Genomic DNA, 46680 nt, shown 5'->3' with positions numbered 1-46680 from the left:
TACTGGCCGCTCTTCAGCGACCAGAGAAAGCCGACCAGACCGGCAAGGCCGAGCGCCAAAGCGAGCGGAACGAGAATGATCATCACTTCCATGACACGGCCTCCCCAGCCACCTTGCGGGCACGCAGCGCATTCAGCATGACGATGATCGATGAGCCGGACATCGCGGCTGCCGCGATCAGCGGGGTGACGACGCCGCTGATCGCAAGCGGCACCGCCAGGACGTTATAGCCGACCGCGAGCCACAGATTCTGCCGCATCAGATGCAGCGCCTTGCGCGCGTAGTCGATCGCAGCCAGCACCGGCGCCAGGGGACGACCGAGAAAGACGAGATCGGCGGTGGCCTGGCTGAGATGCGCGGCCGAAATCGGCGACATCGAAACGTGCGCGGCGGCGAGCGACGGCGCATCGTTCATGCCGTCGCCGACCATCATGACCTTGACCCCGGCCCGCTTCAGCTCCTCGATGCGCGCGATCTTGTCGGCCGGCGTCACGCCGGCGCGCCACTCGCTGATGCCGAGCGCCATGGCGGCTGCGGCCACCGCCGCCTCGCGATCGCCCGAGAGGATCTCGACCTTGATGCCGCGCCGCTGCAGGCCGGCGACGATCTTGGCAGCGTCAGGGCGCAGGCCCTGGCGCACCGAGAACAGGTACTTGCTATCGCCGCGGCTGAAGGCAACCACCGAAGCCTCGGGATCGACGCTGCTGGTCTGCGCAACCAGCGCCTCTGCGCCGCAGAATGCCGGACGCCCCAGCCTGATTTCGACGCCGTCGACGACGGCGCGGACACCCTGCCCCGGCTCCTCGACCGCGCCCATCAGCGGCGAACGCGCATTGGCAGCCTGGGCCACCGCCGCCGCCACCGGATGATGGCTCGACAGTGCGAGCTGGCCGGCCAGTGCGAACACGTCTGCAGGAATGTCGGCGGCGTTGACGACCTCGAGCTCCGGCAGCGTCAAGGTGCCGGTCTTGTCGAAGATGACGTGATCGGCCTCGGCGAGGCGCTCGATCGCATCGCCCGCATTGAGCAGCACGCCGGACTTGAACATCGCGCCCGACGCCACGGTCTGCACGGTCGGAATCGCGAGCCCAAGGGCGCAGGGACAGGTGATGATCAGCACGGCGATGCCGGTGACGATGGCGTCGTGCCAGCTCGCCCCCATCAGCACCCAGCCGAGCACGGTGAGCGCTGCGGTCGCATGCACCACCGGCGCATACAGCCGCGAGGCGCGGTCGGCCAGCCGCATATAGCGCGAGCGGGCCTGCAGCGCGTTGTCGAGCAGGCGCGTGATCTCGGCGAGCAAGGTGCCCTCGGCGGCGGCCGAGACCCGGACGCGCAGCGTGCCGGAAATGTTGAGCGAACCCGCATAGACCGCGGTGCCCTGCTCGGCCGGCACGTAGAGCGTCTCGCCGGTGATCAGGCTCTGGTCGATCTCGGAGCGGCCCTCGACGACCACGCCGTCGACCGCGCAGCGCTCGCCGGGACGCAGCAGCACCAGATCGCCGGCGCGAACGGCGGCGACCGGCACCTCCGAAATCTCGTCGGGGCCGATGAACTTGGTCGCGGTCTCCGCCTTCAGCGCGGCCAGATTGCCGGCGACGGCGCGGGTCTTCCGCCGCATGTTCTGGTCGAGATAGCGGCCGACCAGCAGGAAGGTCAGCAGCATGATCGCGGCGTCGAAATAGGCGTGCTCGGCGTGATGAAACGTCTCGACGATCGACATGCCCAAGGCCAGGATCACGCCGATGCAGATCGGCACGTCCATGTTGACGTTACCGGTCTTCAAGGCACGCCAGGCGGAGCGGAAGAACGGCTGGCCGGCATAGGCCGCAGCCGGCAGCGCGATCACGGCCGACAACCAGTGGAAGAAGTCGCGCTGCTCGGGCAGCATGTCGCTGACATTGCCGGACCAGACCGGGATCGACAGCATCATCACGTTCATGGTCGCGAACGCCGCGACGCCAAGACAGCGCAGCAGGAAGCGCGACTCCTCGGCCTCGGTGGCTTCCGCACTCGCCTTCTCGAACGGATAGGCCTTGTAGCCGAGCTCGGCGAGCCGATCGATGAACTTGGCCGGATCGAGCGTGCCCTGCTTCCATTCCAGCGCGACGCGGCGGTCGGTGAGATTGACGCGCGCCAGCGTCACGTCGGGCAGCGCGGAGAGGCCGCGCTCGATCTTGGCCATGCAGCCGGCGCAGCTGACGCCTTCGACCGCGAGGTCGATATGCTTCAGCCCTGCCCCGAGATCCTTGACGTAGTGAGAGAAGTCACGCGTCGCATGCATGATCGAAATCCCTTCAGTTCAGCAGCACGCGGTTCTTCGACATGAACAGGCGTCGGCCGCTGGAATCGCCTTCGAGCACGAGGTCCCACTGGCCCGGCGCGATCGCCTCCGCCGTGCCGCGATAGATGCCGATGCCGACCTCGGCGAGCGCGACCTCCTGATCCGCGCGCTTGTCGGCGGGACGCTCGAGCCGGCCCTGGAAGGTCAGGCCCGAGACGGGATTGCCGCTCGCGTCGCGCGCGTTGACCTGCAGAATGGCGGCGCCTCCGGCGCCACGCTCGATATGCGCCTCGACCTGCCAGCGCCGCGCCTCCTGGGCGCGCGCCGCCGCGATCTCCTTTTCGTAGCCGAGGCTGGCGCTGTAGGCGCTGTCGACCTCGGTGCCCGGCAAGGTCGAGATCGCCATCTTCATCATGTAGACGTTGACCCCGATCACGGTCCCGAAGAAGGCAAGGAGCATCGCGAGCACCATGCCTCCGGTCAGCTGGAAAGAAGGATTGGAACGGCTGGCCATTGACAGGCTCCTTGCTTACGGGCTGACGAAATTGTCGGTGGCGGAGGCGACGACGCCAAGACCGATATCCGTCACGTGGAACTTCACCGGGATGGACTTCGCAGGATTGCTCTCCTCGGGCGCGGTCACCAGGAGGCGCAGCTCCTCGGTCTGGTCGCGGCCGACTACGATCATCGGTCGGTCCGGCGTGACGGAGTCGGCGCCGACGACGTGAACGGTCGAATTGACGGGACCCTCGATGTCGATGGCGATGACGCGATCGAAGCCGTGCTTATTGAGGACGCGCACCGTATAGGCATTGCGGATCGAGCCGTCGGACAGCTTGATCGCAATCGGATTGCGATCGTGCAGCACGTTGACCTCGAGCAGTGACCGGGTCGCGAGCTTGTAGGCCATGGCACCGCCGACCGCGGCGATGATCGCGGCATAGACGATGGTCCGCGGGCGCACGAGCTTGTAGATCGGCGGCTTGCCTTCCTGCCGGCGATGGATGTTGATGTCGTTGTCATAGCCGATCAGCCGCGTCGGGCGGCCGATCTTGGTCATGACGGTGTCGCAGGCGTCGATACAGAGGCCGCACTGGATGCAGTCCATCTGGGCGCCGTCGCGGATGTCGATGCCGGTCGGGCACACCGCCACGCATTGCCTGCAATCGATGCAGTCGCCGGCCGGCTGGCCGAGCGCGCGCAATTCGGCGGCCTTCTTGACCGACATGCGGCTCTCGCCGCGGTCGTAGCGGTAGGTGACGTTGAGCGCCCATTCATCGGTCAGTGCCGCCTGGATGCGCGGCCACGGGCACATATACACGCAGACCTGCTCGCGCATGAAACCGGCGAGCGTGTAGGTCGTCGCGGTCAGGATCGCGATCCAGACATAGGCGAGCATCGGCCCCTGGAAGGTGATGAGATCCTTCACGAGCGTCGGCGCATCGCTGAAATACAGCACCCAGGCGCCGCCGGTCCACCACGCGATCATCAGCCAGATCGAATGCTTGAGCACGAGCTCCGAGATCCGCTCCAGTTTCATCGGGTCGTTGGAGGCATCCTTCTTCATGCGCTCCCGGCGGTCGCCCTCGATCAGGCGCTCCACCGCGTAGAACAGGTCGGTCCACACTGTCTGCGGGCACAGATAGCCGCACCAGATGCGGCCGCCGATCGCGTTCATCAGGAACAGGCCGATGGCGGCGATAATCAGGAGGCCGGTGAAGTAGTACACCTCCTGCGGCCATAGCTCGATGAAGAAGAAATAGAAGCGGTGGTTCGGGAAGTCGATCAGCACCGCCTGATCGGGCGCGCCGAAGCCGCGATTCCAGCGCACGAACGGCAGGAAATAATAGACACCGAGACAGAAGCCCATCAGGCCCCATTTGATCCGGCGGAAGGTTCCTGAGACGCTCTGCGGATAGACCTTCTTGTGCGCGGCATAGAGCGGACCGCAATCATCCACCGGCTGCAGGTCCTGAGGCTTCAGGTCGTCCGGTCTTACCGTCTGGTTCATGGCTGGCGGGTCATGGCTGGGGGATCTTCTCGCAGTTGCGGCCGAAGGTATTCCCACCTCCGGCCGCGCAGTTGATCCAGCTCAATTGAAGGAAAGGTTCCGTTGGATTTCCGTTACTTTCCTCCGCCCAGCGAGTGGACGTAGACGGCCATCGCCTTGATCGTGGTCGGGTCGAGACGGCCCTCCCAGGCCGGCATGACACCGGCGCGACCGTTGGTGATGGTCTCGATCAGGGTCGCCTCGTCGGAACCGTAGAGCCAGATCTTGTCGGTCAGGTTCGGCGCCCCGAGGTCCGGATTGCCCTTGGCGTTGTCGCCATGGCAGGCCGCGCAGTTCTCGGCGAAGACCTTGGCGCCGGCCTTGGCGTCATAACCCGGCCGGGTCGGCAGGCCCGCCAGCTCCCGAACGTAGTTGGCGACCGTGACGATCTCAGCCGGCTTCAGGACACCGTCCTTGCCGAAGGCGAGCATCTGGCCCTCACGCGTCTTCGGGTGACCCGAGCGCACGCCGTACAGCAGGGTCTGCTGGATCTGCTCCAGCGAGCCGCCCCACAGCCAGTCGTCGTCGTTCAGGTTCGGGAAGCCCTTGGCGCCGGCCGCGCCGGTCCCGTGGCAGGCGGCGCAGTTGTCGCCGAACACGGTCTTGCCCTTGGCACGCGCCAGGGCCAGCATCGCCGGATCCTTCTCGATGTCGGCGAGCGAGGCGGTCGCGAGCGCCGCCATCTTGGCGCCGCGGATCTTCTCGAGATTGGCAAGCTCGACCGCCACGTCCGCACGGGACGAGTAGCCGAACAGGCCCTGAGTGTTACTGGAGATGGTCGGCCAGGCCGGATACACGATCCAGTAGCCGATCGCCCAGACGATGGTGATGTAGAAGGTGATCACCCACCACCGCGGCAGCGGGGTGTTGAGCTCCTTGATGCCGTCCCAGGCGTGGCCGGTGGTGGGGGTGCCGGAGACACTGTCGACTTCGGTATGGTCAGCCATGATGAATTAATCCTCCCGCAACGGCATGCTCGCCGCCTCGTCGAAAGCGGCCTTGTTGCGAGGCCAGAGGGCATAGGTCACGATCGCGATGAAGATCGCGACGAAGATCGGGGTCCACAGCGTCGTCACGAGTGACGACGCGATGTTTTCGACTGCAATGATGGGCTTCATGATGTTCGCCTCTGATCTCAGCGCAGATTGGCTTTTTCGTTGTAGATCTTGAAGTCGACCAAGGTGCCGAGCATTTGCAGGTACGCTACCAGCGCATCCATCTCGGTCGGCGCACCCGCCTTGCCGTCGAAGTTGCGCACCACCGCCTTCGGATAGCGTTTGCTGAGCGCCTCGGCACCGGCACCGTCCGGATCGACCTGCGCCTTGAGGTCGGTGGCGGCGTTGGCGATCTGGTCGTCGGTGTAGGGCACACCCACCGCCCGCAGCGTCTTCAGGTGATCGGCGACGTTGTCGGCGTTCAGCTCGGTCTCCTTCAGGAAGGGATAGCCGGGCATGATCGATTGCGGGACGATGGCGCGCGGGTTGGTCAGGTGGGTGACATGCCAGTCGTCGGAGTACTTGTTGCCGACGCGGGCGAGGTCAGGCCCCGTACGCTTGGAGCCCCACTGGAACGGATGGTCGTACATGCTCTCCGCGGCGAGCGAGAAGTGGCCGTAGCGTTCCACTTCGTCGCGCAGCGGACGAACCATCTGCGAATGGCAGAGATAGCAGCCCTCGCGGACGTAGATGTTGCGGCCGGCCAGCTCGAGCGGCGTATAGGGACGCACGCCGTCGACCGCCTCGATCGTGCTCTTCAGGTAGAAGAGCGGAGTGATCTCGACGAGGCCGCCGATCGCGATCACCAGCAGGATGCCGATGACCAGGATGATCGAGTTCTTCTCGAAGACTTGGTGTCGTTGCCAGAAAGACATGGTTGATACCTCACTCCGCCGGCTGAAGGGCGACGGGCGACTGAACTTCTTCCTCACCGACACGGACCGTCATCCAGAGATTGTAGGCCATGATGAGTGAGCCGATCAGGAACAGTGCGCCACCAGCGGCACGGATGATGTAGAAGGGGTGCATCGCCTCGACGGTCTCGATGAACGAGTATTCGAGGAAGCCGAGCGCCGTGTAGGACCGCCACATCAGACCCTGCAGGATGCCCGAGACCCACATCGCGGAGATGTAGAGCACGATGCCCAGCGTGGCCGTCCAGAAGTGCCAGTTCACGAGCTTGAGGCTATAGAGACCCTTGCGGTTCCAGATCCACGGCACCAGGCAGTACAGCGCGCCGAAAGAGACGAAGCCGACCCAGCCGAGCGCACCGGAGTGCACGTGACCGATGGTCCAGTCAGTGTAATGGCTGAGCGAGTTGACCACCTTGATCGACATCATCGGACCTTCGAAGGTCGACATGCCGTAGAAGGCGACCGAGACGACCAGCATGCGCAGCACGGGGTCCGTCCGCAGCTTGTCCCACGCTCCCGACAGGGTCATCAGGCCGTTGATCATGCCGCCCCAGGAGGGCATCCACAGCATGATCGAGAAGGTCATGCCCAGGGTCTGCGTCCAGTCCGGCAGCGCCGTATAATGCAGATGGTGCGGGCCGGCCCAGATGTAGAGGAAGATCAGCGCCCAGAAGTGGATGATCGACAGCCGGTAGGAATAGACCGGCCGTTCCGCCCGCTTCGGGATGAAGTAGTACATGATGGCGAGGAAGCCGGCGGTCAGGAAGAAGCCGACCGCGTTGTGGCCATACCACCACTGGAACATCGCATCCTGCACGCCACCCCAGGCGATGTAGGACTTGGAGCCGAACAGCGACACCGGAAGCGCCGGGTTGTTGCCGAGGTGCAGAACCGCGATCGTGACGATGAAGGCAAGATAGAACCAGTTCGCCACGAAGATGTGCGGCTCCTTGCGCTTGATGATCGTCGTCAGGAAGACCAGCAGGTAGACCACCCAGACGATCGTCAACCAAAGATCCGAGTACCATTCGGGCTCAGCGTACTCCTTGCCCTCGGTGACACCGAGCAGATAGCCCGTGCCCGCGATCAGGATGAAGAAGTTGTAGCCGATCACCACGAACCAGGGCGCGAGATCGCCGGCGAGGCGCACGCGGCAGGTCCGCTGCACGACGTAGAACGACGTCGCCAGCAGCACGTTGCCGCCGAAGGCGAAGATCACCGCCGAGGTATGCAGCGGCCGCAGGCGGCCGAAGCTGGTCCATGGCAGGTCGAAGTTCAGCGCGGGCCAGGCCAGTTGCGAGGCGATGATGAGGCCGACCGTGAAGCCGGCGATGCCCCAGAACATCGACATGAACGAGGCGAACTTGATCGGACCGAGATTGTAGTTCGGCCGACCATTGATCTCCTGCGGAGGCAGCTCGCCGCGCTCGAAGTAGCGGTTGAGGATGAAGAAGACGGACGCCGCGCTGGCGGCAGCCGCGAGCGAGGCGTGGAACGCGAAGGCCGTATCCAGTGCCTTCGCCGCAGCGAAGACGCACAGGAAGGCGGTGACGGCAAAAGTGAGCGACAAGCCACTTTCGCCGATGGTCATGGATTTTGTGGATGAGGACGCGCTCATGCGGAATCTCGCTGAAAGAACACGAGCCCAGCAACCACAATCGTTCACACGTGGAATTGATCGAAATCAACTTTGCGACCGGTTCGCCGGTAAACAGGCGGAGTGTTGCACGACGACGCGGTTTCGGTCGCAGACACGGCGACGGCCGGCATGCAGCGATGCATGCCGGCCGTCATTAGACGTTCGTAGCAGGCTTCGGACTCAGTGCGCCGCGCTCAATCCTTGGCGGCAGCCGCCAGCGCTCGCACGATGTCCTCGCGGGCGACGATCCCGACCACGCGGTTGTCGGCATCGGTCACGGGAAGGCTGCGGATGCGATGCTCGACCATCAGCTGCAGCACGCGCGTCAGCTTCGTATCCGGCCTGACGTAGATGAATTCGGACGTCATCACGTCGGCGACCGTCCGGTTCATCAGGTCGCTGTAGCGCGGCAGCATCTGATTCGGCGTGAAGGCAAAGCACTTCAGCACGTCGAACTTGGTGACGATGCCGATCACCTCGTCGTTCTCGACGACGGGGTAGGTGTTGAAATCGTCGCGGTCGAACATCTCGCCGAGCTCGCGGATCGTCGTCTCCCGGCTCACGGTCGTGACGTTGCGCGTCATGTAGTTGCCGGCGGTTTCCTCGAGAAATCTGTACAAGGCGGCAATCCTGTTCTCGAATGGAGCGGGTCGAATTTCAGTGCGACAGCAGAACGCAACGCTCACTGCGCGTCATCAGATGCTCGGTAACCCCGCCGAGCACGAGCTCGCGGAACCGGGAATGACCATAGGCGCCGGCCACCACGAGGCCTGCCGAAAGATCGGCGGCGACGGCGTCGAGCGTGGCCACAACGTTCCGTCCCTGCCCCGGCTCCGCGACGCGCGCCGATGCGACGATCTTGTGACGGCCGAGCCATGCGACCACGTCCGCAAGACGCGCTGCGCAGGCGTCATATTCCGTGGCGGTCTCCAGGATCTCGACGACCACGACGCCGCTCGCCTTGGCGAGCAGCGGCAGGGCATCGGTCAGGGCCCGGCGCGCCTCCGATGTCTCCTTCCAGGCCACCAGCACGGTCCCAAGATCGAGCGAACTGGCGTTGTCCGGCACCACGAGCAGCGGGCGCCCGGCCTGCATGACGAGATCCTTGGGATTGGCGACCGCGAACGCATCGGACATCCCGGGCGGCACGCTGCCGGTGACGAGAATGTCGGCGGCACGGGCCTGCGCCAGCACATGGCGCGCGGGAAAATCTACAGCGCCGCGCCAGCTCAACGACGCAGCCCGGTCACCAACGGCGGTGCGGAACTGCTGTTCGAGCTCGGCCAGTCGATTCCGCAGCGCGGCCTCGCCCTGCTCGATCAGATCCTGCGCCTGCTCGCCGGTCGTGAAGTAGAGCGGCGGCGCGAATTCCGCAGCCGCCACGCCGATGACGCCTGCGTCGAAGCGCGCCGCAAGGTCGGCCGCGACCTGAAGGCGGGCCTCATTCGGCTGACTGAGCGCAAGGCTCACCATCACAGTCGCGAACGTCATCCCGTCTCTCCAAACATTGCTTCCATGCAGCTCTTAGAGGTGAAATCACCTGCCGTGATGAGATAGATCAAGGTGCGGCGGTAAAGCACGGGCGGCAGGACACCGTTGGAACCCGGCCCACGATCGGAGAAAGCCTTGAATTGTCGAACCAAAGTTTAAGTCGGGCCGGGTTGCGGGGGCGCAATCTGGTATAGGATACCGCGGTGGTCGGCCTCCCGGCTGCGGCGATAACGGCGAATCGAACAACGGCGAATCGATCAAAGGCTTCGAATTGCGCGGCTTCACCCAACCCTTCCCGGATGCATCCGCCAGACCCGACGACGCTCGGACGCTGGGCTTCGGCGCGTGGGATCTCGATCTGGCCTCGGGCGAGTTCTACTGGTCGGTGACGACGCGGAAGCTGTTCGGCGTGGCGGCCGACGAGCCGGTGACCTACGGCTCCTTCCTGGCGCTGCTGGCGCCCGAGGATCGCGCGCCGGTTGAGGCCGCGATCGAGGATTCGCGCCGTCAGAGCACCGGGTTCGACATGTCGTTCAAGATGTCCGGCAGCGGCCACTGGATTCGCGTGCTTGCCGGCGTGGTCCCCGACGAGGCCGGCACACCGCACCGTCTGCGCGGCATCGCCCTCGACATCGACCAGGAGAAGCGGCTGGAGGAGACGCTGCGGCTGCGCGAGCAGCATTTCCGCTCGATCCTGGACACCGTGCCGGACGCGATGATCGTGATCGACGGCAGCGGTACGATCCAGTTCTTCAGCTCCGCGGCGGAGCGCATGTTCGGCCTCACCGAGGCGGAGGCGGTCGGCCTCGACGTCAGCGAATTGATGCCCGAGCCGGACCGCTCCCGCCATGCCGGCTACCTCACCCGCTACCACGCCAGCCGCGAGCGCCGTATCATCGGCATCGGCCGTATCGTGACCGGCCGCCGCCGCGACGGCACGACATTCCCGATGCATCTGTCGATCGGCGAGATGCAGTCCGGCGGCAAGCCCTATTTCACCGGCTTCGCCCATGATCTCACCGAGCATCAGCAGACCCAGGCGCGGCTGCGCGAATTGCAGTCGGAGCTGGTCCACGTGTCGCGCCTCAGCGCCATGGGCGAGATGGCCTCGGCGCTGGCGCATGAGCTGAACCAGCCGCTCGCCGCGATCAGCAATTACATGAAAGGCTCGCGCCGGCTGCTGGCCGGCAGCGGCGATCCGAACACGCCCAAGATCGAGAGCGCGATGGACCGCGCCGCCGAGCAGGCGATTCGCGCCGGCCAGATCATCCGCCGTCTGCGCGACTTCGTCTCGCGCGGCGAATCGGAGAAGCGGGTCGAGAGCCTGTCGAAGCTGATCGAGGAAGCCGGCGCGCTCGGCCTTTCCGGCGCCCGCGAGCAGAACGTCCAGTTGCGCTTCCAGCTCAATCCGGAGGCCGACCTCGTGCTGGCCGACCGGGTCCAGATCCAGCAGGTCCTGGTCAATCTGTTCCGCAATGCGCTCGAGGCGATGTCTCATTCCGCCCGCCGCGAGCTCAGTGCGACAAATCGCAGACTCGGCGACGACTTGATCGAGGTCTCGGTCTCCGATACCGGAACGGGATTCCACGACGACGTCATGCCCAACCTCTTCAAGACCTTCTTCACCACCAAGGACACTGGAATGGGAGTCGGCCTCTCGATCAGCCGGTCCATCATCGAGGCCCACGGGGGGCGCATGTGGGCCGAGAACAACGAGGCGGGCGGAGCGACGTTCCGCTTCACCCTGCCGGCGGCCTCGACCAGGGTTGAGCACGATGGCTGAACGGGCCAAGGTCTATGTGATCGACGACGACGAGGCGATGCGGGATTCGCTCAACTTCCTGCTCGATTCATCAGGCTTCGACGTCACGCTGTTCGAGAACGCGGAGGTCTTCCTCGGCCGACTGCCGACGCTCCCTTTCGGCTGCGTCGTCTCGGACGTGCGGATGCCCGGCATCGACGGCATCGAGCTGCTCAAGCGCATGAAGGCCGCCGGCAGCAGCTTCCCGATCCTGGTGATGACCGGCCATGGCGACGTGCCGCTCGCGGTCGAGGCGATGAAGCTCGGCGCGGTCGATTTTCTGGAGAAGCCGTTCGAGGACGAGCGATTGGTTGCCATGATCGAAACGGCCATCCAGCAGGCCGAGCCGGCCGCGAAGAACGAATCGGTCACGCAGGATGTCCTGGCACGCGTCGCCAGCCTGAGCCCCCGGGAGCGACAGGTGATGGATGGACTGATGGCCGGGCTCTCCAACAAGCTGATCGCGCGCGAATACGACATCAGTCCGCGCACCATCGAGGTCTACAGGGCCAACGTGATGACCAAGATGGGAGCGAACAGCCTCTCCGAGCTGGTGCGTCTGGCGATGCGCGCAGGCGCGCTGAAGGATTGAGCTAGATCAAGATACCTTGACAGAATCGAGTGTTATGTTGTGCCTCGGTTCAACATCACATTCTCGCGGCACGTGCGATGTCGGCTCACACAAAACTTACGGTCTACGTAGCCGACGACGATGCTGACGTCCTCGGCTCGCTGCGCTTCCTGCTGGAGGCTGACGGCTTCGACGTGCGCACGTTTCGCAGCGGCACCGCGCTGCTCAAGGCCTCCGACCACGCGCCCGTCGACTGCTTCGTGGTCGACTACAAGATGCCGGAGATCAACGGGGTCGAGCTCGCCGAACGGTTGCGTAAGCAGGGCGCCACCGCTCCGGTGGTGCTGATCACCGGCCATTACGATGACAGGCTTGCGGCGCGCGCGGCGGCCGTCGGGATCCAGGATTTCCTGCTCAAGCCGCTGCTCGACGACAATCTGGTGAAGCGGATCCGCAAAGCGATCGCCAACGACCATTCGGGTACCGCACAGCGCGTCTCCTGACCCGGCCGGCCTACGTATATCTACGTAAGGGGCCCCCCTTAAGATATCGCGCGAAATGTCCTTAACGGGAGCCGCCGTGTACCACATCGCCATCCGCCGCAAGGAGATGGTCATGCTCAATCAGTCGATTATCAATTCGGTCGTCAGCACCAACGTTCCCCACACCGTCCCCTCTCCTGCGGCCAATCCCTTTGCCGAGATCACCGGCCACACCGGGCTGATCGCCAGCGAGTTCTCGTACAAGAAGGACGAGGAGATCTATGGCGAGGACGAGCCGGCCGAGTACGTCTACCAGGTGATCTCCGGCGCGGTTCGCAGCTACAAGCTGCTCTCCGACGGCCGCCGCCAGATCGGCGCCTTCCATCTTCCAGGGGACGTTTTCGGCCTCGAATTCGGCTCCATGCACCGTCTCGCCGCCGAAGCCATCATCGACACCACCGTGCGCCTCGTGAAACGCCGCAGCCTCGAACAGGCCGCAGGCGTCGACGTCACGGTCGCCCGCAAGCTCTGGACCATGACGGCCGGCGATCTCCGCCATGCCGAGGACCACATGCTGCTGCTGGGCCGCAAGACCGCGATGGAGCGCGTCGCCACCTTCCTGCTCGAGATGGACCGCCGCCTCGCCGTCGCCGGCATGATGGCGCTGCCGATGTGCCGCCGCGATATCGGCGACTATCTCGGCCTGACCCTGGAGACCGTATCGCGCGCGCTGTCGCAGTTGCACAGCCAGGGCGTTCTCGGCTTCTCCGGTGCCCGCCAGATCGTGCTGCGCAACCGCCAGCGCCTGCGCAGCATGGACGCCTGAGGCGCCCTGCCCGTTCACGCCCTGCGCCGGCGGTGCCCGGTCTCGGGCATCAGCAGCGCAATCAGAAGAAGACCTGTCAGCGCCACGCCCGACAGACCCATAAAGGCGGTGGCGCTGCCGTAGCGGTCGCTGGCGAAGCCGGCGACGACGGTGGACAGCGATCCGCCGATCCCCGACGCCGTCCCGACAATTCCCTGCGCCAGATTGAAGTGCCCGCTGCCGAAGGCGACGTCGGCCACCGTGAGTGGAATCATCACGGCGAAGACGGCCGCGGTGACGCCGTCGAAGATCTGCACCGCCACCAGCACGTAGGGATCGTGCACGACCGCGAACAGCGCGCCGCGCATCGCGAGCGCGGCAAACCCCAGCATCAGCAGCGGCCTGCGGCCCCATTGCTGCGCCACCGCGCCGACCGAGGGCGAGGTCAGCGCCACGATCGCCTGCGGCACCACGATGCAGAACGCGATCAGCATCGGCGCCCATTCGCTCGATTTCGTCGTCACCACGCCGGCCATCAGCGGCAGCATCGCCGCATTGGCGAGTTGCAGCAGGAACACGCCGAGCGCGAAGACGAGCAGCGCGCGCTGACGCAACAGGCCGAGCAGATTCGACAGCCGCGCGACCTCCTTGTCCTCGTGATCGGCCCGGCCGTGCGCCCGCGCGACATCGATCTCGCGCTCGCGGATTCGCGACAACGCGATCAGCGTCGGAAAGGCGAGAATGAAGGTGACCAGGAACACGGCGCGGCTGGACAGCAGATAGCCGCAGGTGCCCATCACGGCCGCGGCCACGCCATTGCCGAGCGACGCGAACCGCGCATTGCGGCCGAGCCGCTCCGCCATGCCGCGCGGCCCGACCAGGCCGAGGCTGATCGCCGCGATCGCGGGTCCCAGCACGCAGCTCGCCGCCGCATGCAACGTTGCGGCAGCCGCGACCACGGGAAAGATCGGCCAAGCCGCATAGGCCAGCGCGCAGCCGCCGATGGCCGCGATGGCAAGGCCGGCGACGCGGCGCTCGGATCTGGCCGCATCGATGATCGCGCCGCCCGGCATCTGCCCGATCAGCCCGACGATGCCGCCGATCGACAGCACCAGACCGATCTGCGCCTGCGTCCATTTCTGCGTCGTCAGATAGACCGCGATGAAGGGACCGAAGCCGGTCTGCACGTCGGCCAGGAAGAAGATGAACCAATCCAGCCCGCGCAGGCTCTGCCGCGACGGCGCTGGTCTTGAAGTCTGGCCATGATCCTCCCCGTCATCCAGACGCGCGCCCGCCTCTACCGCGCCGTCAGGCTCGGACTCCCGGTCAGGCGATCTGGACGGCCGTGCAATCGGCATGGCTCTCACATCTCAACTCATCTCAACTCATGAGGCTGACGGGACAGAACATCCCCACCGTGTTCCGCTGCACGCGCAGGCCGGACCGGCAATCTCACGCATCAACTCAATGATCGAAATCCCAGGGAGACAGCTTGCCGGACGCGCCGAGCACGACGACGGGCTTGTCCTCCTTGTATTCGGGCGCGGCCTTCACCTGCTCCTTGGTGAGGTCGAGCGTGACCTGGTCGCTCTTCTCGGCGATGTGCTTGAAATCGAGCGCGGTCCAGTCGACCACGATCTTGCGGCTGCCGACGCCGAGGAAGCCGCCGAAATCGATCACCGCGGCGCGCACCGTGCCGGTGAGATCGACGATGACGTCGACGATGTGGCCCATGTCCTCGCCGGTCGAGCTGCGCACGTCGCGACCGAGCACGCCATGCGCATCGCGCGCGCCGAGGATAGTGACCGAAGGTGGTGGTGCCGGCTCTTTCGCGGGCGCCGCCGCATCCTTGGCGGGCGGTGTCGGCGACGGCTGCTGCGCATGCCCATGGGTCGCATGCAGACCGATCAGCAGCGGCAGCATGAGGAGGCAGCTGCGAGCAGCTCGGCGGAGGGCGTGTTTCAGCGCCATCATTGCGCCAGCACCAGCGAGACCTGGATCTGACCGCGCCGCCGCAGCACCTCCATGGAGATGTCCTCGCCATGGCGGCGAATCCGCAGGTCGATCGTCGAGTTGCCGAGCCTGAGATCGCGCAGCACCACCCAGTCCAGGAACGCCGGCAGCCGCGGATTGCGCAGGCGGATCTCGCCGCGCGCGGCGTCGAACTCGAGCCCGAGCGCCGCCTCGAGCAAGGTGAACGGCGTCGCGCTGGCCCAGGCCTGCGGCGCGCAGGCCACTGGATAGAGCGTCGGGCCGCGATGCTTCTCGCGCCGGAAGCCGCAGAACAGCTCCGGCAGCCGGCGCAGATCCATGTAGGACGCTGCTTCGAACAGGCCGCCGAACACCTGCTCGACCGCATGCTTCAGGCCATAGCGCGACAGGCCGAGCGCAATCAGCGCATTGTCGTGCGGCCAGATCGATCCGTCGTGATAGGACATCGGATTGTAGCGCGGCTCGCCGCAGGCGACGGTGCGGATGCCCCAGCCCGAGAAGAAATGCGGCCGCAGCAGTTCGGCGGCAAGCTTGCGGGCGCGATCCTCGCGCACCATGCCGCTGAACAGCAGCTGCCCGGCGTTGGACGTCCGGACGCGGCAGGGCTGCTTGTGGCCGTCGAGCGCGAGCGCATAGGTGTTCAGATCCTCGCACCAGAAGGCGTCCTCGAACCGTTCCGCGAGATCAGCGGCCTCGGCCTGGAGCCGGTCCGCCATCTCGGCCTTGCCGAGCCGACGGGCGCAACGCGCCGCCAGCTGCTTGCCGGCAAAGACATAGCCCTGCACCTCCGCAAGCGCGATGTAACCTTCCGCGAGACGTCCATCGGCATGGAACACCGCGTCGTAGGAGTCCTTCCAGCCCTGGTTGGCGAGACCCTGCTCGGAGGCGCGCTGATATTCCACGAAGCCATCGCGATCGGGATCGCCGGGGCCGTCGATCCAGCGCAACGCCAGCTCGATCGCCGGCCATAGCTCCCTCAGGGTGTCGATGTCGCCGGTGCGCTCGATATAGAGGCCGGCGAGCAGCACGAACAGCGGCGTGGAATCGACGCTGCCATAATAGCATCCGAACGGCACCTCACGCAGCGCCGCCATCTCGCCGCCGCGCATCTCGTGCAGGATCTTGCCGGGCTCGGCATCGGACAGCGGATCGGTCGTGCGCGCCTGATGCACGGCGAGCCGGCGCAGGACGCCGCGGGCAATGCGCGGATCGACCCACAGCATCTGCAGCGCGGTGATCAGCCCGTCGCGACCGAATGTCGTCGAATACCAGGGAATGCCGGCATAGGGATAACGCCCCTCCGGCGTATCCGTCATCAGGATGTTCAGATCGGCCGCTGCCTGGCACAGCACCTCGTTGAGGATGTCGTTGGAGGTCTCGATGCTGGCGGCGCCAACGGTGCATCGGCGCATCTCGCGGCGATGGGCGAGCAGGCTGCGGAAGAAGCGCCGGGGCCGCTCGCCGGCCTTGGCGTTGCACATCACGGCCACGAACAGCGAGGCGGATTCCTGCGGGGCAAGATCGAAATGATAGGTTGCGGCATTGACGGTGAGATGCGTCGGACGCGGATCGAAGCTCACGTCGGTGGTGCGCAGGACGTTGTCCAGGCCGCGATAGCGCAGGACGACCTCGGACGGGTCCACCAGCCGGCTCGCGCTGATGCCGCGCCGCGGCCGCACGGTGCCTCGCACCTCGAAAACGTCGGCAAAATCATTGTCGAATGTCAGCTTGAGATCGAAGCTGGCCTGGCGATCGCCATGGTTCTGCAGCCCGATGCGCTGATAGGCCGTGCCATGCCACAGAAAGATCGTGCGCACGATGTGCAGCATATCCTTCGGCAGCACCAGGCGGCCCTGGCTGTAGATGTCGGGATTGGTGAGATCGACGGTCAGCGCGGAGTTGTCGTCGCGCAGGCTCGAGCCGAGCAGCAGGGGCTGAACGTCGTCCAGCGTCAATTCGAGCCGCGCGAGATAGCGCGTATCAGCGTTGAAGAGACCGTCCGGTCCGCCGGCCGAGGCGCCGATGTCGCCGTGGCCGTCGAGGACGATAAACGTATCGTCGTGCTTGAGCGAGCGCCGCGGCCGGGACGCCGGCCCCGTCATGGGAATATAGAACGGCTGCTCCGCGGGCTCGTCCGTCTGGGTGATCGACGACAGTGTGCTTGCGACTTCGGCGGACATGTTGGCCTCATGCGATGTTGAAGTGCCCAGACAACCGAGAGTGCACGTTCTCGACGCGACCCGACGCTACGATCAGGCGGCGAACTTGGCGAGCCGGTTCATCTCCTGGGTCACGAGATCCCGATACGGGCCCTCGTCCTGCATCAGCCGGTCGGGCGCGCCGTCCTCGATGATCCTGCCCGATTTCAGCACCACCACGCGGTCAAAATTCCGCAAGGTCGCGAGCCGATGCGCGATCGCGATGACGGTGCGGCCGCGCATCAGCCGACTCAACGCCTCGCGGATGGCCTCCTCGGACTCGCTGTCGAGCGCAGCCGTGGCTTCGTCGAGCAGCAGGATCGGCGCGTCCTTGAGGAACGCCCGCGCGATCGCGATGCGCTGGCGCTGCCCGCCCGACAGCTTGACGCCGCGATCCCCGACCATCGTCTGCAGTCCTTCCGGCAGCGTCTCGACGAAGTCGCAGCGCGCCGCGATCGCCGCCCGTAACACCTCGTCGTCGGTCGCACTCGGACGTCCGTAGCGAATGTTCTCCAGAATGGAGCGATGGAACAGCGAGATGTCCTGCGGAACCACCGAGATCGCCTCACGCAGGCTCTGCTGGGTGACCTTGGCGATGTCCTGACCATCGATCCTGATGTGCCCGGCTTGCGGATCATAGAACCGTTGCAGCAGCGTGAACAGGCTCGACTTGCCGCCGCCGGACTGTCCGACCAGGCCCACGCGCTGGCCCGGCTGCAGGCGCAGCGTGAAATTGTCGAACAGCTTGTCGCCGCCTGGATAGTGGAAGGTGATGTTGTCGAAGGCGATGGCCGCACCGCTCTTGACCAGCGGCTCGGCCTCGGGGTGATCGCGCAGCTCGTGCGGCTGCAGCAGGGTCGCGATCGCCTCGCTCATGCGCGCGACGTGCTGGGTGACGTCGACCAGCGCCACCGCCAGATCGCGCGTCGCGTTGAGAATGCAGAGGCCGAGCGTGCAAACCAGCACGACGTCGCCCGTCGTCGCCCCGCCCCGCTGCCACAGCGAGATCGCCCACGCCATCAGCGCGACCGTCAGCACGATCGTGACCGTCGCGTGCAGAATGCGCAGCTTCTCGAGGTAGCGAAGACTGCGCCCGCGCGCCTCCAGCTCCCTGTCGACCGTCGCATCGAATCGGTCATGCTCGTGGCGCAGGCCGCAGAACGCGCGCACCAGCGGCATGTTCGAGATCACGTCGACCATCTCGCCGTCGACCATGGCCGCCTTGTCGGCGAAATCGTCATGCAGCGGCTTGCCGGCTGCCGCCAGACGGAACATCGCCGCCACCATCATCGCCGCGATCAGCAGCAGGCCGATGGCCATCGGGCCGCTCACGGTTCCGATCAGACAGATCGCCGCGACGGTGGCGAGGCATGGCGGCAAGACGTTCCAGACGAACATGTTCTCGACGGTGAACACGGCGTTCGACGTCGCCGTGATGCGGCTCGACAACATGCCGGGCAAACGGTCGCCGAAATAGCTCGGCGAATGCCCGGTGAGATGACGGAAGATGTCGCGCCGGAGATCTCCGGTGACACGGACGAAGGTGAAGCTCGCGATCCAGCTGGCGACGCGCCACAGAATGTTGTCGGTCGCGATCAGCGCCATCAGCAGCACGAACGCGGCCCAGACGTTGCCGCCCCCCGCAGGCCCGGCGGAGAGGCTGTCGACGAGGGATTTCACGCCATATTGCGTGCCTACCGAACAGGCAACCGCACCGATGACGGCCATCAGGATGACGAGATGGGCGGTGGGACGCTTGCGCAGATAGCGCATCACGAAGGGAAAGGGTCGGTGCGCGTAGCCTGAAAGCTGATCCATGGTCTTCCCCTTGATGAGCGAGGTCGTGGCGACACCTGATGGGGCCAGATGAACGATGAACCATTTCTCCGGTTCCGTGCGCCTTCGCAGCGCAACCCTGCCCTCCGGTGATGCCGCGGCGGGCAGCGTTGGAGAGCGGGGATGGCATCAATGAGACGGCGCGGAACACGTTGTGTCGAAGAAAGAGTGATCGCGTGAATGGAACTTCGCACATGCGACAACGTTCCCGCTGTGGCAGTGCCGGCGCCATTGGGGATTCATCCATGATCGGTCACGAACAGGAGACGACGAGATGCGCATTGCGCAAATAGCTCCATTGACGGAGGCCGTGCCTCCGAAGCTCTACGGCGGCACTGAGCGGGTCGTTCATTGGTTGACCGAAGAGCTCGTTGCCCTCGGACACGACGTCACCCTATTCGCCAGCGGCGATTCTCAGACCTCGGCGAAGCTCTCTCCGACATGGCCGAAAGCTCTGCGCCTCGACGGATCGGTGAGGGATCCGAACGCGCTGCACATGGTGATGCTCGAAAACGTCCGGCAGCAATGCGACGACGAACAGTTCGACATTCTGCACTTCCACCTCGACTACTACCCGTTCTCCCTGTTCCACCGGCAACCCACACCGTTCCTGACCACCTTGCACGGCAGGCTCGATCTTCCGGAGCACCAGCCGGTGTTCTCGGTCTTCAAGGATGTTCCCGTCGTCTCGATCTCGGACTCACAGCGCCGGCCAGTGCCGAATGCGAACTGGGTGCGCACCGTGCTGCATGGACTGCCCGCAACGCTCCTGATGCCCAAGCCGGTGACGCCGAGCTATCTCGCCGTGCTCGGACGCATCGCCCCGGAAAAGGGTGTCGACCGTGCCATCAAGATCGCCATGCGCTGCGGGATTCCGCTGAAGATCGCGGCCAAGGTCGATCGAACTGACCAAGATTATTACGAACAGACGATCCGTCCCTTGATCCACGACAATCCGCTCGTCGAGTTCATTGGCGAGATCGGCGATCGTGAGAAGCCGGAGTTCCTGTCTGGCGCGCTCGGACTGCTGTTGCCGATCGATTGGCCGGAGCCGTTCGGCCTCGTGATGATCGAAGCGATGGCCTGCGGCACGCCCGTGATCGCCTACAACCGCGGCTCGGTTCCAGAAGTGATCGACGACGGCGTGACCGGCTTCATCGTCGAGGACGAGCTCAGCGCGGTCGCGGCCGTCAATCGCCTGCCCGACCTGAGCCGCGCCCGCGTGCGCGAGCAGTTCGAGCGCCGCTTCACCGCGCGCCGCATGGCGCTCGATTATCTCGCCGCGTATCGCAGCCTGATCGACATCGCGAAGCCGCGCATCCGGCTGGTCAGCAGCGCCGAATAGCACGAGGAGGCCGGGCAAGTCGGCAGCCCGGCCTCCGCCTCAACTCAGGTCACGGCGCCTCGCTTCGGCTCGACGATCTCGAACATGCGCGGGAACTCATCCATCAGCGACATCAGCTCGGCCAGCCGCATCGGATTGCCCGCGAAGCTGATCTTTCCGGCGGCGACCGCTTCCGGAAAGCTCGTGGCCTTGGCAATGACCGCATCAAGCGTCGAACGCGCCAGCGTGAACCCCGCATCGGCGGTCGACGCCTGCACGCCGACCGCATAGGTCAGCGCACAATTCTGCAAGGTGAGCACGAAGCGCTCGCCGGTGTCGGTGAACGTCCAGTTCAGCACGATGTGCTTGCCCTCCGCCTTGGGCCCGTTCAGCCTGACCCCGAGCACGTCCCATAGCTGCTCGGTGCGCAGCGCCGCCAGCGTCTCGCGCGGCAGGCCGGGCCGGGCCGGAACCTCCGGCATACCCTGGCGCAGCTCCTGCGCGCCGAACAGATAGGCATTGCGCCAGGTCGCACTCTCGGCGGCATAGCCGAGCTGCTCCAGCGTGTCGGCCAGCAGCGCGCGCGCCTCGGCATTGTCCGGCTCGGCGAAGACGAGATGACCCACGGCCTGCGCGACGAAGCGGAATTCGCCGTTGGCAAAGTCCGCGCGCGCCCGCGCCAGCAGCGCCTCGGCCCCGCCCATATAGGAGACGTATTTCCGGCCGGCCTCGACCGGCGGCAGCGGATCGAGATTGACCGGATTGGCATCATACCAGCCGAGATATTTCTGGTAGATCGCCTTCACGTTGTGGCGGATGTGGCCGTAATAGCCGCGCGCATGCCATGCCCCTTCGAGGCTCCGGGGCAGCCTGATCTGCTCGGCGATCTCGCTTGCGGTCAGGCCATGATTCATCAGCCGCACCGTCTGGTCGTGGGCAAACTTGTAGAGGTCGCGCTGCTCGCGGATCATGCCATCGACACGGCTCGCGCCCCATATCGGCCAATGGTGCTGGCCGCACATCACCTCCGCCCTGCCGCCCCACAGTTGCAGGGCCTCGCCGAGATATTTCGACCACGCCAGCGCGTCGCGCACGTCGGCGCCGCGAAACGGCAGCAGGTTGTGGAAGTTGTGCGTGCAGTTCTCCGCGAGGTTCAACAGGCGATAGCGCGGCACGAAGAAATGCATCTCCGCCGGCGCCTCGCTGTTCGGCGCCATCTGGAATTCGAAGGTGAGACCGTCGATGGTCCTGGTGTCACCGGTCGCCATGATCAGGTCGGTCGGCCGCAACAGCGCAACGGCCCCCGCCGCCATGGCCTTGCCGAGCCCACAATCGACATGGCCCTTCGGACCCTTCGCGAGCAGCGGCCCGAACTGATATTGCGCCCGCCGCAGCATCGCGGGACCGGCGATGATGTTCTCGGAGACCGCATGCTCGATGAACAGGTTCGGCGCGATCAGCGGCACGCGGCCGCTGGCCAGGGCATCATCGTCGACCACGCCGCGCGCGCCGCCCCAATGATCGGTGTGGGTATGCGTGAACATCACCGCCGTGACCGGCCTGACGCCGCGGTGCTGGTAGTACAGCTCCAATGCAGCCTGCGCGCCCTCGATCGAGGTCAGCGTGTCGACCACGATCACGCCGGTGTCCCCCTCGATCAGCGTCATGTTGGCGATGTCGAGCCCACGCACCTGGTACACGCCGGGCACGACCTCGAACAGGCCGTGATGCATGTTGAGCTTCGCCTGCCGCCACAGACTTGGATTGACGGTCGGCGGCGCCTGCTCCGCATCAAGGAAGCCGTAGGGCGCGAGGCTCCAGACGGTGCGCCCCTGCGCCGTCGCCACCTTGGCCTGATCGATCGTGCCGAGAAAGCCGCGCGCGGCATCATCGAAATCGGCGGTGTCGCCGAACGGCAGCGCCTCCAGCAAAGCCTGCTGCGCTGCGCTCACGGCTGCGCTGGCCTCCTTGCACTCCTTGGTGCCATCTCCGCTGACCGGCGCGTTCATGACCGCTTCCTCCGCAACGACGTTGGCACGATGCTAGTGCGCGGGATCGCGGAGCGCAAATCGCGGTCCGCAGATCAGCCCCTCAGAGCACGTGATCGACGGCCTCGTCGATGGCGGCATAGACCGTCTCGACGTCCCCGGCGGTGACGCAGTAAGGCGGCATGACGTAGATCGTGTGGCCAAGCGGACGCAGCAGGACGTCGCGGTCGCGAAAGAAGGCTTGCAGCTTGGGGCCGACCTCGGCGAGGTAGCCGGGCTCGTCGGCGTGGAGATCGAGCGCGGTGATGGTGCCGCAGCGTCGCAGGTCGGCAAATCGCTCGTCGTAACGCAAGCGGTCGAGGCAACGCTCCTGCGCGGCCGCGACGGCGGCGATCCGGGCGCGCGTCTGCGGCTGCCGCAACAGCTCGAGATTGGCGCTCGCCGCCGCGCAGGCGATCGGATTGGCGGTGTAGGAGCTGGAGTGAAAGAACGTGCAGGCGCGGTCGGTCGAATAGTGCGCCTCGAAGATGGCGGGACTGCACAGCGTAACCGCAAGCGGCATCGCGCCTCCAGTCAGTCCTTTAGCGTAGCAGGCGATATCGGGGGCAATGTCCGCCTGCTCGCAGGCGAACAACGTGCCGGTGCGGCCCCAGCCGGTCATCACCTCGTCGGCGATGAACAGCACGCCGAACGCCTTGCAGATCCGGTGCATCTCGCGCAGCACCGCGGCCGGATACATCAGCATGCCGCCGGCGCCGAGCACCAAGGGCTCGACGATGAAGGCGGCCGGCCGGTCCTTCTCGCAAAATGTAGCGAGCGCATCCAGAGTCGCCTGTTCCCTGCCTTGCGCTGGAAACGGGACGACGGCGACGTCGAACAGCAGCGGCTCATAGGCCGCATTGAACACGCCGCGCGCGCCGACCGACATCGCGCCGATGGTGTCGCCGTGATAGGAATGCTGCATTACCACGATGCGCGTGCGCGACTCGCCGATGTTCCTGAAATAGCCGAGCGCCATCTTCAGCGCGACCTCGACGCTGGTGGCGCCGCTGTCGGAGAAGAACACGTGCGTGAGGCTCGGCGGCACCAGCGCGAGCAGCCCGGCGGCAACCTGCTCGGCCGGCTCATGGGTATGACCGGCGAAGATGACCTGATCCAGCCGCTCGGCCTGCTCCTGGATGGCGCGCACGATATGCGGATGGCAATGGCCGTGAGTGACCACCCACCACGACGCGATCGCATCGATGATCCGCCTGCCGTCGGCGGTGAAGAGATAGGCGCCCTCGCCGCGCGCGACCGGTGTCATCTCGGGCTGGAGCGCATGCTGCGTGAAGGGATGCCAGATCGGCGAGGCTGCGTTGCGCGTCATCCTTCGAAATCCGTGCGCTGGAATTGGGTGGCGAACACGTGCTGCAGCGATCGCGCCGTCAGCGGCGTGACCCAGGGCAACCGGCCGAGGCGCCTCACCTCGCCGAGCCGGCAGATCGTATCTTCGTTGTCGTCATGGCCGTCGCCGATGAAGGCGATGCCGAGCACGTCGATGCCGCGACTGCGCAGCGCCGCCAGCGACAGCAGCGAGTGATTGATCGTGCCGAGACTGGTGCGCGCGCAGAGCACGACCGGGAGCTGCCAGCGCGCGAAGACATCGAGATAGAGCGTTCCGGAATCGAGCGGCACCATGACCCCGCCGGCCCCCTCGATCACGACAGGCCGGCCGACGGCCTGCGGAGGACGGAGGCGGAGCGGATCGATGCTGATGCCTGCGAGGCGCGCCGCGCGATGCGGCGAGGCCGGCTCGGCCAGCCGATAGGCTTCAGGCAACACGCGGTCGTCGGCGAGTTCGGCGAGCCGCTGGACACGGCGGGCATCCGTCTCCTCGGCAAGGCCGGCCTGGACCGGCTTCCAATAGCAGGCACCGAGCAGCGCCGTGAGGCCGGCGGCGAACACCGTCTTGCCGATCCCGGTGTCGGTCCCGGTGACCACGATGCGCAGCGTCATGGCCGCAGCCCTCCGATCTCGTCGGAGAGCGCATCGAGCAGCGCCGCGATGGCCGCCTCGTCGATATTCAAGGTCAGCGACAGCCTGAGCCGCGCCGTGCCCGGCGGCACCGTCGGCGGGCGGATACCGCGGACGTCGAAGCCCCGCGCCTGCAGCGCTGCAGCCAGGTTCATCGCGCGCGCATTGTCGCCGACGATGCAGGGAATGATCTGCGACGGCGACCAGCTTTCACCGAAGCGCGCGGCGATCGCGCCATGGGCGAAGACAACGAGCCGCGCCAGCCTCCGCTGCCGCTCCGGCTCTTCTCGCAGGATCGCAAGCGCTTCCGTCACCGCCACCGCCATCAGCGGCGACGGCGCCGTGCTGAAGACGAAGGGGCGGCAGCGATTGATCAGCGTGTCGCACAGCACGCGGCTTGCGGTGACCAGCGCGCCGGCGGCGCCCAACGCCTTGCCGCAGGTGTGAACGGTCACGATGCTCTCGCGTCCCTCGTAGGCTGCGGCAAGACCGCGGCCCTGCGCGCCATGGACCCCGGTCGCATGGGCCTCGTCGATCAGCAGAAAGGCATCGTGGCGCTCGGCGATCGCGATCAAATCCGCCAGCGGCGCGAGATCGCCATCCATGCTGTAGAGGCTTTCGACGACGATCCAGGGCCGGCCCACCCCGCCGCCCCTGCGCCAGATCAGGATCGCGTCCTCGGCCGACTGGGCGTTGTTGTGGCTGAACTGGCACGTCTCGGCACGGCCGGCGCGCGCGCCTTCATGGGTGCTGGCATGAACCAGCGCATCGAGCACCAGCAGGTCGTCGCGCTGCGGCAGCGTGGTGAGCACGGCGAAGTTCGCCATGTAGCCGGAGCCGAAGAACAGCGCACTCTCGGCACCGAAGAAGCGCGCCGCTTCCGCCTCGAGCCATTCGTGCTCCTCGCAATTGCCTCGCAGCAGGCGCGAGCCGCCGGCACCGACCGGCGTGCCGGCCTCCATGGCCGCGGCGACCGCGCGCTTCATCCGCGGAGCCTGTGCGAGACCGAGATAGTCGTTGGAGGAGAAATCGAGACCGGCCCGTGGACTGAGGCGCCGCAACCGGTCATCGGCCGCGAGTCTCTGCAGACCGTCGGAATAGATCGCCAATCTGTCGGACGGCATAGACATGGCTCCGCTCTGTTTCGGTCAGCCGCAGGCGTGGACCGGCACGACAAGGCAGTTCCGTGGGCGCGGTCGCCCCGAGATCGCGATCAGGCTCGAATCAGGCCGGGGACGGCGCGTCCGCGCTCTCTCTGGCGGCGGCCGGCACGGCCGGGCGCGCCGACAGTGACGAGGTCATGCCGAGCCGCGCGAGCAGATCGGCGTCGCGCTGGGCTTGCGGATTGGCCGTGGTCAGCAGCACGTCGCCGATGAAGATGGAATTGGCGCCGGCGAGCAGGCACAGGCTCTGCAGCTCGTCGCTCATATATTGGCGGCCCGCGGACAGCCGCACCACGCTGGCCGGCATCAGTATCCGCGCGACCGCGATCAATCGCACGAGCGCAATCGGATCGGGGCGCGCGGCCGTATCGTTGACCGGCACGCCCTTCACCTCGCTCCACATGTTGATCGGCACGCTGTCGGGATGCTCAGCGAGATTGGCCAGCAGCACCAGCATGCCGAGCCGATCATCGACCTCCTCGCCCATGCCGATGATGCCGCCGCAGCACACCTTGATGCCGGCCTGCCGCACATGCGCGAGCGTGTCGATGCGGTCCTGCAGCGTGCGCGTGGTGATGATGCGGTCGTAGAACTCGGGCGAGGTGTCGACATTGTGATTGTAGAAGTCGAGCCCGGCCGCTTTGAGCCGCTCCGCCTGCGGCGGGGTCAGCATGCCCAGCGTGACGCAGGTCTCCATGCCGAGACCCTTCACTGCGCTGACCATGTCGCAGACCTGATCGAGGTCACGATCCTTCGGACTGCGCCAGGCCGCGGCCATGCAGAAGCGCTCGGCTCCCGCTGCCTTGGCACGCCGCGCGGTGGCGACCACCTCGTCGCGATCCAGCAGCTTCGTCGCCTTGAGCCCGGTGTCGTAGTGCGCGCTCTGCGAGCAGTAGCCGCAATCCTCCGGACAACCGCCGGTCTTGATGCTGAGCAGGCTCGCTGTCTCGACGCGGGTGGGATCGAACTGCCGGCGATGCGCCGACTGCGCCAGGAACATCAGGTCCGGAAATGGCAGGCGGTAGAGCGCCTCGGCCTCGTCTCTGGTCCAGTCATGACGGATGGCATTGCCAACCGCCATTCGATCAGGGCCCGCGCTGCTTCGATCCACCATGCTCGCTCCACGCCAAATTATAGATTATCATAGATATTATCTATGATTTATCTGTATTTGAGCACCGTATCGGACGAGAGCTTCCGCTGCATTGGTTTTTTCGATAGATAATCTATGACTATGCCGGACGAAAATCTCACCACCGCTCAGCGGATCGCCGAAGCCATCACCGACCGCATCGTCAGCGGTGCGCTGCCGCCCGACGCGCCGTTGCGGCAGGACCACGTCGCGCGCGAGTTCAACTCCAGCCACGTGCCGGTGCGCGAGGCATTCCGGCAGCTCGAGGCGCTCTATCTGGTGGTCGCGGCACCGCGACGCGGCGTGCGGGTGGCGCCACTGGATGCGAAGTCGACCAGGGAGATCGTCGAGATGCGCACAGCGCTCGAGGTGATCGCGCTGCGCAATGCCGCGCCGCGCTATACGCCGGCGCATCTCGCCGCGATCGAGCTCGCGCTGATCGAAGCCGACAATGCCGAGACCATTCAGGAGTTCGAGACAGCGAACCGCGCCTTCCACCGCGCGCTGGTCGCGCCCTGCGCGATGCCGCGGCTGCTGGCGAGCCTCGACGGACTACGCCTCGCGAATTCGCGGCTGGTGCTGGCGATGGCGCGCAATGCCGGCTGGCGTCCGCGCACCAACCAGGATCACCGCCTGATCCTGCAGGCCCTGCGCGCCCGCCAGATCGGCCACGCCTGCGAGCTGTTGACGCGGCACAACCAGACGATCGAGCGGTTGGCACGGCCGGGCGTGTAGCCGGCTTCAACCCGTTCCTTGCGACCGGGCGCATACCGCCATGCGCCCGCGACGGCTGGGGTGCCCGCCTGTTCGAGTGTACATGCTGATCCGGACGCGCCCCGCGAGCCGAAGGTCCCCGAAGGTCTCCATGTCCAACCGCCACCACGCTTCGAAGCTCGCCGGCGACGGCACGGCCGACGGCCTGCCGCCTGGCAAGCGGCCCTGGGCGATCGCGGCAATCTTCACGGCGCTGTCGATGGCCTCGCTCGACGTCGCCATCGCCAACATCGCGCTGCCGTCGATCTCGGCCGATCTCCACGTTTCGCCGGCCGAGGTGGTCTGGGTCGTCAACATCTACCAGATCGCGCTGGTGGCGACGCTATTGCCGCTTGGCGCGCTCGGCGAGATCGTCGGCCATCAGCGCATCTATCTCGGCGGCCTCCTGCTGTTCACGCTCGCCTCGGTCGGCTGCGCGCTGGCGTGGTCGCTGCCGACGCTGGTGGTTGCCCGCGCGCTGCAGGGCCTTGGCGCCAGCGGCATCATGAGCGTCAACACCGCGCTGGTGCGCTACGTCTATCCTGGAAAAATGCTCGGCCGCGGCCTCGGCCACAATGCGCTCGTGGTCGGGATCTCCTTCACCTTCGGCCCGACCATCGCCTCCGCCATTCTCTCGCTCGGCTCGTGGCCGTGGCTGTTCGCGATCAACCTGCCGTTCGGTCTGATTGCGATCGCGATCGGCATGAAGATGCTGCCGCGCACGCCGCGCGCTGACCACGGCTTCGATTTTCTCGGCGCGGCGCTGGCTGCGCTCTGCCTCGGCCTGTTCATCACCGGCATCGGCAGCGCCGCGCATGGCGCGACGCCGGCCATGGTGGTGGCCGAGCTGGTCGCAGCGCTCGTGCTCGGCGTCATCCTGGCCCGCCGCCAGGCCGATCATCCCGCGCCGATGCTGCCGATCGACCTGTTCCGCCGCGGGGTGTTCGCGCTGTCGGCGGCGACAGCCGTCTGCTCCTTCTCGGTCCAGGGCCTCGGCTTCGTGTCGCTGCCGTTCTACTTCGAGGACATTCTCCAACGCTCGCAGGTCGAGACCGGGTTCTTCATGACGCCCTGGCCGCTCGCCGTGACGATCATGGCGCCGATCGCCGGCCGGCTGTCGGACCGCTTTCCCGCCGGCCTGCTCGGCGGCATCGGCTTGGTGATGCTCGGATCCGGCATGGCGCTGCTGGCCATGCTGCCGGAGAACCCGAGCATCGCGAACATCGTCTGGCGTATGCTGATCTGCGGCATCGGGTTCGGCTTCTTCCAGGCGCCGAACATGAAGGCCATCATGTCGAGCGCCCCGCCCCATCGCAGCGGCGGCGCCAGCGGCATCGTCGCCACGGCCCGGTTGACCGGCCAGACCACCGGCGCGGCGCTGGCCGCCCTGTGCTTCAGCCTTGCGGGGCGCGAAGGTGCCACCCTTGCCTTGGCCCTCGGCGCAGGTTTCGCCGCGCTGGGTAGCGTGATGAGCTTCCTGCGGCTTGCCGTAGCTCCGCCGCGCGGCCCATGAGCCGAAGCAACTACAACCCCGGCTCATCACAAATCTTCCCGCGCGGCAAACGCATATTCTTGATTTGAAGGATGCAAACGTTCGCGCCACATTGCAGCCTTCTGTTCAACTGGCGAGTTGAACGAAAGGGATCTGCGATGGCAAACCTCACGATCAACGGACAATCCTATGCTCTGGACGTCGAGCCCGACACGCCGCTGCTGTGGGCGATCCGCGAGAACGCCGGACTGACCGGCACCAAATATGGCTGCGGCATCGCACAATGCGGCGCCTGCACCGTGCATCTCGACGGCACCGCCGTGCGTTCCTGCGGCGTCACCGTCTCCGAGGCCCAGGGCAAGCAGATCACGACCATCGAGGGACTCGCCAGCGACGGCGGCCTGCACAAGGTGCAACAGGCGTGGCTGGAGAACGACGTTCCGCAATGCGGCTACTGCCAGAGTGGCATGATCATGGCGGTCGCCGCGCTGTTGAAGGACAATCCGAAGCCGAGCGACCAGGACATCAACGACGCCATCACCAACATCTGCCGCTGTGGAACCTTCGCGCAGGTGCGCGAGGCGATCCACGCCGCTGCCAACGCCTGAGGAGGACGGCATGAACCAGCATGTGACGCCGCGCCTCAACCGCCGGTCCTTCGTCATCGGCACCGCCGCGCTCGGCGGTGGCCTCGCGCTCGGCCTCGACATCCCGTTCGGCGGGTCGCAAATCGTGCGCGCCGCGGATGGCTCGCCCGAGGTCAATGCCTGGGTCGTAGTCCGGCCCGACGACACCGTGGTGATCCGCATCGCCCGCTCGGAGATGGGCCAGGGCTCGCTCACCGGTCTCGCCCAGCTCGTCGCGGAAGAACTTGCCTGCGACTGGAGCAAGGTGACGACCGAATATCCGACGCCCGGCCAGAACGTCGCCCGCAAGCGCGTGTGGGGCGATTTCTCCACCGGCGGCAGCCGCGGCATCCGCTCTTCGCAGGACTACGTCCGCAAGGGCGGCGCCGCCGCGCGCATGATGCTGATCCAGGCGGCCGCCGACGAATGGAAGGTTCCGGCGGCCGAATGCACCGCCGCCAACAGCGTCATCACCCACAAGGCTTCGGGCCGCACGACGACCTACGGCAAGGTGGCGGAAGCCGCCGCGAAGCTGACGCCGCCCACCGACGTCAAGCTGAAGGATCCGAAGGACTGGACCCTGATCGGCAAGGGCGTGAGACGGCTCGACACCGCCGACAAGGTCACCGGCGCGATGATCTACGGCGCCGATATGAAGCTGCCGAACATGCTCAACGCCGCGATCAAGGACTGTCCGGTCACCGGCGGCAAGCTGAAGAGCTATGACGAGGCCAAGATCGCCGGCATGAAGGGCGTCAAGAAGGTGGTGGCGATCGACGGCACCGCCGTGGCCGTGGTCGCCGACACCTGGTGGCACGCGAAGACGGCGCTCGATGCGCTGCCGATTGTCTGGGACGAAGGAGAGAACGCTAAGGTCTCTTCGGCGTCGATCGCCAAATGGCTCGCGGAAGGATTGGACTCCGGGCCGGCCTTCGTCGGCAACGAGAACGGCGATGCCAAGGCCGCGCTGGCGAGCGCGGTGAAGAAGGTCGAGGCGGTCTACGACTATCCCTACCAGAACCACGCCACGATGGAGCCGATGAACGCGACCGCGCTCTACACGGCCGATCGCTGCGAGGTGTGGTGCGGCACGCAGAACGGCGAGGCGGCGTTCGCCGCGGTGCTCGAAGCCTCAGGGCTTCCGGCGGACAAGTGCGAGGTGCACAAGTTGATTCTCGGCGGCGGCTTCGGCCGGCGCGGCCAGACCGACTATGTCCGCCAAGCCGTGAAGATCGCCAAGGAGATGCCGGGCACGCCGGTCAAGCTGCTGTGGTCGCGCGAGGAGGACATGACCCACGGCCGCTATCACCCGATCACGCAGTGCAAGCTGACCGGCGGCTTCGACGCCGACAACAATCTGACCGCGCTGCACATGCGCATCTCCGGCCAGTCGATCCTGTTCAGCCTGCGGCCCGACGCGCTGGTCAACGGCAAAGACCCCGCGACCTTCCAGGGGCTCGCGCCATCGGGCGAAGCCACGATCGGCTACTCCGTGCCGAACCTCCTGATCGAACACGCGATGCGCAACCCGCACATCAATCCGGGCTTCTGGCGCGGCGTCAACGTGAACCAGAACGCGATCTATCTCGAATGCTTCATGGATGAGCTCGCCAATGCGGCCGGCCAGGATCCGCTGGAATTCCGCCGCAAGCTGATGGCCGATCATCCCAAGCACCTCGCGGTGCTGAACGCCGTGGCCGAGAAGATCGGCTGGGACACGCCGGCGCCGGACGGCGTTCATCGCGGGCTGGCGCAGCTCCATGGCTATGGCAGCTATGTCGCGGGCGCCGCCGAGATCTCCGTGATCGACGGCACCAAGATCAAGATCCACCGCATCGTCGCCTCGACCGATCCCGGCTACGTGGTCAATCCGGCGCAGGTGGAGCGGCAGATCGCGGGCTCGTTCGTCTACGGCCTGTCGGCGCTGTTCTACGGCGGCTGCACCGTGAAGGACGGGCGCATCGAGCAGACCAACTTCGACAGCTACAACTCGATGCGGATCAGCGAGATGCCGAAGGTGGAAGCGATCATGATCCCGAGCGGCGGCTTCTGGGGCGGCGTCGGCGAGCCGACCATCGGCGTCGCCGCGCCCGCGGTGCTGAATGCGTATTTCGCTGCCACCGGCAAGCGCATCCGCTCGGTGCCGCTGCGCGCCCAGAACATCACCTTCGCATGACCCACGTGGCGGCAGCCGTTGGGAACAATGGCCGCCGCCGTGCTATTGCAAGATGATGACGATGTCCCGGCAGCGCACGCGCAGAGAGGTCGGCGGCCTGATCGCGGCAAGCGTTGCCATGATCGCCGCCCCTGCCGTGCTGCGCGCACAAGCGATGGCGCGCGTCATCGTGATCGGCGGCGGCTTCGGCGGCGCCAGTTGCGCCCGCGCGCTGCGCCAGGCGGATGCGAAGCTCGACGTCACCCTGGTCGAGGCCAACAAGACCTTCACGGCGTGTCCGCTCAGCAACGAGGTCATCGCCGGCCTGCGCGATATCAGTGCCCAGCAGTTCGGCTATGACAAGATCGCAGCCGAAGGCGTAAGCGTCGTGCTGCAGACGGCCACGGCGATCGATGCGCCGGCCCACAAGGTCACGTTCGCCGACGGCACCACGCTGGCCTATGACCGCCTCGTGCTGGCGCCCGGCATCGATCTCGATTTCACGGCCCTGCAAGGCTACGATGAGGCCGCCTCCGCCGTGATGCCGCACGCCTACAAGGCCGGCGAGCAGACGCTGCTGCTGCGGAAGCAGATCGAGGCGATGCCGGATGGCGGCACCGTCGCCATCGCGGTGCCGGCCAATCCGTCGCGCTGCCCGCCCGCGCCTTACGAGCGCGCCAGCCTGATCGCGCATTATCTCAAGGCGCACAAGCCGAAGTCGAAGGTGCTGATCCTCGATGCCAAGGACAGCTTCTCGCAGCAGAAGCTGTTCGAGCAGGCGTGGCAGCAGCTCTACGGCGGCATGATCGAGCGTATCCCGCTATCGCAGGGCGGCCGCGTCACCGGCGTCGACGTTGCCACGCGCACCGTCGTCACCGAGTTCGGCAACTACAATCCCGATGTGACCAACATCATCCCGCCGCAGAAGGCCGGCCGCATTGCCGCGCTCGCCGGCGCGGCCGACCGCACCGGCTGGTGCCCGATCGATGCCGCGACCTTCGCCTCGAAGCTCGTCCCGGATGTCCACGTCGTCGGCGACGCCTGTCTCGGCGGCGGCATCCCGAAATCGGCCGGCGCCGCGCAGGCGCAGGGCAAGGCGTGTGCGGCCGTGATCGTGCGCGATCTGACGGGACGGCCGTCGGAGCCGCCGCCGCTGACCGGCATCTGTTACAGCATCGTCGCGCCGGACTACGCGTTCTCGCTGGCAGGCGTTTATCAGCCCAAGGGAGACATCTTCGCCGAGGTCGAGGGCGGCCGGAGCAGCCCGGTCGACGCACCGCGCGAGACGCGCGCGCGTGAGGCCGACGCGGCGACGGCCTGGTTCAAGGCGCTGACCCATGATGCCTTCGGCTAGCTTTGTCATCGCCGCGATCGTCGCCGCCCTGCCCGCCGCTGTCGCGGCGCAGACACTCGCGCCCACTACGATCACCGGCGACGGCATCGCCTCTTCCCTCACCGGACGGCCCGGCGACGCCGCCCGCGGCCGCGCGCTGGTGGTCGCGCGCAGCTCGACCTGCATCCTCTGTCACTCCGGCCCGTTTGCGGAGGTACGCTTCCAGGGCGATCTCGCGCCCAGCCTTGCCGGCGCCGGCAGCCGTTCCACGCCCGCGCAGCTCAGGCTGCGGCTGGTCGATGCCAGCCGCATCAATCCCGAGACGATCATGCCGTCCTACTACCGTGTCGAAGGGCTGACGCGCGTCGGTTCCGCCTGGCGCGACAAGCCGATCCTGTCGGCGGAGCAGATCGAAGACATCGTCGCCTATCTCGCGACCTTGCGCGAGTGAGCCCATATGATCGGCATGTTCGAATCGTCCCACATCTCGCGCCGCCACCTGCTGCAACTGGCGGGAACGCTGACCGCCGCCGGCGCGCTGCCGCTGGTCACGGTCCGGCCTGCGCAGGCGACGCCGGCGATGCTCGCGTCGGCGATCCGCAATCTCGTCGGCGAGGCCAATGTGACGGTCGGCAAGGTCCGGCTCGACATCCCGCCGCTGGTCGAGAACGGCAACACCGTGCCGATGACCGTCAGCGTCGATCATCCGATGACGCCTAACAGCTACGTCAAGAGCATCCACGTCTTCAACGAGAAGAATCCGCAGCCCAACGTCGCCAACTTTCACCTGACAGCGAGCGCCGGCCGCGCCCAGGTGACGACCCGCATCCGGCTCGCCGATACCCAGAAGGTCGTGGCGATCGCAAGACTGTCCGACGGCTCGTTCTGGTCGGCGAGCGTCGATGTCATCGTGACGCTCGCCGCCTGCACCGAGGAGATGCCGTGATGCCTGCCGCCCTCGTCAACGTTCCCGCCAAGGCCAAGCGCGGCGCCGTCATCGAGATCAAGACGCTGATGAGCCACGTCATGGAGCCGGGCTATCGCCATACGGCCGCAGGCGAAGCCATCCCGCGCGACATCATCACCAGCTTCACCTGCCGCTTCAACGGCACCGAGATCTTTCGGGCCGATCTGTTTCCCGCCATCGCCGCCAATCCGTTCCTGTCGTTCTTCACCACCGCGCGCGAGAGCGGCCGCTTCGAGTTCGAATGGATCGGCGACAACGGCTTCGTTTCCAGCGCCTCGGCGACGATCACGGTCGAATGATGCGGAGCGCGCTTCTCGCGGTCACAGCTTTGCTGGGCGCAGCGTTGCCTGTCGTCGCGGGTGAGATTGCGGAATCCGCGCGCCGCTCCGGCTATGACTTCATGTCGTCCGACACCAGGGCGATGCAGGACGACGACACCGCCAATCCCGCGATGCTGTCGGTGCTCGATGGTGAGACGCTGTGGACGACGAAAGCGGGCACGGCGAACAAGTCCTGCAACGATTGCCATGGCGAGGTCGACGTCAGCATGAAGGGCGTCGCCGCGCGCTATCCGGCCTTCAATGCCGCCAGCGCCGCTCCGGTCGATCTCGGCCAGCGCGTCAATCTCTGCCGCAGGCAGCATCAGGAAGCTGAACCGTTCGCCCCTGAGAGCCGCGAGTTGCTCGCACTGACGGCGCTGATCGCCCGGCAATCGCGCGGCATGCCGATCACGGCCGGCGACGATCCGCGGCTGGAGTCGTCAGTTGCGCGCGGGCGCGAGCTGTTCATGCAGCGGCAGGGCCAGCTCAACCTCGCCTGCTCCAATTGTCACGATGACAATTGGAGCAAGCATCTTGCCGGCTCCGCGATCACGCAGGGACAGCCGACGGGCTATCCGATCTACCGGCTGGAATGGCAAGGCATGGGCTCGCTGCAGCGCCGCCTCCGCGGCTGCATGACCGGCATCCGCGCGCAAGCCTTCGACTTCGACGCGCCCGACATGATCGCGCTCGAGCTCTACCTGATGTCGCGCGCGCGTGGCATGCCGATGGACGCGCCGGCGGTGCGGCCATGAGTGCGTCGAACCAAACCACGACGCGACCAACCAAGATCGGATTGATGGGGCAACGGAGCCGCGATGCCCCCGCCTCTCCTTCACCGATCCGCATGCGCAGGGACGCATCGGACCGATCCGGATGCGTCGCTGTTCGCCCTGCCGGCGTTCCACCGTCATTCCGGGGCGATCGGCAACGCGAAGGCGCAAAGCGGCTGCGCGTTGACGATCGATCCCGGAAGCCCGAGCTTGTGAGAAACGGACGCAAGACAACGTCGAGATTCCGGGCTCAAGGCCTGCGGCCTTGCCCCGGAATGACGGTGGTCGTGACGTCATCGGACTACTCCGCGGGCGCCGCCTGCATCTCCGCATGCGGAACGTAGCTCTCGGACATGCCGAGCCGGCCCAGCGCGAACAATCCGCCGGCGACCACGACATAGGCCAGCGCCACCGCGGGCGTCACGCCGAGGCCGACCGCTTCACCGTGCATGAAGCCGAAAAAGGTCATGACGGCACCGGCGAGCGCGAACGCCGCCGCCTTGGTGAAGTCGCGCTCGATCACGAACACGCCGATCGCGCCGAGCACGAGCCCGGCGAGAATCGAGCCGCCGCCCATCACCTCCAACCCATGATAGAGCACGCCCTGCTGCGGCAGCGCGGCGATCGCAGCGGTCTTGACCGCATCGACCTTGTCGGCGGCGAGGCCGCCCACGGTCTGCGCCGCCGTCACGGTCGAGGCCAGCATGGTGTCGATCTGCAGCTTGGCCCAGGCGGCGAGATGCGGCGTGAAGGCGAGCACGATCGCGGGCGCATGCTTGACCGGCGTGGTCTGGAACGCCTGCGCACCGATCAGCATGCCGATGTAGAGCAGGATCGGCGAGATCGCGACCACCGGCACCAGTGCCAGCAGCACCGAGATGATGCCGAGCCAGGACAGCACGATCACCATCAGCCCGGTCGCCGCGGAGTAGCCGATGCGGCCGCCCATCGCCTTCCAGCCGGGATGGCCGATATAGACCGCATTGATGAAAGGATTGCCCATCATGCAGCCGATCAGGCTGACGATGCCGTCGGCGGTCAGCACGCGCGTGGTCGGATATTCGTCGCCCGCGGCTTCCGCGCTCTCGACGTTGTCCATGGCCTCGACGAGGTCGTAGATACCGAACGGGATCGCGGTGACCAGGATAACGCCGAGATATTCGAAGCCTGAGAACACCGTGCCGAACGCCGGCAGCGGCACCGAGAAGCCGAAATTGGCGAAGGCATCGCCAACGCCCTTGACGCTGAGGCCACCGAGGCCGAGACCGAACAGGTTCGAGCCCCAGGCGATGATCATGCCGACCGCGATGGCGACGAGCCCGGCCGGCAATCCCTTGGGATATTTCACGCCGCCGAACCAGCTCACCAGAATGATGGCGAAGCACACCAGGCCGATCTGCGGCGTCATGTACATCTCGAGCGCCGGGCGCATCGAGATGAAGGTGACGGAGACGCCGGCGAGCGTGCCGAGCAGCGCGGCGCGCGGCGTGATCTTGCGGATATACGGCGCGATGAAGCCGCCGATCATCAGGATGAAGCTCTGGAAGAACACCCAGACGAGGCCGGCCGACCAGCCCTTCAGCGGATCACCGGTCTTCAAGGTGATCGGCAGCATGATCACGAAGGTGACGATGAACATGTGCGGCACGCTGACCCCCGAGGGTAGCGCACAGACGTCGCTGCGTCCGGTCTTCTGCGCGAGGCGATAAGCGAGGAAGGCGTAGTACAAGGTCGACAGGCACATCATCAGGCCGAGCGCCTGCAGGATGCGGCCGAACACCAGGCTGTCGGGCATCCTCAACACGAAGCGCAAGAGCCCGGTGAGCACGAGCATGTTGACGAGGATGTTGGTGCCGAAGCCGAAGAACGCGTTCCAGTCTCCGGGTGTCCACAGCACCGGCTTGAAATCCGCTTTGACCGCGCTTGCCGTCCCGCTTCCGCTCATCGCCTTGCTCCCCTGTTGCTGTCAGCGCCTACATCGTCGAACTCATCCGTCTCAACTCGTCTCTCGGCTCATCTCTCAGTTCATCGCCTTCAGGACCGCGGCCGAGTCCGCGACCCAGCCGAAGATGCCACCCTGGGCCTTGATCATCCTCAGGCCCATCTCATGGAATTCCGGGAAGTAGGACGCACAGCCGTCGGAGACGACGACGCAGCGATAGCCGCGGTCATTGGCCTCGCGCACGGTGGTGTTGACGCAGACCTCGGTGGTGACGCCGCACACCAGCAGGTTTTCGATGCCGTGATGCTTCAGCACCTCACCGAGTTCGGTGGCGTAGAATGCGCCCTTGCCCGGCTTGTCGATCACCACCTCACCATCAACAGGATAGAGCGCGGGAATGATGTCGTGCCCCGGCTCGCCGCGGATCAGGATGCGCCCCATCGGGCCGGGATCACCGATGCGAAGGGATGGCGCGCCGCGCTCGACCTTGGCCGGCGGCGCATCGGACAGATCCGGCTTGTGGCCCTCGCGGGTGTGAATGACGAGCATGCCCATCTTGCGCGCCGCCCCCAGGACGTTCGCGATCGGCGTCACGGCGCGCGCGAGCTGCGAGACGTCGTTGCCCAGCGTCTCGCCAAAACCGCCCGGCTCCATGAAGTCGCGCTGCATGTCGATGATGAGCAGCGCCGTCTCGTCCCAGTCGAGCGCGATCGGCTCGGGCTCGGCGGCGATGCTCACTCCAGCCGATGCAATTGAGTCCGCCATGGCGACCATTGCCTCCCCGCGAGAATGGCTCGCAAGTAACGAAGCAAGCGCTGTGCCATTGTGTACAATCGGCTCGCGCTTGCCGCGGATTTGGAAGAGACAACCGTTTCAATGACTTGAGAAAAGGACCTGAAGCTGCTCGATTGCCGGGCAGCCGCCCTCGCCGACGCCTCAGCTTATTTCTTGGGCGGCCGCTGCACGCGGCGCATGGTCCCGATGGTCAGCCCGTCGCGAAGGTGGGGCAACCAACTAGGTCGTAAACGTATAGAGCGTTCCGACGTTCGACTGGAACACTTTCCCCGGCATTTCGCGCCGGACCATGTCGTAGAACGGCTCGCCCGTACAATGGGCCGGCATGAGGTAATCAGGGTTGATGTCCTTCAACTCCGCGATGACCTGCTTGAAGTAGGCATCGTCGAGCGGCGGCACGAGGTGGAAGCCACCAATCACCGCGTGAACCTTGTCAACTCCCGATGCGCGCTGGGCCTGCCTGATGGTGTTGATGACGCCACGGTGGCTGCACGAGGTCAGAATCACCAGACCTTTTCCCTTCAGCAGGAAATTGGTCCCGATCTCGTGCTCGAAGTCGTCCACGACGAACTCGCCGGCGTTTTTCCCCGGCGAGACCTTGTCCGGGAAGCAGCCGAAGCCATTGGCGATGCCTACCTTCTCGCGACTGGGACTGAGCGGCTTTTCAAAGCTGCTTTGCGCGATCTTGCCCGTCGTGAACGCATGATCGGCAACGACGGCCAGCCCGTCCGCCATCATCAGGATGAGGTTCGACTCCTTGATGGCCTAGCGATCGAGCGCCCCGAACTGACCACCATTCCCGACGGTCCGCGTGCAGAAACAGTCTTCACCGCCGACGAAGAAGGGCAGATCCTTCTTAAGCTTGCCCTTTGTCGCGGAGAGAAACCCCACCATGCCGCCGAAGTGATCGTAATGGCCATGGCTGAGGACGAGCGCGTCGAACTCTTCGGGCTGGATCTTCAGGATCTCCATGTTGGTCAGCAGCGTGACCGGATTGTATCCGAAATCGACGAGGATATTGCGGACCTCATTGTCACGCTGGGATTCAGCGTGCATCGAGAGGCCCCATTCCCCGACCAGGGTGGCGCGGGGCGGCACATCCGGTGTTTCATTGCCCTGCATGCGCGCGATCGAGAGGTCACCGAGCTTTTGCGAGATCCCGAAGCGACGGACAATGATGTCGCTGACCATGCGAACCTTCAAGCGATCGACCTGCGGCACGGCTCCGCCGAGTGCCTGAGCCCTTGCGCTCCGCCCGCTCCCGACCAGCGTGCCCACCATCGCGGACACAAAGCCCGCGCCGCCGGCGCAAAGCAGGTGGCGTCTCGACAACGACGGCGATCGAGTCATCAACCACACGGACCAAACAACATGGCGGCCTCCTCTCGGCACGACTTTCGGGTCGGGAGCTTAATCCTCTGGTCCCGGCAGCATTGACATCGGACAATGCGAGGGGCCCTGGAGGGCGATGGAGCAGCGCCTGTCGGGTTCCGTCTGGCCCAAGGCGCCGCCCGGCCCCGAACGCGATGTCCGTTCTTCAGGCCAGAGCCGATCTACCGCAGTCCAACGCCAAGCAGCGGCTTGCGCCCCAATGCGGACTACCGAGATTGAGCACGCCAAGGGCGGTTGGGGACGCCCCCCGGCGCGCATTGAGCAATGTCTGCAGGATTTGGGCACTGAAAATGGTTCTGCCTCGCGCACCGCATACCTTATAAATGATACGTGGGAAGGCGAGGCTCGAATGACTGACTTGGAAAGCTTCATCGTCAACCAGAACCTGGTTCACTACAAAGCGCTCCTGCGAGAGGAGACGGATCCGCATAAGAGCCGCATATTGCTCCGGCTGATCGAGAATGAAATGGGGAAACTACCCGCCTCCGCGAAGCGCATCGAGATACCTAAGTCGAGATAGCCAAGATGTCCGGCTTTCAATGACCTAATTATACTTTCGTCTCCTCGGTGTGACCGCCCCTGGAACGTTCACCAGTGACACCGAACGAATTGGGCCGTCGAATGTCACATTCGACGGCCCAATTTTCGAGCGCGAGGCGCCGAGCAAAGCTCAACAGCCGATTTTCGTTTGTAAGTAGTGTGAGTTGTCTGTCTGTGGGGGAACTGATGGCGCTGACGCAGAGCGAGTGGTCGCAAACGTATCCTCGCGCCGCATTGCGGGGTGTTCTGGCGGACGCTGCAAGAACGATACCCGAAGCAAAGCGGACACCTTCCTTGATGGCATGCCTCGCCGAGAAGATCTTGGCCTCGGCGGCTGACGGCCAAGAGAAGCCGGTCGATCTATGTCGCCGCGCCATCGAGAAGGTGCAGGAATCTTGTCCTGACTGCCGCGCATGCCATGGCTTGCAAGCAGCCCACAACAGCGGTCGCTCGCACGAAAAACTGTAGATTTCCGGTCGCAGCCTGTTACGTGGAGTGACAGACATATGGGCGCATCCGAGCCACCTTGGCTTAACTGCTTCAGGCATTCATCTAAATCCCCCGCAGAGAATTGGTGCGCCTTTGAGTCGCCGGTGTGTGTCGGGTGTACGAATGCCGTGTCGTCTCACCCTTCAGTGGGCGCTCACAAAGATCCTATGAAGTCCGAGGAGATCGAAGGCTGGTTTCGCGGTCTCAAGTCGTGCAAGGTTTCTGATGGCATGAGAGATTAAGGTCACCCCGCCGATGTCGGCACGTGCCCTTTCCCGACTTGTCGACCGAGGTCCAAATGCGTCTGCTTGCCTGACCTGACCGGGCCTCATTGTTGATGGATTGACCCGGGCGGCGCGGTCCGGGGGCGGCCCATCGCCTTCCAGCTTAGAGAGTGCGCATCCGACGCACATGATTGCCCTGTTGATCTCGGTCAATGGGCGGGCTCGTATTGAGATCAAGGTCGCGCAACTTCGCAGTAGGACACTCCATGATCAAGCGATTAGTTACAATGGTGGCGTGTTCTGTGCTCAGTTTGATCGGAGATGGTCCAACTGGAAAGCTGGTCCTCGTCGGCGGCGTCCACAGGACGCCCGGGGGTCTCGCCCTAACCAAAATGCAGGAAGGAACCGCAACGATCGAGATGAAGGACGGAAGGGCAGTTGGCTTAGCCGGGTCCGGCAAGGCCCTCATCAAGTTCACGTCGGGCGCGTTGGCAGGCCTGTCCGGCAAGACCCCCAAGTTCGTAACGAAGTCAATTGGCTTCAACCGCTTCGACATCCTGTGGTCGGAGTAGCTCCGCCTATCGGTCGCTTGCGCCCCCCGGGTCGGGGAGAGTTGCCGCCCTTGTTCCAGCGCAGGCCATGATCCGGTCCATGCAACCCAAGCTCTAGGTCTTCGGTTGCTCGTTCCTTCGAGCGACGAAATGGAGAAAGGCATGAACAGCCAGCCAGCGTTCAATCGCGGATCGTCCACCGAAATCGCCGGGCAGATCGACGCCGTTGCCTGGGCCGTGTTCTTCATCTGGGTCGGCATCGCCATGCTGGTGCCGGTGCCCTGGGAATGGTTTCTCATGGGTGTTGGCATCCTCATCCTCGCGGCGGAGTATGCCCGCTGGCAGATGGGCATCAGGATCGAAGGCTTCTGGGTCGCTTGCGGGGTCGTGTGCTTCGCAGGGGGGCTTTGGGCGCTTCTCAACTTGCCTTGGCCACTGGCTCCGATCCTGATCATTGGTCTCGGAGTGTGGTTGCTTGCTAAGATCATCGTGGATGCTAACCGTTGACCAGCCGCCCTCTGGCCATCCTGTGTAGCAAGCCGTCTTGGGCCCAGCGGTGCATCGGTCCGGAATTTGGGCTCCAGCCGACGTTCCGGACAGCGTCCCGCAAGGTCCATGGCCACCTTGAACTTCGGGTAGAAACATGCTGCGTATTTCCAGAAATCGCGGTTGTCTGCGCGCATCCCGCCTCACTGCGGAGGAGCGTTGCGCGCGATCGTCACGACACGCGAGGCGGGGAGCGATGGCCGCGAGAGATCGCAGTGTGTCTTCGGATGCGCGGACGAACGATCGGTTGCGGACGTGAAGTCGCAGCGTCCTGACACCCCGATGCTGGTGTCCCGCGCAATGCGCAAGCGTTGTCGCGAATGGTGGCCAACAAGCCCGGCGCACCAGGGAGACTGCGTATAAGCGTGAAGACCATCGCGCAGGGAATGCCGGCTACGGCAGCACCTGTGGTACCTGCCGCCTGCATTTTTTCAGCAGGCGGGCCATGGGTGAGGCCTTCACCCGGCATTCCCTGCGCCCTCTGCACTATCAGGAGGGACCGAACTGATCGCAGAACTCGGGCGCGACGCGCCGCGGGAACGAGACCTTATACCAATCGCTGTTTGAAGCGTATATCCGACCCACCCACCGCTGTCGTCCCGGGCAAGCCGTGACGCGCGACAGCGCGGCGCGGCGCCGACCCGGGACCCATACGCCGCGGCGGACGTGTGGCGCGAGGTGCTCACGACGCACCTGCCTCAAACTGCTCCCTGGGGTTATGTGTCCCGGCGTTCGCCGGGGCGACAGCTGTGGTCGTGGCTGCAGCTCAGCATCTCACGAATGCAATGCTAAGACGCCTGCCTTGCCACCGGCTTGCGCTCCACCGGATCGATGTCGATGCCGCGCAACCTGCCGAGCCGCAGCACGTCCATCGCGATGGTACGGCCGATGCGGTCGCGGTCGAGCACGCGGATCAGGTCGTCGACGCCGTTGATCTCGACGCCGTCGAGCCTGATCACGACGTCGCCCGGCAGCAGGCCGGCGCGGGCCGCGGGCCCGTCCGGCTCGATCTGCATCAACAGCGCGCCCATCTTGTTCTCGACACCGGCGAGCAACGCATGTCGCCGCGGCACCGGCGCGGTCTGCCCGGACACGCCGATATAGGCGCGGCGGACATAGCCGTGGCGGATGATCTCCGACAGCACGAACTGCGCGGTGTTGCTCGCGACCGCAAAGCAGATGCCCTGCGCACCCTGGATGATGGCGGTGTTGATGCCGATCACCTCGGCGGCCGACGACACCAGTGCGCCGCCGGAATTGCCGGGGTTGAGCGCCGCATCGGTCTGGATGACATCCTCGATCATGCGGCCCGACACCGAGCGGATCGAGCGCCCCAGCGCCGAGACGACGCCGGCGGTGACCGTCGATTCGAACCCGAGCGGGTTGCCGATCGCGACCACGAGCTGGCCGCGGCGCAGGCTCTTGGAATTGCCGAGCGCGGCGTAGCGCAGGTCGCGCGCGTGATTGGCGCGCAGCAGCGCCAGATCGGTGTCGGGATCGACGCCGAGCACCTGCGCATCGGTGACGACGCCCTCGACGTCGCGCAGCCGGATGCTCTTGGAGGAGCCGACCACATGGCTATTGGTCAGCACGAGGCCGTCGGGCGAGATCACGATGCCCGAGCCGAGCCCGCCGCGGGAGCCGGCGGTCGCCCCAGCCTTGGGGCCGGTTTCGACACGCACGACCGCAGGACCGACGCGCTCGGTGACATCGATGACGGCATTGGAATAGGCGTCGAGCAGCGCGCGGTCGTCGGCCGGCGCAGCAGCAGACGCGCGCGACGGCGACAGCGCATCGCCGGCGAGATCGGAGGTAAAGTCCAACATGGCAAGATTTCCTTCGCCCGGTCAGATGGGTAGCAGCCGCCCCCCGCGCAAGGTGGCGGTCCGGCGGTGCCGGACCGCGCCGCCCTTGGCGAGACTCACGCGCGCTGTGATAGGACTTCGGCCGGGTATTTGATGAATGTGATTGCGGGAGGAAGCATGCGGCTGCGAGACCGGCTGTTGTCGTTGTGTGGGGCCATGGTGCTGGGAGCCGGCATGACCGGCGCGTCGCTGGCCGCAAGCGCCACGGTGCGCAGCGGCGACACGATCCAGCTCGGCGACACGGTGTTCCGGCTCGACGGCGTCGATGCGCCGGAGGTCGACCAGCTCTGCATCGACGATCACGCCGATTCCTGGAGCTGTGGCGTCGAGGCGCGCGAGCAGCTCGGCAAGCTGATCGGCGGCCGCGCGGTGCGCTGCGACGATCTCGGTCCGGACAAGCCGCTCAAGACCCGCAGGATCGGCCTCTGCACCGTCGACGGCGACAGGGTCAGCCTCAACCAGCAAATGGCGCGCGCAGGTTTCGCCGTCGGCGCCGACCCCGCCGCGAAGGCGCGGGTCAAGGACGATGTCGCCGCGGCCAAGGAGGCGCTGCGCGGACTCTGGAAGGGCTGCTTCGTCGCGCCGGGCGAGTTCCGGATCGACAAGAAGGATGGCGCGCTGATCGGCGCCGCCTGCCGCACCGACCGCGACCGCGAGATCCGTGCCGTGCTGTTCCCGGACGCGCCGAGCGCGCCGCCGGGCTGCAGCATCAAGGGCAAGTTCGCGGTGCGCGCGCGCGTCACCGGCAACATCGGCATCTATCATCTGCAGGGCTGCCCGAGCTATCCCGCGACCACCGAGCCCGATCGCTGGTTCTGCTCCGAGGACGACGCAAGGGCCGCCGGCTTCCGCCGCGCCTTCAACTGCCGCGCGCCGAAGAAGTGAGTCACAGGTGGTGGTGCGGCGCTCAGCGGCTCACGCGCCAGATCGTGCCATTGCCGTCCTCGGAAATGAGAAGGCTGCCGTCGCGCGCCACGGTGACGCCGACCGGCCGGCCCCAGACCTCGCGGTCATTGAGGACGAAGCCGGTGACGAAATCCTCGTATTCGCCGGTGGGCACGCCGTCCTTGAGGCGGACGCGGATCACCTTGTAGCCGGTGCGCTTGGACCGGTTCCACGAGCCGTGCTCCGCCGCGAAGGCGTCGCCGCGATACTCCGGCGGGAACAGATTTCCGTCGTAGAACGTCAGACCGAGCGAGGCCGAATGCGGCTGCAGCAGCACGTCGGGCACGGTGATCTTGCCCTTGAGGTCCGGGCGCTCGCCGGCATGGCGCGGGTCAGGGTTGTCGCCGATATAGTACCAGGGCCAGCCGTAGAACCCGCCCTCCTTCACGCGCGTGACGTAGTCCGGGACCAGATCGTCGCCGAGCCCGTCGCGTTCGTTGGTCGAGCACCACGGCGTTCCGGTCGTGGGCTGGATGGCGAGGCCGACGCAGTTGCGGATGCCGGTGGCGAACAGGCTGCGGTTGTTGCCGTCGGGATCGAACGCCAGCACGCCGGCACGGTCGGCCTCCCCGCCCCAGGCCGCGCCGAGCGGATGCGCCTTGATCCAGGCACTGATTCCGCCGCCAGGCTCTCCCAGCGCTTCGCCGACATTGCCGACGGAGCCGACCGACACCAGCATGCGCTTGTCGTCCCTGGTGAAGACGACATCGCGGGTCGAATGGCCGTAGCCGGCCGGCAGATCGGGCACGACGACCTGCAGCGGCCCCTGCGCCTTCATGTCGCCGGCACGATAGGGAAAGCGCATGACGCGCTCGGTACTCGCGACATAGACCCATTGCGGATCGGCACTCGGATAGAACGCAATGCCGAAGGGATGGCCGAGCCGGTCGGCGAAGATCTCGCTCGACGCGACCTTGCTGCCGTCCTCGCTCGGGCGCAGCACGCGGACGCGCCCTGCCCGGGTCTCGGCGACGAAGATGTCGCCATTCGGCGCGGTGCGGATGATGCGCGGCCCGCTCAGCCCCTCGGCGAACAGCGCGATCTTGAAACCGTCGATGACCTTCGGTACGGCGGAGGCCGGTCGTTGCACCACGCGGGAGACGTTGGCTGCGGACGCCGTCGCACCCGGTTTGGGCAGGTCTTCGGGACGGATCAGCCTGATCGTGCCCGGTGCATCGCCCTGCCAGCTGCCGAACGCGTCCTTGCCTTTGAGCACCGCGAGCTGTGCTGTCGCCGCAGCCGTCACCAGCGCGCTCAAGGCGGCCACGATAGCCGTGCTCATCCGTCTCGTCATGCAGTCCTCACGCGTCTCGATCGGCCGTCAGCCTGCCCTGGTGCCGGCCCAGGGATCACGCGTCGCGGCGATGGGACGCGTTCACGACAGCGCCCCGAGCACGCCGCGCGTCGCCTGGTCGATCTCCTCGACATAGCGGCGGCGCGCGAAGGACTCGGTCAGGAAGCCGATCACCTTCCGGCTGTTCTCCGACTCCAGCACGGCCAGCACCTCGGCGCCGGAATCGTCGAAGATCTTCATCGCCGTCTTGACGTTCATTTCGGGCAACAGCGCGACATCGAAATATTTCGCGAGCTCGACCACCTGGATCTCGTCGGCAATGGAATCCAATTCGCCCGAGAACAAATCGGGCAAGGAGACCAGCCCGCAATAATCGTCGCTGTTGTTCACCACCACCACGGCCTGGCGCGTGCCCAGCGCGAACTCGCGCCGGCAGGCCGCGATGCTCGTCGTGGTCGGCACCTTCGCGACGTCGGAGCGCATCAGCCGCTCGACCGTGAGGTTGCGCAGCCAGCCGACATCGTTGGCGCTGCGGATGGTCTCGCCGCGCAGATGCAGGCGCCAGGTCGAGAACGAGTGCCCGAACAGGACGCGGACGCATACCGAGGTCACGATGCAGGCGGCCAGCACGACGGCGGTGACGTCGACGCTGCGGGTCATCTCCAGCACCAGGAACGACATCGTCAGCGGCCCGCCGACGATGGCGACACCGAGCGTCGCCATGCCGGTGAGCATCGCCACCAGCGGGTCGATCGCGAGCCCGAGGCCGGCCAGCGCGAGCAGGCCCGCAAACAGCTTGCCGAGCAGACTGCCGACGAACAGCGAGGCGAAGAACAGACCGCCGCGGAAGCCCGAGGCCAGCGAGATCAGGCAGGCGGCGAGCTTGAGCACGATGATGGTGGCGATCATGCCGACCGCCATCTCGCGATGCAGGTCGAGCAGCATTGCGCCGTGGCCTGCCGCCAGCACCTGCGGCGTCACGATCGCCATGGCGCCG

General features: G+C 65.9%; 44 protein-coding genes (1 of these 44 cut by a window edge). 18 read left to right on the top strand and 26 right to left on the bottom strand.

Annotated features, from left to right (window positions below):
• The 10 genes from ccoS to QX132_RS29425 form a co-directional block, all read right to left on the bottom strand.
• Positions 1-92: cbb3-type cytochrome oxidase assembly protein CcoS (ccoS, locus tag QX132_RS29470; RefSeq protein WP_316163540.1), on the bottom strand; the 92-nt coding region annotated here is incomplete at its 3' end.
• Positions 83-2284, bottom strand: coding sequence for a cation-translocating P-type ATPase (locus tag QX132_RS29465; protein WP_315776385.1), 2202 nt, complete (start codon positions 2282-2284; stop codon positions 83-85). The genes ccoS and QX132_RS29465, both read right to left, overlap by 10 nt.
• Positions 2285-2297: 13 nt before the next feature.
• Positions 2298-2798, bottom strand: a complete 501-nt coding sequence (locus QX132_RS29460) for a FixH family protein (RefSeq protein WP_315737152.1) — start codon at positions 2796-2798, stop codon at positions 2298-2300.
• 15 nt (positions 2799-2813) lie between these two features.
• On the bottom strand, positions 2814-4295 hold the full coding sequence (gene ccoG / locus QX132_RS29455; protein WP_316163536.1) for a cytochrome c oxidase accessory protein CcoG: 1482 nt from the start codon (positions 4293-4295) through the stop codon (positions 2814-2816).
• 113 nt (positions 4296-4408) lie between these two features.
• Positions 4409-5281, bottom strand: coding sequence for a cytochrome-c oxidase, cbb3-type subunit III (gene ccoP / locus QX132_RS29450; protein WP_315758486.1), 873 nt, complete (start codon positions 5279-5281; stop codon positions 4409-4411).
• A 6-nt stretch (positions 5282-5287) separates the two neighbouring features.
• Positions 5288-5452 (bottom strand): cbb3-type cytochrome c oxidase subunit 3, encoded by a 165-nt coding sequence (locus tag QX132_RS29445; protein WP_315715702.1) that lies wholly within the window; start codon positions 5450-5452, stop codon positions 5288-5290.
• A 17-nt stretch (positions 5453-5469) separates the two neighbouring features.
• The gene (gene ccoO, locus QX132_RS29440) at positions 5470-6204 is read right to left on the bottom strand and encodes a cytochrome-c oxidase, cbb3-type subunit II (RefSeq protein ID WP_316163535.1); all 735 of its coding nucleotides are present in this window, start codon (positions 6202-6204) and stop codon (positions 5470-5472) included.
• Between the two features lie 10 nt (positions 6205-6214).
• Positions 6215-7861, bottom strand: a complete 1647-nt coding sequence (ccoN, locus tag QX132_RS29435; RefSeq protein WP_315737148.1) for a cytochrome-c oxidase, cbb3-type subunit I — start codon at positions 7859-7861, stop codon at positions 6215-6217.
• 215 nt (positions 7862-8076) lie between these two features.
• Complete coding sequence (locus tag QX132_RS29430; protein ID WP_315737147.1) at positions 8077-8502, bottom strand: HPP family protein; 426 nt, start codon at positions 8500-8502, stop codon at positions 8077-8079.
• Positions 8503-8539: 37 nt separating this feature from the next.
• Positions 8540-9373 (bottom strand): universal stress protein, encoded by an 834-nt coding sequence (locus QX132_RS29425; RefSeq protein ID WP_315812751.1) that lies wholly within the window; start codon positions 9371-9373, stop codon positions 8540-8542.
• Positions 9374-9644: 271 nt separating this feature from the next.
• On the opposite strand from QX132_RS29425, the gene fixL reads away from it, so the two are divergent.
• The 4 genes from fixL to QX132_RS29405 all read left to right on the top strand — a co-directional run bounded on the left by fixL (position 9645) and on the right by QX132_RS29405 (position 13053).
• A complete protein-coding gene (fixL, locus tag QX132_RS29420; protein WP_409998883.1) occupies positions 9645-11156 on the top strand; it encodes a sensor protein FixL in 1512 nt (503 codons plus the stop codon).
• Positions 11149-11766, top strand: coding sequence for a response regulator FixJ (gene fixJ, locus QX132_RS29415; RefSeq protein WP_315772439.1), 618 nt, complete (start codon positions 11149-11151; stop codon positions 11764-11766). Before fixL ends, fixJ begins: the two co-directional genes overlap by 8 nt.
• 77 nt (positions 11767-11843) lie before the next feature.
• On the top strand, positions 11844-12248 hold the full coding sequence (locus QX132_RS29410; protein ID WP_315737144.1) for a response regulator: 405 nt from the start codon (positions 11844-11846) through the stop codon (positions 12246-12248).
• Between the two features lie 112 nt (positions 12249-12360).
• Entirely contained in the window at positions 12361-13053 is a 693-nt protein-coding gene (locus QX132_RS29405) for a helix-turn-helix domain-containing protein (RefSeq protein ID WP_315737706.1), read from the top strand.
• Between the two features lie 14 nt (positions 13054-13067).
• Here QX132_RS29405 and QX132_RS29400 read toward each other — a convergent pair whose 3' ends face one another.
• The 4 genes from QX132_RS29400 to QX132_RS29385 all read right to left on the bottom strand — a co-directional run bounded on the left by QX132_RS29400 (position 13068) and on the right by QX132_RS29385 (position 19040).
• Positions 13068-14390: an MFS transporter gene (locus QX132_RS29400; protein ID WP_316163534.1), complete on the bottom strand. Its 1323-nt coding sequence runs from the start codon at positions 14388-14390 to the stop codon at positions 13068-13070.
• A 106-nt stretch (positions 14391-14496) separates the two neighbouring features.
• On the bottom strand, positions 14497-14955 hold the full coding sequence (locus tag QX132_RS29395; protein ID WP_315737142.1) for a PRC-barrel domain-containing protein: 459 nt from the start codon (positions 14953-14955) through the stop codon (positions 14497-14499).
• Between the two features lie 47 nt (positions 14956-15002).
• A complete protein-coding gene (locus QX132_RS29390) occupies positions 15003-17204 on the bottom strand; it encodes an amylo-alpha-1,6-glucosidase (protein WP_315799025.1) in 2202 nt (733 codons plus the stop codon).
• Between the two features lie 72 nt (positions 17205-17276).
• Positions 17277-19040 (bottom strand): ABC transporter ATP-binding protein, encoded by a 1764-nt coding sequence (locus QX132_RS29385; RefSeq protein WP_315779511.1) that lies wholly within the window; start codon positions 19038-19040, stop codon positions 17277-17279.
• Positions 19041-19332: 292 nt separating this feature from the next.
• Here QX132_RS29385 and QX132_RS29380 point away from each other — a divergent pair, with 292 nt between their 5' ends.
• On the top strand, positions 19333-20403 hold the full coding sequence (locus tag QX132_RS29380) for a glycosyltransferase family 4 protein (protein ID WP_316163533.1): 1071 nt from the start codon (positions 19333-19335) through the stop codon (positions 20401-20403).
• Positions 20404-20447: 44 nt separating this feature from the next.
• Here QX132_RS29380 and QX132_RS29375 read toward each other — a convergent pair whose 3' ends face one another.
• From QX132_RS29375 to bioB, 5 genes are all read right to left on the bottom strand, one after another.
• Positions 20448-22391, bottom strand: a complete 1944-nt coding sequence (locus QX132_RS29375; RefSeq protein WP_316163532.1) for an alkyl/aryl-sulfatase — start codon at positions 22389-22391, stop codon at positions 20448-20450.
• 82 nt (positions 22392-22473) lie between these two features.
• On the bottom strand, positions 22474-23739 hold the full coding sequence (locus QX132_RS29370) for an adenosylmethionine--8-amino-7-oxononanoate transaminase (RefSeq protein ID WP_316163531.1): 1266 nt from the start codon (positions 23737-23739) through the stop codon (positions 22474-22476).
• Positions 23736-24368 (bottom strand): dethiobiotin synthase, encoded by a 633-nt coding sequence (bioD, locus tag QX132_RS29365; RefSeq protein ID WP_316163530.1) that lies wholly within the window; start codon positions 24366-24368, stop codon positions 23736-23738. The genes QX132_RS29370 and bioD overlap by 4 nt, the downstream gene beginning before the upstream one ends.
• Entirely contained in the window at positions 24365-25510 is a 1146-nt protein-coding gene (locus QX132_RS29360) for an 8-amino-7-oxononanoate synthase (RefSeq protein WP_316163539.1), read from the bottom strand. Before QX132_RS29360 ends, bioD begins: the two co-directional genes overlap by 4 nt.
• A 100-nt stretch (positions 25511-25610) precedes the next feature.
• The gene (gene bioB / locus QX132_RS29355) at positions 25611-26663 is read right to left on the bottom strand and encodes a biotin synthase BioB (RefSeq protein WP_316163529.1); all 1053 of its coding nucleotides are present in this window, start codon (positions 26661-26663) and stop codon (positions 25611-25613) included.
• Between the two features lie 120 nt (positions 26664-26783).
• Here bioB and QX132_RS29350 point away from each other — a divergent pair, with 120 nt between their 5' ends.
• The 9 genes from QX132_RS29350 to soxA all read left to right on the top strand — a co-directional run bounded on the left by QX132_RS29350 (position 26784) and on the right by soxA (position 35082).
• On the top strand, positions 26784-27416 hold the full coding sequence (locus tag QX132_RS29350) for a GntR family transcriptional regulator (protein ID WP_315715813.1): 633 nt from the start codon (positions 26784-26786) through the stop codon (positions 27414-27416).
• Positions 27417-27546: 130 nt separating this feature from the next.
• Positions 27547-28947 carry an MFS transporter gene (locus QX132_RS29345; protein ID WP_315758475.1) on the top strand — a complete coding sequence of 467 codons (1401 nt, stop codon included), beginning with the start codon at positions 27547-27549 and terminating at the stop codon, positions 28945-28947.
• A 137-nt stretch (positions 28948-29084) separates the two neighbouring features.
• Positions 29085-29534 carry a (2Fe-2S)-binding protein gene (locus QX132_RS29340; protein WP_315812745.1) on the top strand — a complete coding sequence of 150 codons (450 nt, stop codon included), beginning with the start codon at positions 29085-29087 and terminating at the stop codon, positions 29532-29534.
• 10 nt (positions 29535-29544) lie between these two features.
• Positions 29545-31728: a xanthine dehydrogenase family protein molybdopterin-binding subunit gene (locus tag QX132_RS29335; RefSeq protein WP_316163528.1), complete on the top strand. Its 2184-nt coding sequence runs from the start codon at positions 29545-29547 to the stop codon at positions 31726-31728.
• Between the two features lie 55 nt (positions 31729-31783).
• The gene (locus QX132_RS29330) at positions 31784-33061 is read left to right on the top strand and encodes an NAD(P)/FAD-dependent oxidoreductase (RefSeq protein ID WP_315776541.1); all 1278 of its coding nucleotides are present in this window, start codon (positions 31784-31786) and stop codon (positions 33059-33061) included.
• Positions 33045-33491, top strand: a complete 447-nt coding sequence (soxX, locus tag QX132_RS29325) for a sulfur oxidation c-type cytochrome SoxX (RefSeq protein ID WP_316163527.1) — start codon at positions 33045-33047, stop codon at positions 33489-33491. Before QX132_RS29330 ends, soxX begins: the two co-directional genes overlap by 17 nt.
• Before the next feature lie 6 nt (positions 33492-33497).
• Complete coding sequence (locus QX132_RS29320) at positions 33498-33986, top strand: SoxY-related AACIE arm protein (RefSeq protein WP_316163526.1); 489 nt, start codon at positions 33498-33500, stop codon at positions 33984-33986.
• Entirely contained in the window at positions 33986-34306 is a 321-nt protein-coding gene (gene soxZ, locus QX132_RS29315; protein WP_315779495.1) for a thiosulfate oxidation carrier complex protein SoxZ, read from the top strand. The genes QX132_RS29320 and soxZ overlap by 1 nt, the downstream gene beginning before the upstream one ends.
• The gene (soxA, locus tag QX132_RS29310; RefSeq protein WP_316163538.1) at positions 34306-35082 is read left to right on the top strand and encodes a sulfur oxidation c-type cytochrome SoxA; all 777 of its coding nucleotides are present in this window, start codon (positions 34306-34308) and stop codon (positions 35080-35082) included. Before soxZ ends, soxA begins: the two co-directional genes overlap by 1 nt.
• A 319-nt stretch (positions 35083-35401) precedes the next feature.
• Here the strand turns inward: soxA and QX132_RS29305 are convergent, their stop codons facing one another.
• From QX132_RS29305 to QX132_RS29290, 4 genes are all read right to left on the bottom strand, one after another.
• The gene (locus tag QX132_RS29305) at positions 35402-37045 is read right to left on the bottom strand and encodes a regulator (protein ID WP_316163525.1); all 1644 of its coding nucleotides are present in this window, start codon (positions 37043-37045) and stop codon (positions 35402-35404) included.
• 75 nt (positions 37046-37120) lie between these two features.
• Entirely contained in the window at positions 37121-37807 is a 687-nt protein-coding gene (locus tag QX132_RS29300) for an isochorismatase family cysteine hydrolase (RefSeq protein ID WP_316163524.1), read from the bottom strand.
• 249 nt (positions 37808-38056) lie between these two features.
• On the bottom strand, positions 38057-38575 hold the full coding sequence (locus QX132_RS29295; protein ID WP_315812738.1) for an MBL fold metallo-hydrolase: 519 nt from the start codon (positions 38573-38575) through the stop codon (positions 38057-38059).
• A 27-nt stretch (positions 38576-38602) separates the two neighbouring features.
• A complete protein-coding gene (locus tag QX132_RS29290) occupies positions 38603-39169 on the bottom strand; it encodes an MBL fold metallo-hydrolase (protein WP_315812737.1) in 567 nt (188 codons plus the stop codon).
• A gap of 409 nt (positions 39170-39578) precedes the next feature.
• Here QX132_RS29290 and QX132_RS29285 point away from each other — a divergent pair, with 409 nt between their 5' ends.
• The 3 genes from QX132_RS29285 (at position 39579) to QX132_RS29275 (ending at position 41540) form a co-directional block, all read left to right on the top strand.
• The gene (locus QX132_RS29285) at positions 39579-39749 is read left to right on the top strand and encodes a hypothetical protein (protein ID WP_315772427.1); all 171 of its coding nucleotides are present in this window, start codon (positions 39579-39581) and stop codon (positions 39747-39749) included.
• A gap of 999 nt (positions 39750-40748) precedes the next feature.
• The gene (locus tag QX132_RS29280) at positions 40749-41054 is read left to right on the top strand and encodes a hypothetical protein (protein WP_315772425.1); all 306 of its coding nucleotides are present in this window, start codon (positions 40749-40751) and stop codon (positions 41052-41054) included.
• A 141-nt stretch (positions 41055-41195) separates the two neighbouring features.
• Positions 41196-41540, top strand: coding sequence for a hypothetical protein (locus QX132_RS29275; RefSeq protein ID WP_316163523.1), 345 nt, complete (start codon positions 41196-41198; stop codon positions 41538-41540).
• Positions 41541-42367: 827 nt separating this feature from the next.
• On the opposite strand, the gene QX132_RS29270 is transcribed toward QX132_RS29275, so the two are convergent.
• Complete coding sequence (locus tag QX132_RS29270; protein WP_315812735.1) at positions 42368-43405, bottom strand: S1C family serine protease; 1038 nt, start codon at positions 43403-43405, stop codon at positions 42368-42370.
• A 156-nt stretch (positions 43406-43561) separates the two neighbouring features.
• Between QX132_RS29270 and QX132_RS29265 the strand changes: the two genes are divergently transcribed.
• Entirely contained in the window at positions 43562-44329 is a 768-nt protein-coding gene (locus QX132_RS29265) for a thermonuclease family protein (protein WP_316163522.1), read from the top strand.
• Between the two features lie 22 nt (positions 44330-44351).
• Here QX132_RS29265 and QX132_RS29260 read toward each other — a convergent pair whose 3' ends face one another.
• Both QX132_RS29260 and QX132_RS29255 read right to left on the bottom strand, forming a co-directional pair.
• Positions 44352-45683 (bottom strand): sorbosone dehydrogenase family protein, encoded by a 1332-nt coding sequence (locus tag QX132_RS29260; protein ID WP_316163521.1) that lies wholly within the window; start codon positions 45681-45683, stop codon positions 44352-44354.
• 81 nt (positions 45684-45764) lie between these two features.
• A protein-coding gene (locus tag QX132_RS29255) for a chloride channel protein (RefSeq protein ID WP_315812732.1) crosses the window boundary here: on the bottom strand, positions 45765-46680 show its 3' portion. It continues 872 nt past the right edge of the window; the window shows 916 of its 1788 coding nt (coding positions 873-1788); its start codon lies off the right edge, out of view; the stop codon is at positions 45765-45767.

The organism is Bradyrhizobium sp. SZCCHNRI20481 (assembly GCF_032485055.1).
Classification (GTDB): domain Bacteria; phylum Pseudomonadota; class Alphaproteobacteria; order Rhizobiales; family Xanthobacteraceae; genus Bradyrhizobium.
This window is presented reverse-complemented; position numbering and strand designations above follow the sequence as displayed.

Excerpts from the sequence above, each read along its gene's own strand:
- QX132_RS29465 (WP_315776385.1), bottom strand. The coding sequence starts at position 2,284 with ATGCATGCGACGCGTGACTTCTCTCACTACGTCAAGGATCTCGGGGCA.
- QX132_RS29460 (WP_315737152.1), bottom strand. The coding sequence starts at position 2,798 with ATGGCCAGCCGTTCCAATCCTTCTTTCCAGCTGACCGGAGGCATGGTG.
- ccoG (WP_316163536.1), bottom strand. The coding sequence starts at position 4,295 with ATGAACCAGACGGTAAGACCGGACGACCTGAAGCCTCAGGACCTGCAG.
- ccoP (WP_315758486.1), bottom strand. The coding sequence starts at position 5,281 with ATGGCTGACCATACCGAAGTCGACAGTGTCTCCGGCACCCCCACCACC.
- QX132_RS29445 (WP_315715702.1), bottom strand. The coding sequence starts at position 5,452 with ATGAAGCCCATCATTGCAGTCGAAAACATCGCGTCGTCACTCGTGACG.
- ccoO (WP_316163535.1), bottom strand. The coding sequence starts at position 6,204 with ATGTCTTTCTGGCAACGACACCAAGTCTTCGAGAAGAACTCGATCATC.
- ccoN (WP_315737148.1), bottom strand. The coding sequence starts at position 7,861 with ATGAGCGCGTCCTCATCCACAAAATCCATGACCATCGGCGAAAGTGGC.
- QX132_RS29425 (WP_315812751.1), bottom strand. The coding sequence starts at position 9,373 with ATGACGTTCGCGACTGTGATGGTGAGCCTTGCGCTCAGTCAGCCGAAT.
- fixJ (WP_315772439.1), top strand. The coding sequence starts at position 11,149 with ATGGCTGAACGGGCCAAGGTCTATGTGATCGACGACGACGAGGCGATG.
- QX132_RS29410 (WP_315737144.1), top strand. The coding sequence starts at position 11,844 with ATGTCGGCTCACACAAAACTTACGGTCTACGTAGCCGACGACGATGCT.
- QX132_RS29405 (WP_315737706.1), top strand. The coding sequence starts at position 12,361 with ATGCTCAATCAGTCGATTATCAATTCGGTCGTCAGCACCAACGTTCCC.
- QX132_RS29400 (WP_316163534.1), bottom strand. The coding sequence starts at position 14,390 with ATGCCGATTGCACGGCCGTCCAGATCGCCTGACCGGGAGTCCGAGCCT.
- QX132_RS29395 (WP_315737142.1), bottom strand. The coding sequence starts at position 14,955 with ATGCTGCCGCTGCTGATCGGTCTGCATGCGACCCATGGGCATGCGCAG.
- QX132_RS29390 (WP_315799025.1), bottom strand. The coding sequence starts at position 17,204 with ATGTCCGCCGAAGTCGCAAGCACACTGTCGTCGATCACCCAGACGGAC.
- QX132_RS29385 (WP_315779511.1), bottom strand. The coding sequence starts at position 19,040 with ATGGATCAGCTTTCAGGCTACGCGCACCGACCCTTTCCCTTCGTGATG.
- QX132_RS29380 (WP_316163533.1), top strand. The coding sequence starts at position 19,333 with ATGCGCATTGCGCAAATAGCTCCATTGACGGAGGCCGTGCCTCCGAAG.
- QX132_RS29375 (WP_316163532.1), bottom strand. The coding sequence starts at position 22,391 with ATGAACGCGCCGGTCAGCGGAGATGGCACCAAGGAGTGCAAGGAGGCC.
- QX132_RS29370 (WP_316163531.1), bottom strand. The coding sequence starts at position 23,739 with ATGACGCGCAACGCAGCCTCGCCGATCTGGCATCCCTTCACGCAGCAT.
- bioD (WP_316163530.1), bottom strand. The coding sequence starts at position 24,368 with ATGACGCTGCGCATCGTGGTCACCGGGACCGACACCGGGATCGGCAAG.
- QX132_RS29360 (WP_316163539.1), bottom strand. The coding sequence starts at position 25,510 with ATGCCGTCCGACAGATTGGCGATCTATTCCGACGGTCTGCAGAGACTC.
- bioB (WP_316163529.1), bottom strand. The coding sequence starts at position 26,663 with ATGGTGGATCGAAGCAGCGCGGGCCCTGATCGAATGGCGGTTGGCAAT.
- QX132_RS29350 (WP_315715813.1), top strand. The coding sequence starts at position 26,784 with ATGCCGGACGAAAATCTCACCACCGCTCAGCGGATCGCCGAAGCCATC.
- QX132_RS29345 (WP_315758475.1), top strand. The coding sequence starts at position 27,547 with ATGTCCAACCGCCACCACGCTTCGAAGCTCGCCGGCGACGGCACGGCC.
- QX132_RS29340 (WP_315812745.1), top strand. The coding sequence starts at position 29,085 with ATGGCAAACCTCACGATCAACGGACAATCCTATGCTCTGGACGTCGAG.
- QX132_RS29335 (WP_316163528.1), top strand. The coding sequence starts at position 29,545 with ATGAACCAGCATGTGACGCCGCGCCTCAACCGCCGGTCCTTCGTCATC.
- QX132_RS29330 (WP_315776541.1), top strand. The coding sequence starts at position 31,784 with ATGACGATGTCCCGGCAGCGCACGCGCAGAGAGGTCGGCGGCCTGATC.
- soxX (WP_316163527.1), top strand. The coding sequence starts at position 33,045 with ATGATGCCTTCGGCTAGCTTTGTCATCGCCGCGATCGTCGCCGCCCTG.
- QX132_RS29320 (WP_316163526.1), top strand. The coding sequence starts at position 33,498 with ATGATCGGCATGTTCGAATCGTCCCACATCTCGCGCCGCCACCTGCTG.
- soxZ (WP_315779495.1), top strand. The coding sequence starts at position 33,986 with ATGCCTGCCGCCCTCGTCAACGTTCCCGCCAAGGCCAAGCGCGGCGCC.
- soxA (WP_316163538.1), top strand. The coding sequence starts at position 34,306 with ATGCGGAGCGCGCTTCTCGCGGTCACAGCTTTGCTGGGCGCAGCGTTG.
- QX132_RS29305 (WP_316163525.1), bottom strand. The coding sequence starts at position 37,045 with ATGAGCGGAAGCGGGACGGCAAGCGCGGTCAAAGCGGATTTCAAGCCG.
- QX132_RS29300 (WP_316163524.1), bottom strand. The coding sequence starts at position 37,807 with ATGGCGGACTCAATTGCATCGGCTGGAGTGAGCATCGCCGCCGAGCCC.
- QX132_RS29295 (WP_315812738.1), bottom strand. The coding sequence starts at position 38,575 with ATGATGGCGGACGGGCTGGCCGTCGTTGCCGATCATGCGTTCACGACG.
- QX132_RS29285 (WP_315772427.1), top strand. The coding sequence starts at position 39,579 with ATGACTGACTTGGAAAGCTTCATCGTCAACCAGAACCTGGTTCACTAC.
- QX132_RS29280 (WP_315772425.1), top strand. The coding sequence starts at position 40,749 with ATGATCAAGCGATTAGTTACAATGGTGGCGTGTTCTGTGCTCAGTTTG.
- QX132_RS29275 (WP_316163523.1), top strand. The coding sequence starts at position 41,196 with ATGAACAGCCAGCCAGCGTTCAATCGCGGATCGTCCACCGAAATCGCC.
- QX132_RS29270 (WP_315812735.1), bottom strand. The coding sequence starts at position 43,405 with ATGTTGGACTTTACCTCCGATCTCGCCGGCGATGCGCTGTCGCCGTCG.
- QX132_RS29265 (WP_316163522.1), top strand. The coding sequence starts at position 43,562 with ATGCGGCTGCGAGACCGGCTGTTGTCGTTGTGTGGGGCCATGGTGCTG.
- QX132_RS29260 (WP_316163521.1), bottom strand. The coding sequence starts at position 45,683 with ATGACGAGACGGATGAGCACGGCTATCGTGGCCGCCTTGAGCGCGCTG.